This window comes from Marinobacter sp. ELB17 (assembly GCF_000169375.1).
GTDB lineage: Bacteria > Pseudomonadota > Gammaproteobacteria > Pseudomonadales > Oleiphilaceae > Marinobacter.
On sequence record NZ_AAXY01000002.1, the window covers coordinates 287189 to 344228 of the forward strand.

A 57040-nucleotide genomic window follows, 5' to 3' on the forward strand; every position below is an offset into this window, starting at 1 on the left:
CGTCTTTAAGCCAGCTATCCAGCCTGCCCGCCAGCACGCTGAAAATCGACCGGGCGTTTGTCAGCAAAATCACTGATTCAAGCAGCGAGTCCGTTATCGAAGCCATCATTGCCCTTGGCCACTCCCTTGGCATGAAAATCGTTGCTGAGGGTGTAGAAACAGAATTGCAACGGGATTTCCTTAAACATAAGGGTTGCGATATCGCTCAGGGATTCTGGTACTCGATACCGTTGAGCGCTAAAAAAATGAGGTCGACCCTACGGCCTGACTGATTTTTTGTTACATTCAAACATTGGCGCTGGACATAAAGCGGCCTTCTGCATGATCAGGCCAAGTGCGGTTGCAAGCAACAACGGCCAGATACAACAATCAACTCACGCAAAATGTTGCCCCTGGTATGAATACGATTGCTGACCACACCGATCCGAACGTCATTGCTTTTGCTCTTGAACAGTCTTACAACGCTGTTTTACTGACAGATGCAAACTCTGGCGCAGAAGGGCACCGTATTGTCTTCGCCAATCAGGCCTTTCTGCGGATGACGGGCTACAACGAAGAAGAGTTACTCGGACGAAACCCGCGCCTTCTTCAGGGGCCAGCAACCAATCCTGATGTAATTGACAGACTGCGCCATTGCCTTCATGACGGCACCCATTTTCAAGGTTCGACGATTAACTACCGCAAAGATGGCCGCCCGTACACGGTCGAGTGGAACATTTCTCCTGTACGTAATGAGGCCGGTGAGATTACGCATTTCATTTCGTTACAGCGGGACATCAGCAGCCTGATAGCCGCGCAGAAAACAACTCAGCTCTTTGCCCACGTAATCAACGCTACCGATGATGGCGTGCTTATCACCGATAGCCATGGAACCATCGAATTTGTTAACAAAGCCTTCGAGACAATCACCGGGTACGGACTCACGGAGGTACTGGGTCGAAATCCGAGCATGTTCAATTCCGGAGAACAGGATTTTGAATTCTATAAGGACATGTGGGACACCCTGAAGAAGGGGCGTTCTTACAAGGGCACTTTTGTTAACCGCGGCAAGAATAACGAGCTGATTTACTGTGACGAGACAATAACGCCGCTGACCGATGAAGCGAATAATGTCAGTCATTACGTGAGTATATTTCGCGACCTGACGACTCGAGTATTGGAAGAACAGACGTTCCGTGAAATGGTGCGCTTTGACGGGCTAACGGGAGCCCTGACCCGAACAGCCGGAGAGCTGGCGCTGGAAAAGGCCTATATGCAGCACCGCGGGTCCAAACTGCCTATGTCGATCGTGATGGCTGACATCGACCATTTCAAACAAGTTAACGACCGTTGGGGGCATGCCGCCGGCGATATAGTTCTCAGAGCTGTTACGAGCACGATGATTGCTACACTGAGGGCTAATGATACCGTGATACGCTGGGGCGGCGAAGAGTTCCTGCTTATTTTCGGTGGCTGCAATTTAGACCAGGGACTGCTGCTGGCCGAACGTTGCCAGCAGGCCGTGCAGAACAAACATCACGAAAACGTGGGCTACGTCACCGTGTCGATCGGTTTGGGCGAATTGCAGCCCGAGGAAGCATTAGCGGATTTGATTGAGCGCGTTGATAAAGCCCTTTATAGCGCTAAGACATCAGGCCGTAACCAGACACAGGTATCGGTCATCCAGAAAGGAGCTTTCAACCCATAATGGACAGCCTTCCTTTGCGCCTGCGTTACCAAACCATCGATGTTGGTAATACTGATATCCATCTGTGTACCCTGCGCGACAATCAACAATTTAACGACCCTGAGGGCGCGGCCGATGCCCTTGGCATTTCCTCTGCGGCCTGGCCGATTTTTGGCGTGTTGTGGCCGTCTAGCATAGTGCTGGCAAACCATATGCTGGACTATCCGATTGAGGGCAAGCGCATCTTGGAAATCGGCTGCGGCATGGCGCTATCCAGCCTGTTGCTCAACGGGCGCCAAGCCGACATCACGGCGACCGACTATCACCCCGAAGTTGAACACTTCCTGGTTCGCAACACTCTGCTGAATCAGGGCAAAAGCATTGCGTTTGAGCGGGCAGACTGGGCCGATGACCGCAGTGAACTGGGGCTTTTTGACCTGATTATTGGCAGTGATCTGTTGTACGAAGACGAGCACGTTCAGTTACTTGCCAAGTTTATTATCAATCACGCCAAACCCTTCTGCGACGTCATTCTGGTAGATCCGGGCCGTGGTCGAAAAACCAAAATCAGCGTGAAGCTGGCCGCGCACGGCTTCAGCAACAGCCATACAAAACCCGTTCACACCGACTACCTTGAGAAGCAGTTTAAAGGCCATATCCTCGAGTTTTCTCGAAATATCTAACGCCCAACCCTTGACACATTCGGCAGCGAAACTTACTATATGCGCCGCTTCCATCGTTGATGGCGCGCTGGCAAGGTAGCTCAGTTGGTTAGAGCACAGCACTCATAATGCTGGGGTCACTGGTTCGATTCCAGTCCTTGCTACCAGATATGAAAGACTTACAGCTAACGCTGTAGGTCTTTTTTTTGTCTGCGGGAGATTTGCAGACATAGCCGTATTTTCGCAAACATCACGAGGACGACCTCGCCCATTTGGGGACACAGCATTCGGGACGGCCCGCTGCAACGGAGTTTTGTTGATGCGCACCACACCAGACCGTATTCGCCAAGCGGTCAGTTTTGAAGTGATTGGTCTAATTGTTGTTATCAGCTTTGGCACACTGGTATTGAGCTACTCCATGGTGGACTTCGGCTTGCTAGGCGCTATTGGTGCCACCATCGCCACCGCTTGGAACTACATTTACAACCTGCTGTTTGATCACGCCCTGCTGAAGTACACCGGCACGCCCAAGAAATCCGTTAAGCTGAGAGTTGTTCACGCCTTTGGTTTTGAGCTAGGCCTGCTGATCGTTTTCCTGCCGATTGTGTCTCGCATATTGAATGTAAGCCTGATAGACGCTCTGGTCATAGACTTGGGCTTTATCGCGTTTTATCTGGCGTACGCCTTTGCCTTTACCTGGGCCTACGACACCCTCTTCCCCATCGGCCAGCCTTTCCACAAATCGGGGACAGATTTCGAGTAGAGGACAGATTTCGAGTAGAGGACAGATTTGAAATCTGTCCTCTGTCGCCATACCATCTCTTGTATAATGTTGCGCCTAGCAGCATAGGAATTGTGTGTGCTCATCTCGATTTATCTGATTGCCATCACCGCCGAAGCTATGTCTGGGGCGCTTGCCGCTGGCCGGCGCAACATGGATATGTTTGGCGTGGCGCTGATTGCCTTTGTTACGGCATTGGGTGGCGGTACGGTGCGAGACATGTTGCTGGGCAACTACCCGATTAACTGGACCCAGCACCCCGGCTACATCTATATCACCGTCAGCGCCGGTCTGTTTACCATGGTGATCGCCCGCTATATGCGGCGCCTGCATCAACTGTTTCTGGTTCTAGACTCCCTGGGCCTGATCGCCTTCACCATTATCGGCTGCGAGGTGGCTCTAAAGCTGGATTACGAGATCCCGGTTGTGACTGTGGCATACTGCAAAATTGCGCATGTCCACTTTCTGTAACCAAAAGGAATGAGTCGTTATGAAGCGGGAAACCATAGCGTTGCACGCCGGGTTCAAAAGCGACCCCACCACCAGAGCTGCAACCACGCCAATTTATCAAACCACCTCTTATACTTTTGATGACACTCAGCACGGCGCTGACCTGTTTGATCTGAAAGTGCAGGGCAATATTTATACCCGCATTATGAACCCCACCAACGCTGTGCTGGAAGAGCGCATGGCGCAGGTGGAAGGTGGCATTGGCGCGCTGGCAGTTGCTTCGGGTATGTCTGCCATCACTTATGCCCTGCAAACCATCTGTACCGTGGGCACACCTTTTCTATGCCGCCCTATCGAACACGGTGCAGACATCGTGATTCACTCGCTGACCAAATACCTGGGCGGCCATGGCACCACCGTTGCCGGCGTTGTGGTGGATTCTGGCAAATTTGACTGGAAAGCCAACGCCGACAAGTTCCCGATGCTGAACGAGCCAGATCCGTCGTATCACGGCGTGGTATACACCGAGGCCTTAGGGGCGGCAGCGTTTATTGGCCGCTGCCGCGTAATTCCACTGCGCAACACTGGCGCCGCACTGTCGCCGTTTAACGCGTTCCTGATCATGCAGGGCATTGAAACCGCCGCTCTGCGGATGGAACGCCACTGCGAGAACGCCCAGAAAGTCGCTCAGTTCCTGCAGGATCACCCGTCTGTAGAATGGGTTAACTACGCCGGCCTGGCCAACAGCCCGTTCCGCGCCACCTGCGAAAAAATCTGCGGCGGCAAAGCCTCCGGTATTCTCAGCTTCGGCATTAAAGGTGGCCGAGACGCCGGCGCGCGTTTCATTGACGCACTGGACATGGTGCTGCGCCTGGTCAACCCTGGTCAACATTGGCGACGCCAAATCCCTTGCCTGCCACCCGGCAACCACCACTCACCGCCAGCTAAACCCAGACGAGCTCAGATCTGCAGGTGTTAGCGAAGATCTGGTGCGCCTGTCGATTGGTATTGAGCACATTGACGACATAATTGCTGATGTCGCTCAGGCTCTGGACGCCGCCGTTCGCTGAGAAATCCAACCATCTGCGCTGCCGGCTTGTTTTGGTAGCGCAGATGTTGAGCGCCAGTACCGTGCCCGTGTTTATCCCTACTGTCCTTGTATCTGGCGCCCCCCGGCTTTACCCTTTAAAGTCTAACTAAAGTCTTTTGTATAGAACGAGAGCTCCGCATCCATGACCGCAAACACCAAGCCCCGTGTGGCCAGTGGCGCCAAGTTCCGCAGTGAACATGGCTTTTCTGCTATTAAGGACGGCGTTAAGCAAAGCCGCAATGTTTCCAACGAAGGCGTCAGCAACGACCCAAAACCCAAGTGGTTGCGTGCACGTATGCCCGGTGGTGAGCGCTACGAGGCTGTCAAACAGAATGTGAAAAGCCACAAGGTTGCCACCGTGTGCCAGGAATCTCACTGTCCCAATATTGGTGAGTGCTGGACCAACGGCACTGCAACGATCATGGTGATGGGTTCGGTGTGTACACGTGCCTGCAAATTCTGCGCGGTAGACACCGGCAACCCCAACGGCTGGCTAGATAAAGAAGAACCCGAGAATACTGCAAAATCGGTAGAACTGATGGGCTTGCGCTACATTGTGCTGACATCGGTTGACCGCGATGACCTGCGCGACGGCGGTGCCGGCCATTATGCGGCCTGTGTGTTGGCCATCAAGCACCGCACGCCGGAAGTCAGAGTGGAAGCACTCACGCCGGACTTTGATGCGGTAATGCAGCACGTAGAGCAGGTTTTAGACTCCGGGCTGGATGTATTCGCCCAGAACGTCGAAACCGTTCGCCGCCTGACTCACCCGGTACGCGACCCGCGAGCCGGCTATGAGAAGACTATAAGCGTACTAAAGCATGCCAAGCAATACCGCCCGGACGTACTGACAAAAACCAGTTTAATGCTGGGCCTGGGCGAAACCGACGAAGAAATTCAGCAAACCATGGACGACTTGCTGGCGGTGGGCGTGGATATTCTGACACTGGGCCAGTACCTGCGCCCTACTCCGAACCATTTGCCGGTGATGCGCTACGTCACCCCGGAAGAATTCAACCGTTACCGGGAAATTGGCTTGGCCAAGGGCTTTATGGAAGTGCCATCAGGCCCCTTGGTGCGGTCGAGCTACCGTGCAGATCGAGTGTTTGACAAGAACAACTTGGGATTGGCGGTGCCAGCAGTTCCTGCATCAATAGAAACGATGTCGGCAGAATCCGAGCCAGTCAACGCCCTGCAGATACTGGTCAAATCCGTAGGCTGACCGAGCACCTGCATTGGCGTCTTACCACTGTTGGCGGGGCTGCATTTACTGGCCGCCCTGCTGACGCTGTTGTTGCATCTGCTGCATTTTTTGCATTTGCATCTTTAGCTCATTGCGCTGCTCATCTGTAAAAATACTTTCTACCTTCGCCTGCATCAGGGTAGACAGTGCTGCCATCTCACCGGTTACATCACCCAGCTCTTCTGCGTGTTCGCGAATAGCATCTTCGCTGAAATCTGCTTTTACCTCGGCTTGCAACTGCTGCTGCAGCGTTTGCGCCTGCTGGCGCAGATCGACAATCTGACCCTGCAACTCGTCAAACACGCCGCGGATCTGTTCTTGTTGCTCGTCGTTCAAGCCAACCATTTGCGCCAGCTGATCTATACGGTCGGGCTGGCCATTCGCCTGTTGCGCCAATGCCGGCGCCGACAGACTTACCGCAATCAGTGCTGTCCCCAGTGCTTTTACTAATTTCATACTGCTCTCCGTTTTGAATAATTTCACACACCCTAAAGCATCATGTGGGTAAATCGCACCCCATAATGGCTGTTTATTTCGAATAATAGCCGCCAAAGCGGCTGCCAGCCCACTATTACGGCGATTTTCAGGCAAATATGAAAGTTTGGTCATCGACTTTCGGTATTGTGCTGAAATTGCTGCATACTGGCGGCTCTTTTTATTCACACACACTGGCCAGCGCGTTTTGAATTCAGCGCGCTTATGGGCAGCGGGAGTAGCACAATGGCGATTAACTGGTTTCCCGGGCACATGCACAAAGCCCGCAAGGAGATCAAAGAAGTCATGCCGCAGATGGACTTGATTATCGAGGTGGTGGACGCCCGCATTCCCTTTAGCAGCGAAAACCCTCTGGTGCCTGCCCTGCGCGGTGATACGCCGTTGATCAAAGTGCTTAACAAGCGCGACCTGGCCGACCCTGATGTGACGGGGCAGTGGCAAAGCTGGCTAGAACGGGAGCGAGGTGTAAAAACCATCACTCTGACCCACAACCAGCGCAGCGAAGCGCTGGACATTCTTAACCTGGCCGAACAGCTCACACCGAATCACGATCGCCAGAAAAGCGCGCTACGGGTAATGATTCTGGGCATTCCTAACGTCGGAAAATCTACCCTGATCAATACTCTGGCCGGACGACCTGCCGCAAAAACCGGTAACGAGCCGGCAGTCACCCGAGCTCAGCAAGCGATCAAATTGCCAAATAACATTTTGCTGTACGATACCCCCGGTTTCTTGTGGCCCAAGCTTTCACCGGCGGCCTGTGGTTACCGCCTGGCGGTCACCGGCGCTATTCGTAGCGCTGTGCTGGATTTTGAAGACGTTGCGCTGTTTGCCGCCGAGTATTTGCTGGCTCATTACCCGGAATTCCTGACCAGCCGTTACGGACTGGACCCGCTGCCGGTTGACGGCCTGGCCGCAATGGACGCCATTGCGGCCAGGCGCCGGTTTTTTGGGCGCGGCGGCATACCGGATTTACACAAAGTGTCGGAGGTGTTACTGAACGAATTCCGCGCCGGCACGCTGGGGCGCATTTCTCTGGAAACACCGCGCCTGATCCAGCACGAAACCGAAATTGCTCTGGCTGAAGCCGAAGTTCAAGCTGTACTGGATGCAGAAAAGGCTATCGCAGACGGCAAAAAGAAAGCGAAAACCCGACGTAACCGCAAACGTTAGTGTCGCATTTGCATCTACGCCTGAACCAAGGTCATATACCGTATACTGATGAAAAGCTTTACCATCACACTTATATAACGCAACACAAGCGCCTGTTCCTGGCGCTGGTAAGGAGAGATTTATGAGACGTGTCGTCGTCACCGGAATGGGAATTATTTCCTGCCTGGGCAATAGCCTGGACGAAGTTACCAACAGCCTGAAAACTGGAAAATCCGGCATCCGCTTCAGTGAAACCTACAAAGAACTGGGGTTCCGCAGCCAGATTTGCGGCGCACCGGATGTCGACACCTCTGTAATTGACCGAAAAGTACGTCGTTTTATGGCTGACTCGGCCATGTACAGCTACTTGTCGATGCAGCAGGCCATTGCCCAAGCCGGCTTGACCGACGACATGGTGTCAAACGATCGCACCGGGCTGATTGCCGGCTCTGGCGGCGCGTCTTGCTCAAGCCAGGCGGAAGCCGTTGATATTCTGCGCGCAAAAGGCGTGAAGCGCATTGGGCCTTATATGGTACCGCGCATTATGGCCAGCACTGTCTCTGCGTGCCTGGCGACCGCCTTCAAGATTCGCGGCGTAAACTATTCCATATCGTCGGCCTGCGCCACCAGCGCACACTGTATTGGCCAGGCTATGGAACAAATCCAGCTGGGCAAGCAAGACATTGTCTTTGCCGGCGGCGGTGAAGAAGAAGACTGGAGCCTGACCATGATGTTTGATGCCATGGGTGCCCTGTCTACCAAATACAACGATGCACCGGAAACTGCGTCGCGGCCGTTTGATAGCAAGCGTGACGGTTTTGTGATTGCTGGTGGCGGCGGTATGCTGGTACTGGAAGAACTGGAGCACGCCCGCAAGCGCGGCGCCAACATTATTGCCGAGCTGACCGGCTACGGTGCCACTTCAGACGGCTATGACATGGTTGCGCCATCCGGTGAGGGCGCCCAACGTTGCATGAAGCAGGCCATGGCGACCATGCATGGCAAAGTTGACTACATCAACGCCCACGGCACCAGCACCCCGGTTGGCGACGCTGCGGAGTTGGGTGCTGTTCGCAACACCTTCGTTGACAAAGTACCGCCGATTTCCTCTACCAAGTCACTGTCTGGGCATTCGCTGGGCGCCGCCGGTGTACAGGAAGCCATTTACTCGTTGCTGATGATGCAAAACGGCTTTATCGCCGGAACCGCAAATCTGAACGAGCTGGATGCGGCCATTGCTGACCTGCCCATTGTGGGGCCGGCGGGCCAAGACGCCACCCTTAACGCGGTGATGTCCAACAGCTTTGGCTTTGGCGGCACCAATGCATCGCTGATATTTGAGCGTCTGTAGCGAAGGCCGGCCCGAAACGCCATTGGCAAATGGGTTGATCCGTACTAGACTTGTATTAGATATAGATCAATTTTGACAGGCCATCTGCTATGAACCAAGCAATTCGACTCCATCAGGTTGCGTCACAGTTAAAGGCTACATGTAACAAGTGTAGTCTGAGCAATCTCTGCCTGCCCCTCGCAGTGGAAGAGAATGACTTGGAGCGCCTTGAAGACATTGTTCTGCAAGGCAAAATCTTCAATCGGGGCGAACATATTTTTGACCAAAGCACGCCTTTTAAGTCGTGCTTTGCAGTGCGTAGCGGTTCGGTAAAAACCTCGATTATTACCGAAGGCGGGGATGAACAGGTTACCGGTTTTTTCATGCCTGGCGAGCTGATTGGGCTCGACAGCATGGCAACCGACAACTACGCCTGCACCGCCAAGGTACTTGAGCGCACCAGCGTATGCGAATTTCCAGTAGACAAACTGGAGCAACTTACGCGTATGTTGCCTGAGCTTCAGCACCACATGTATCACCTGATGAGCCAGGAGATACAAAACAGTCACCAGCTAGCCATGCTGCTGAGCAAGAACACCGCGGAGGAGCGTATTGCAGCTCTGTTGTTGTCGCTGTCCAGCCGCTTTCAGCGCAGGCGCATGTCGCCCACTAATTTCAGCCTGCCGATGGCGCGCAATGATATCGCGAACTTTTTGGGCCTTGCGGTAGAAACGGTTAGCCGCGTATTCACCCGCTTCCAGAATCAGGGCATCATCAAAGCTCGCGGCCGTGAAGTCGAACTGCTAGACGTAGAAGCCCTGCAACTGGTCACCTGCGATTTTGCCCGCCAGGGTTGTCGCTAAAAAGCGCTTCTATGGGCTGGCTGACTTGACCGGATCTGGCCCTTTTAGCAGAGTCAGCTCATCTGTCAGCCCCACACGCCACGGGACTTGTTTGATACCAAAGGTGTTACGAATTTTTGTACACACCAAGCGTGTGTTCACCGGTTCCAGCTGACCCCATCCGCTCACTTCATCCACCAGATGCAAATCCTCGGGAATACCCGGCAAGCCGGCGATGGCCAAGCCCAGCTCATACAGGCTGATGCCCTCAGAACCGGCGTACTGATAGGTGCCCCACACTTCAGCCCCGCAATCGAGCTGCTGGATAATAGCGCGCATGACCCGCGCCAAATCAGTGACTGCCAAGGGTTGACCAACGCAGCGGCCGGGCAACGACAAGCGGGTGCCAGCGGCTGTGCTGGCCTGAACCTTCCGTATAAAGCGCCCCAAGCTCCATCCTGTTCGCAAAATAATGTGGCGGGTTAACAAACCGCGCAGGCCCTGCTCGCACTCCCACTGCCAAGCACCCAGCTGGTTCACCGGCTGCCCGGGGTTCGAGGCAATGTAAGCCGTCTGTTTGCGGCCATCAAAAATATAGCAGGTGGACAATTGCAGCATCGCGATATTGCGATCGCGGGCAAACTCGCCGAGCGCCAAAGGCAATGACAAAGCCGCGCGCTTGACGTCATCAGGGTATTCTTGGGCGGATTCCGGATCGGCCAGCCAAAGCGCATTGACAATCAAGTCCGTATCCGCCGGAATCCAGCTTTCCAGGGCCGCCAGATCCACGTTGGCCGTGTTACTCACCAGCAAAGGGCTGACCTGCAAAGAAGTGGCGCGCAGCTGCTCCAGCAATACTCTGCCCAAGGGGCCGTAATCGTGAACTACCAGAACATGCACGGGTCTTCTTTACCTCCAATCCTGTTAAGTAAGACTAGCACCAGCGCCGAGGTACCCGGGCTGTAACGCCCGTCAGCAACTCGTAACCAATTGTACCGGCGTGGCCGGCCACGTCATCCACTGGCACCGTTGCGCCCCACAGTTCTACCGGGTCGCCATTGCGGGCCGCGGGGGCAGCGCTCAGATCTACCGCCAGCATGTCCATCGACACCCGGCCGATAAGCTGTATGCGCTGGCCATGGATAGCGGCAGGAGTACCCGTGCCCGCATGGCGAGGGTAACCGTCGCCGTAGCCCAAGGCGACAATGCCCATGCGCGTGGGCTTGCACGCAACCCAGTCTGCGCCGTAACCCACGGTGTCGCCAGGCTGCAACAGGCGGGTGCTGATCAGCGGTGCCTGTAAAGTCATTACTGACTTCAAACCCAGCTCCGCAGCCGACGTACCGACAATGGGCGACGCGCCATACAGCATGATGCCGGGGCGGCTCCAGCCAAACAGCTTTTGGCCCGGCCTGAACAACGCCGCCGAATTGGCGACGCTGAGCTGCAACTCGGGCCAAGGCGCGGTCGCCTTCTCGAAACGCTCGGTCTGCTGCTGCGTCATGGTGCTGCGTTTGTCATCGGCACAGGCAAAGTGGGTCACAAAACCAATCACCTTTGGCGTCAGCTGGTGATGCGCAAGCGTCGCCATAACCTGGGCCAGCTCCTCGGCATGAAAGCCCAGGCGGTTCATCCCGGTATTTACTTTCAGCCAGATGCGCGGCGCAGCTGGCGCTTGCACAAGCCACTGCAACTGGTCGTCGCAGTGCAGCACCGGTTCGAAGTTGTGCTCTATACAAGTCGCCAGATCCTGCTCACTGTGAACCCCTTGCAGCAACGCCACAGGTTGCTGACCTACGCCAGCATTACGAATGGCGATGGCCTCTTCAATACACGCCACCGCAAATTTGGGCACCACCGCAGCCAGGGCACCCGCAACTCCCGCAATGCCGTGGCCGTAACCATCGGCTTTAATCACCGCCATGGCACTGGACTGCCCAGACCGCTGGCAGGCCACCTGGTAGTTATGCTGCAGCGCTTTTGAGTCTATCAGCGCAAAGGAACCCCTTGGCATCAGTAGTCGTCTCCATACTCGCCATAATTACCGTGGGCAAGATCTTCAAACTTGGTGTACTTGCCAATAAACGCCAAGCGTATCGTACCAATAGGGCCATTACGCTGCTTGCCGATGATAATTTCGGCCACACCTTTATCTGGAGTATCTTCGTTGTAAACCTCATCACGATAGACAAACATAATAACGTCTGCATCTTGCTCGATAGCCCCGGATTCACGCAAATCCGAGTTGATGGGCCGCTTGTTGGGGCGTTGTTCCAGACTGCGGTTGAGCTGCGACAGTGCAACAACCGGGCAGCTCAGCTCTTTGGCGATGCCCTTGAGTGAGCGGGAAATTTCGGAGATTTCCGCAGTGCGGCCTTCGGTGTTTCCGGGCACCCGCATCAGCTGCAGGTAATCCACCATGATCAACCCGATTTTGCCGCCATTCTCCCGCGCAATGCGCCGTGCCCGCGAGCGCAGCTCGGTTGGGCTAAGGCCGGGGGTGTCGTCGATATAGAGCGGTTTGTCTTTCAGCAGGCTCACCGCCGAGGTCAACCGGGGCCAGTCGTCTTCTTCAAGCTTGCCATTACGCACCTTGGTTTGATCTATACGCCCAAGCGATGACAGCATACGCATGGCCAAGGCGTCCGCTGGCATCTCCATGCTGAACACCAACACGGGCAGGCCACTTGAAATCAAGGCGTTTTCAACGATGTTCATGGCGAGCGTGGTTTTACCCATGGACGGCCGCCCGGCAACAATGATCAGGTCTGAGGGCTGCATACCCGAGGTGCGCTCATCCAAATCACGAAAACCCGTGGTCAAGCCGGTGGTCTGTTCGCCAGATTCGAACAGCTCTTCAATGCGGCTCAGGGTTTGCGTAAGGATCGGATTAATTCCCTTAGGGCCAGAACCTTCTTTAACCCGCGCTTCGGCAATCTGGAACACCGTGCGTTCGGCTTCATCCAAAATTTCACTGCTGTTGCGACCCAATGGGTTGAACGCCGAATCGGAAATTTTCCCCGATGCCTCAACCAACTGGCGCAAAATAGAACGTTCGCGAACAATATCAGCGTAAGCACGGATGTTCGCTGCACCGGGGGTCTTTTCGGCCAGCTCAGCCAGATACGACAGACCACCGGCGTGTTCGATATCCCCTGCCCGCTCCAGAAATTCGGCCAGAGTAACAACGTCTAGCGGCTCGTTTTCACTGGCCAGGCGTTCCACCGCGCCAAAAATCAGCCGATGGTCCTGACGATAAAAATCCACTGCCGAAATCATCTCGGAGATTTCATCAAAGCGGCGGTTGTCCAGCATCAGCCCACCCAGCACGGCCTGCTCCGCTTCCAAAGAATGCGGCGGCACTTTAATTCGGCTGGTTTCTGGATCGCTGTTTGCGGGCTTAAGATTCGGCTTTGCCATGAACACGTCTTCAGTTGACCACTGCTCTGGCGTACGGCTTATGAATGCTCAGTGGCAATGGGAGAGGAAACAGGACTTTGAAGCATACCAGAAAGCAGCAAGCCCGAAACCGTATTGCTACCGCTCCGGGCCTGCTGTGCGGCAATAAAGATCAGAACTGACCACTATCGCCTGATGCTGAACTGCTACCGATTACTCGGCAACAACCGCCAGCTTAACGGTTGCGTACACATCGCTGTGCAGCTTGAGCTCAACTTCGTACTCGCCAACAGCCCGCAGCGGGCCTTCTGGCAGCAAAACTTCGCTCTTTTCTACATCGGTACCGGAAGCGGTGATGGCATCAGCCACGTCGCGCACACCAATAGAACCGAACAGTTTACCTTCATCACCCGCTTTAGAGCTGATAGTGAAAGATGCGCCTTCGAGCTTTTCGGCGCGGGCTTGCGCAACAGCCAGTCTTTCGGCTGCGGCTTTTTCAAGCTCGGCACGACGCTCTTCAAACGCGTTCAAGTTGGCCTCAGTGGCCGGAACCGCTTTGCCATAAGGCAGCAAGAAATTACGGCCGTAACCGGATTTCACATTAACCTTGTCACCCAGGGTACCCAGGTTTGCAACTTTCTCGAGCAGAATAACTTCCATCTCGTTAACCTCTTCGTGCTTTATTCGACCGGTCCGGGAGGGTTGATTCGCCCCCGAATATTCAGCCAACTATCCACAAAAGCCAGAACTACTAACAGAATCATCAGGCTTGGGCCCAGCAATACCAACGCAACGTAAAACATCACCAACCATTGGCGGTTCAGTTTCTTGCGCGCTACAACACCATGAATCAGCGCCAGCCCGGCCAGGAACAGCGGAGTTCCCGCAGCCCAGGCCAGCAGCACAGTGTTCAACCCCAGCACGGGACCAATCACCATGGTGACGGCAAACACAACCGCAAATATCGGCGACAGGCGCAGCCCGTGAAACTCTGTGCGCAAACCGCCAGGGTTGTACAGTGCTGCCTGCCAACCACGAGCTAGCAGGGTCATACCTATGGCCAAAGCCAGATAGGTACCCGCCATACTGGCGCTCATGGTTTGCCGAATCACAGATTCCAGGTTGCTACCCAGCGCCTGCGCAACCTCAGCGTTGTATTGCTCGTAAAACTGAACTCCGGTTTGCACCAGAATGTCCATCAGGCCAGGGTACAGCTGCGGTAGAACCAATCCTGTCACAATCGCCAGAAAAGTACCGCCGCACAGAGCCTTGTCCCACGACGAAGTCACCCGCAACAGAGCTGTCATCAGCATCACTTCCAGCAACACGGCCAGAGCGGTAGGGTCTTGCCCAAACCAACTCCAGCCCAGTGCCGGCAGCAATGCCCAAAGGCCAACGTTCAGCCCTTGACGAATGCCAAGCCGTAATATAACCAGCCCGACAACCGCTGCGCCAACCCAGAAAAGCAGAGGTATAGCCGTAGTTAAAGCCGCTACCACGCTAGCCTGCAGGGGACCGCGCATTACAAATTGTGCCAGTGCACGCATGGTCCCAAGTCCTGTTTATCTGTTCTTAGTTATCGTGGCTATCCGAATACGGCAGCAGTGCCAGGAAGCGGGCGCGCTTGATAGCGGTGGCCAGCTGACGCTGATAACGTGCTTTGGTGCCGGTAATGCGGCTAGGCACGATTTTGCCTGTTTCAGTGACATAACCTTTCAGGGTGTCCAGATCCTTGTAATCGATCTCTTTAACACCTTCTGCCGTGAACCGGCAGAACTTGCGACGTCTGAAAAAACGAGCCATAACGTAACTCCTTAACTCCGGTTAATTACTCTTCTTCGTCTGTGTCGTCAACTTTCTGGCTTTCGTCAGATTCGGCTGAACGGCGCGGACGATCATCTCCACTTGGGCGGCGGTCTTCGCGAGACTCTGCAGATTTCATCGGAGACATATCGGTAACAGCTTCATCACGACGCAGGATCAGCTCACGGATGATGGCATCGTTGAAGCGGAAGTTATGTGTCAGCTCGTCCATCGCGGTCTGCGAACATTGAATGTTCATCAGCACGTAATGAGCTTTGTGAATCTTGTTGATCGGGTATGCCAGGTGACGACGGCCCCAATCTTCCAAGCGATCTACCTGGCCACCATCTTCAGTGATGAGGCTGGTATAACGCTCGATCATAGCGGGCACTTGCTCGCTTTGATCCGGGTGTACCATAAATACAACTTCGTAGTGACGCATGAATTCTCCCTACGGATTGAACAGCCTCTAGATTTGCGGCGGGCGTATACGCCATCAATGCCGCATAACATAAAAGCAAGGAGGTGACAGCAGAACTGCCGTTTTTTGCCAGGCCCGAAACTCTTTATCGGAAAGACGTTTGCCGGCGCTGGCAAGGTAATGCATTGCCTTTGTTGAGGCAATAAAAAACCACCCCTGAAAAGGGGTGAGGTATCATAGGCGGGTGCCGCTAGGTATGCAAGGATTGATAAGCTACTGCAGCTAGCCCTTAGCAGAACGCTGGCGCAAGGCCTCATAAAGACACACACCACTGGCAACAGACACGTTCAGACTTTCAACGTCGCCCACCATCGGAATGTTGATCAATTGGTCACAATGCTCACGGGTCAACCGCCGCATACCCTTACCTTCGGCGCCCATCACCAACGCCAGCGGGCCGGTCAGGTCAGCCTGGTGCAAGGTAATGCTGGCTTCACCCGCGGTGCCGACCAGCCAAACGCCCTGCTCTTGCAAGGTGCGCAGCAGGCGTGCCAGATTGGTAACACGCACAAAAGGTACGGTTTCCGCCGCGCCGCAGGCAACCTTGCGGGCAACCGGCGTTAACGTGGCGGATTTATCTTTTGGCACAATCACCGCCTGCACGCCGACTGCATCGGCGGTGCGCATACACGCGCCCAGGTTATGGGGGTCGGTAACACCGTCCAGAATCAACAGAAACGGCGGCTTTTCAGAGTTTGCCAGCATCGCCAGCAAGTCGTCTTCACTCCATTCCCGGCTTTCGCTGACCGACGCAACAATGCCTTGATGGACACCGGCAACGCGGCTATCCAGCAGTTTGCGATGCACAATCTCCCAAGACACACCCAGGGTATCCAGCAGTTCGGTGGTGCTTTTTACTCGCTTATCCTGGCGGCCGGTTTGAATCCACACTTGCAGCAGCCGCTCGGGTTCACGCTTTAAGACGGCTTCAACGGCATGCCAGCCAAATACAAATTGCTCTGCCACTGACGGTATTTCCTGAAAAAAAAGTTTGGTAATCCTGCCACCACCTTGCGCGCACATTAAAGCCGGCAAGGTGGTGGTCAGCGAAAGACTATCGGTCAGCTCGGTTCGCTAGCTCTTGGGTCTGCGCTTGCGCGGCTTGCGCAATTCGCCACCACTGGCATCGCCGTCGCTTGCCGAGGCTTTACCACCAGCAGCACGAGCCGCATCGGCAGCCAGTTGATCACGCGCGGAGCCGGCGGCTGGCTTGGCACGACCCGGTTTTGGGCCTGCGGATTTGGACCCGCGGCCTGCAGATGGCTTATCCGACTTGCTACCGCGCCTACTGCGCTCGCCTTTGGCTTTACCGTCTTTTTTGCCACCTTTGCCACTCTTAACTCCATCGCGACCGCCGCGGCTGTTCACTTCAAGCGCATCGCGGTCGGCCTGGCGACGCTTTGGCGTGCTTACCAGGTCTAGGTCAATTTTGCGATCTTCCATACCCACGCGCATCACTTTGACACGCACCTCATCACCCAAACGAAAACTGATGGCGGTGCGTTCGCCAATCAACCGGTGCTTGGCGTGATCGTGTTGGAAGTAGTCGCCATTCAACGTTGAAATGTGCACCAGGCCTTCGATATAGATGTCGGCAAGTTCTACAAAGAAGCCAAAACCGACAACAGCCGCAATGACCCCGTCGTATTCCTCACCTACGTGGTCACTCAGGAACTCGCACTTCAACCAAGCCATTACGTCGCGAGTGGCATCGTCAGCGCGGCGCTCGGCCATCGACGCATGTTCACCGAACTTTTCCATACGGGCGTAATCGTACGGATATTTCGCCAGTTCCGCATCTGCCTGGTCTGGCGCAATCACGTCTTTCGTTGGCTGATCTGCGTGAATACAGGCTTTGATTGCCCGATGCACGATCAGATCCGGATATCGCCGAATCGGCGAGGTAAAGTGTGCGTAGCTCGAATACCCCAGGCCAAAGTGGCCGGCTTCTTCAGGGCTGTAAACTGCTTGGCTCAGGGAGCGCAGCATGACAGTCTGAATCACTTGAGCATCAGGCCGCTCACCGATAGAACCCAGCAGTTGCTGGTAATCAGCCGACGTAGGCTTGTCGCCACCGCCAAGCTGCAACCCTAACTCGCCCAAAAACAACCGCAGAGAACCAAGACGTTCTCCCGATGGGCCATCATGCACTCGATACAGCGCCGGCATTTTGTGCTTTTTCAGGAAGCGCGCGGTAGCCACGTTGGCCGCCAGCATGCATTCTTCCACAATTTTGTGGGCGTCGTTGCGGTGCACTGGCACGATTTCTTCAATCTTGCGCTCGGCATCAAACACAATACGGGTTTCGGTGGTTTCAAAATCAATGGCACCACGCTCTGTACGCGCTTTGCGCAGCAGCTGATATAAGCCATATAGATTGTGCAACTCGGGCAATACGGCGGAATACTGGTTGCTCAGGTCGATACCACGAGGGGATTCGGGGTGCTGCAGAATATCGCTGACCTTGTTATAAGTCAGCCGCGCGTGGCTGTTCATTACCGCCTGATAGAAGGTGTAGCTACTGATATTGCCGGCGGCGCTGATCGTCATATCCGCCACCATGCACAGGCGATCCACTTCCGGGTTCAGCGAGCACAAACCGTTGGACAGTTTTTCCGGCAGCATGGGCACTACGTGATCTGGAAAATACACTGAGGTGCCGCGATTCAGCGCTTCGTCATCCAGCGGTGAGCCCGGGCGTACATAGTGCGACACATCGGCAATCGCTACCAGCAAGCGGTAACCACCACGCGGGCGCGGCTCGCAATAGATGGCATCGTCGAAATCCCGCGCGTCTGCACCGTCAATGGTCACCAGCGGCAGCTCGCGAATGCACACGCGATTGCGCTTGTCAGCATCGGTGACCTGTTCAGAAATGGCCGCGGTTTGCTCACCTACCGCATCCGGCCAGGAATGGGGAATGTCGTAAGCACGAATCGCCACGTCAATTTCCATGCCCGGAGCCATATGCTCACCCAGCACTTCGGTGACGCGCCCGGTGGGCTGACTGCGCAGGGTGGGCTGGCGAATGATGTCGACCACCACGTACTGGCCATGACGTGCCGCACCGGCCATCTCATCCGGTATCAATACTTCGTGGTTGATGCGGGCGTTTTCAGGCACCACAAACGTAATACCGCTTTCTTTAAAAAAGCGGCCGACGGTTTGCGTGGTGCGGTGCTCCAAAACCTCAACAATCACGCCCTCACGGCGGCCACGATCGTCTACTTTGTCAACGCGGGCAACCACACGGTCGCCGTGGAATACCTGGCGCATCTGGCGCGCGGTCAAAAACAGGTCAGTGCCGTCGCCATCGGGTGTTAAAAACCCGAAGCCATCTTTATGGCCAATCACCCGGCCGCTCACCAGGTCGGCTTCTTCGATCGGCAAAAAAGCGTTGCGGCGGTTGCAAATAAGCTGACCGTCGCGGCACATTGCAATCAGGCGGCGGCGCAGGGCTTCAATGCTTTCTTCGGACGACTGCCCCAGTTCTTCGCACAGGGTTTCGTGTGTGGCCGGCGCACCCCGGTCTTTCAGATGCGCAAGAATGAACTCGCGGCTCTGGATCGGGTTGTCGTAATTCTGGGCCTCACGTTTGGCGTGGGGGTCGTTGGAGGTCTTCTTACTGGAAACCATTCGGATCCTTGTTTGCTATCTGTGCCTCAGCGGCACAACTGTATTGAGTCAATGGGCGCTAGCATAACAGTATAACGCCGGTTCGCCGAAACTGCCTGATACGCAGGCTTTATAAAGCAGGTAGAAAGCGCATCAGTATTTACACTTGGGCACATTCGTAACCCTTTCCTTTACGGCGTCAGAGAAGGCAAATAAACATATCAGCCTTTTAAAAAAAGTGTTTGACAGCTTTTGGGCGAATCATTAAAGTACGCGCCATCGGTTGAGGGCAACTTTAACTGGCAGCAGAAGACTTTGATTTCCAAACATCAGACATCCTGCAAATCACCTGCCGAGGTGGTGAAATTGGTAGACACGCTAGCTTCAGGTGCTAGTGCTCGCAAGGGCGTGGAGGTTCAAGTCCTCTCCTCGGCACCATTCTACTAGAATGGCCTTCCAAATCAACGAATTACCCCATAATCGATAGTTTACACATCTCTCTGGTACATTAAACTGGTACACAGCGACTTTTTTATGGGTTTGAAAATGTGCTCACCATTCCGTTGAAGCAATAGCCCCAACTACCGGATACGCAAGCGCGTACCGGATGACCTCCGCCCCATCATCGGCCAGCGAGAGATCAAGCGTTCACTGAAAACGCCAGACCCCAAAGAAGCCACAAGTCGCGTCCTCATAGACTTAGCAGAAATTGAGCAGGAGCTAGCCGCCTATCAAGCTGCATACGCTCAGATATTCGGTGATGCCGATTGGTCGCCACCAAGTTACGCACCCGCCAACATTGACCAGTCCTTAAACCTCCCTGAACTATTCACCCGGTACGCTTAAGGCATGAACCTCGCCTCGAGAACAGTTGGCGGCTGGCGGACTTATATTTTGAGAGCGCACAACTTCTTCAAAGGCAAGCCTGCTTCAGTCGTCACCAGACAAGATATCCGGCCATTCGCTGAAGCACCCCAACAGGGAGACAAAAGGGCGAGCCCTAAGGGGCGCGCACTAGCTGCGAAATCCATCAATGACAACTGTCTAACCGCCCTGTCCAATGTCTACAGTTTGCCAATGAAAGAGGGGATACTGTCCAGCGATCTAACCAAGGGGGCAGGTAGTCGCAATACTCCAAAGTACTAGATTCCCTAAAAGACAAAGGGTTAAGCAAGCGACAGCCAATATCAGACGCTGGGCGCCATGGCTTTGCTCCTTCACTGGCGCCCGTATCAGCGAGGTTCTATGGCTACGGAAACGCGCAATCATCGAAAGGAACAGCAATGCGTCAGCTTCTCTACAGGTATGTAGACACCACAGCCTGGAACAGAAAAGGGCTATCCCCCTTCAACTTTGCGATATGCGTACTGATCATGGTCTCGGTCTTGCTGGCGGTCATTGAGACCGAGCGTCCGATTAGAGAGGCCTACCCATACCTCTTTGTGATATCAGAGCGCATTCTGTTTGCACTGTTTGTCATTGAGTATGGCCTCCGGGTATACGTTGCCTCCGAGAACCCAAAGTACGCCGGGGCATTTGGGCGGCTCCGCTACATGAAATCCGGATGGGCTATTTTCGATTTACTGGCACTGCTATCGTTCCTCGCGCCTTTCGTCTCTAACTCTCTGGCCTTCTACTTCAGGCTGACCCGCATATTCAGGATTCTCCGAGTATCTCGACTCGGTCGCTTCACACAGGCCTGGGATCTGCTCTGGGAAGCTACCGCCAGACGCAAGTTCGAGCTGCTCATGAGCGCGACCATCGCCTTTATCCTGCTGCTCGTCTCCAGCGCGTTTCTTTATCTGTTTGAGGCAGAGCTGCAACCTGAAGACTTTGGAAGTATCCCAAGGGCTCTCTGGTGGAGCGTGGCTACTTTAACAACCGTGGGATACGGAGACGTCACACCAATCACCGCTGCTGGCAAGTTCTTTGCCAGTCTCACGGCTATTTCAGGCATCGGTATTGTCGCAATGCCAACCGGGATACTCGCTGCTGCATTCAGTGATGCCTTCCAAACCCGACAGGAAGCAGATCAAAACAAGGAGTAACTAATGGCTTTTCGATTTCAGCGTCGCATCAAGTGAACAAGAGGCCGAAAGGGAACACGGCAAGTGGTAAAGGGTATCCACTCAGCTAGCGTTTGCCAGATGACACCAACGCCGACGATGGCAGTTAGCCCTGACAGCTTCAGGTCAGGCATCCAGAAACTTGCGCCATAGATGGCAATTTCCGGTGACGGAACAGATTCCTGATGACATGGAACGGGTGCCCCACCTTGGACCGGATCTGAGCTTTTGCTCGCTCCTCAGCAACAGAGCCTAAGGACAATCGCTGACACGTACAGGGCACGTGAGCTGTTAGGGTCATTACCCTGATTTTCCACATGAATTAAACTCCGTTGAGGAGCAGCTACAGACATGGCCAACACCAAAGCATACGCCGCACAATCTGCGGAATCAGGCGTCGCACCGTTTGGTTTCGACCGCCGGGAACCTCGGCCCGACGATGTATCCATCGAAATTGATTACTGCGGTGTCTGCCACACCGATATTCACTTTGCGCAGAATGACTGGGGAGTGACTGTTTACCCGGCGGTTCCGGGCCATGAGATTATTGGCCGGGTTACCTCTGTAGGCAGCGATGTCTCAGCCTACAAGGTTGGGGATATGGTTGGCGTGGGTTGCATGGTGGACTCCTGCCGCACCTGCTCCGCCTGCGAATCCGGCCTTGAGCAGTATTGCAAAGAGGGTATGACTGGCACCTACAACGGCGTAGATCGTTACGATCAATCTGTCACTTTTGGTGGCTATTCAGACAACGTGGTCGTCAGCGAGCGTTTCGTGGTCAGGATACCGGAGAAGCTGGACCCCGCCGCCGCTGCACCGCTGCTTTGTGCCGGCATTACCACCTATTCCCCACTGCGCCACTATGGTGTCAAAAAGGGTGACAAGGTGGGTGTCATCGGGATGGGCGGCCTCGGCCATATGGGCGTGAAGATCGCCAAGGCGCTGGGTGCTGAAGTGACCATCTTCACCCGTTCTGAAAGCAAGGTCGCAGAAGCCAAGAAACAGGGCGCCGACCATGTGGTGATTTCCACCGATGAGCAGCAGATGAAGGACGCCACTGAAACTTTTGATTTCATGCTGGATACAGTGCCGGTTCAGCACGACCTGAACCCCTACCTGAACTGCCTCAGCCATGATGGCACCCACATTCTGGTGGGTCTTCTGGAGCCGATTGACCCCGCTCTGGAAGCTGGAAATCTGGTCCTCAAACGTCGGGTATTGGGCGGCTCACTGATCGGTGGCATGCCGGAAACCCAGGAAATGCTGGATTTCTGCGCTGAACACGACATCAGCTGCGATATCGAAATGCTCGATATCAAGAATATCAACGAAGCTTACGAGCGCATAAAAAAAGGCGATGTGAAGTATCGCTTCGTGATTGATATGGCAACTTTAAAAGACGCCTGATTCAATAGGGAAGCTGGGACAAAGCTATTTTTAAGCGCCTAACCCGTCTCAAAGCAAAGCTGTTCCGGTTTTTTTACGCCTCACAATGTGCGGAATTAGGCGTCGCACTCTCCGATTAATGATTATTCAACGTTGCTGGATACAGGGCCGGACGCTGTCTGGTTGATTCCAGTAGCGACAGGCCTTAAAAAATCTACTGACGCAGAAAACTTCGCGTCTAACCCCCTTTAAGCTTTCGCGCTAGCCTCTCTTCCCCCCAGCGCGGCATCAGTTTCTGATCAACACCTAAATGATCCAGCAAACGTGCCACCACAAAGTCCACCAAGTCGTTGATGGTTTCCGGGTTGTGATAAAACCCCGGGCTTGCCGGCATGATGACGGCGCCCATGCGGGTCAGTTTCAGCATGTTTTCCAGATGCACTTCTGAATAGGGCGCCTCGCGCGGCACCAGTATCAGCTGGCGGCGTTCTTTCAGGGCTACGTCCCCTGCCCTTTCTATCAGGTTGTTGCTGGCGCCCGTGGCCAGGGCCGACAGTGTGCCGGTGCTGCAGGGGCAAATCACCAGTGGGGCTTTTTCGCCAGAGCCGGAGGCCGGCGGTGAAAACCAGTCTTCTCGGCCAAATACCAGTATCTGGCCTGGGGCTGCCTGGCTGTATTCACTCAGGCACTGTTGCATGGCCGGCGGTGTGCCGGGCAATTTCAGGTCGGTTTCGGTGGCAATCACAATCTGCGCGGCTTTGCTGACCATCACCTGAACCCGGCAGCCGGCGGCGACCAGGCACTGCAGCAGTCGCAGGCCGTAAGGCGCTCCGGAAGCACCGGTAAACGCCAGATTGATGACTCGCGGGGCAGTGTCTGTTGCTGCTATGTTGCTCACTGCGGGCACCTCATTCATGCACGGCTTGCTCCGATTCTAAGACGGCCTAACTTGGATTACCCGCTGATACGTTCGATTTCAGCAATCAGCCGTTGGTGAATGCCGCCAAAACCACCGTTGCTCATGATCACAATGTGGCACGGGCTGGGTAAGTCTGCCATTACACGCGCAATCAAGCCGTCTACTGATGCTTCTACCCGGTGCAAGTTACTGTCGGCGTTGGCCTGTTGCCAGCGTTCAACCATTTCCGGCAACCAGCTGGAATTGTTCAGATTGGCCCAGAGCACGCGATCGGCGGCCGCCGCGCTGGGCAACAGGGTGTCGCTGTGTACGCCCTGTTTCATGGTATTGGAACGGGGCTCGATCAACGCCAGCACTGGCTCATCGCCCACCTGTTTGCGCAAGCCGTCCAGAGTAGTGGCGATAGCTGTGGGGTGATGGGCGAAGTCGTCATACACCCTTACGCCATTTATGTCCGCCAACAGCTCCATGCGCCTTTTTACTCCGGAAAAACGGCACAACGCACTAATGGCGTAGTCTGGAGTAACACCCACATGGCGCGCTGCGGCAATGGCCGACAGGGCGTTACGCACGTTGTGCAGGCCAGTTTGCGCCCACTTTACAGCGGTCACCGGTTGCTCGTGATGCAACACCATGAAATGGCTGCCGTCGTCGCTCAATAGCTCGGCTCGCCAGTGGCTTGGGCTGTTTGCTTCGCCACCAATAGAAAGCGTTTGCTGCGGCGTCCAGCAGCCCAGGGCAATGGCGTTGTCCAGGTGGCTATCCAGCGTCGGGCGCAGAATCAAGCCCTGGGACGGCACGGTGCGAATCAGGTGGTGGAACTGGCGCTCGATGGCTTCCACGTTGTCAAAAATATCGGCGTGGTCGAATTCCAGATTGTTCAGAATCAAGGTGCGAGGGCGATAGTGGACAAACTTCGAACGCTTGTCGAAAAACGCGCTGTCGTATTCGTCGGCTTCAATCACAAAAAAGTCACTGCTGCCCAGGCGCGCAGACACCGGCAAATCCTTCGGCACGCCGCCCACCAGATAACCGGCGTCAAACCCGGCCTGCTCCAGTATCCACAGCAGCATGGCGGTGGTGGTGGTTTTGCCGTGGGTGCCGGCTACCGCCAGCACCCAACGCTGGTGTAACACTTCCCGCGCCAGCCATTCGGGGCCGGACATATAGGGAATATTGCGGTTAAGCACATACTCTACTTCAGTGTTGCCGCGGGACATGGCGTTACCGATCAGCACCAGATCGGGTCGCGGCTTGAGGTTGTCAGGGTGGTAGCCTTCAATCAGCTCGATGCCTTGAGCTTGCAGCTGGGTACTCATGGGCGGATAAACGCCTTGATCAGAGCCGGTCACCTTGTGCCCCAGCTCACGGGCTAGTACCGCCAAGCTACCCATAAAGGTGCCGCAAATACCCAATATATGAATATGCATGAAACCGATCGCCTCCTGATTAAAACGCTGCCAAGCGTCCCCCATACGCTGCGGCCCGTCAAGCATGCGCTGCTGACCGTTTCGGTTTTACCGGTCATGAAAATTGCCGGTAATTGGCGTATCATGCGCGCCATCGTCGAACCAGTGAGAGGCTTACCTGCCAGATGGCCATTAAAAACGCATTCTATGCACAATCCGGTGGTGTTACCGCCGTTATAAACGCCAGCGCCTGTGGCGTTATTCAAACCGCTCGCCGGCACCCGGATAAAATCGGCAAGGTGTACGCCGGTCGCAACGGTATTCTCGGTGCGCTGAAAGAGGAACTGATCGATACCAGCCTAGAATCCGACAGCGCCATTGCCGCACTGATGCATACCCCCGGCGGTGCGTTTGGATCCTGTCGCCACAAGCTGAAAAATATTTCCGAAAACCGCCGCGAATACGAGCGCTTGATTGAAGTGTTCCGCGCCCACGACATCGGGTATTTCTTCTATAACGGCGGCGGCGATTCCCAAGACACCGCGTACAAGGTATCCCAGATCAGCGAAAAAATGGGCTATCCCATTACCTGCATCGGCGTGCCCAAAACCGTTGATAACGATCTGCCCTTCACCGATTGCTGCCCGGGTTTTGGCTCGGTTGCCAAATACATTGCCATCTCTACGATGGAAGCCAGTTTGGACATCAAGTCGATGTGCGAGACCTCCACCAAAGTGTTCATTCTGGAGGTGATGGGCCGCCACGCCGGCTGGATTGCCGCCTCAGGCGGGCTTGCCGGTCAGGGCGAGGGTGAGCCACCCCACATTATCCTATTCCCGGAAATCCCGTTCGATCGCGAAGCCTTTCTGGCTCGGGTGGATTTTTGCGTGAAGGAATACGGTTATTGCGTCATTGTTGCCTCTGAAGGCGCCCAATACGAAGATGGCCGTTTTTTGGCTGAAGCCGGTGCCAGAGACGCTTTCGGCCACACCCAACTAGGAGGCGTTGCACCCGCGCTGGCAAATCTGATGAAGCAGGCTCTGGGCTACAAGTACCACTGGGCCGTAGCCGATTACCTGCAGCGCAGCGCGCGCCATATCGCCTCGGCTACTGACGTAGAACAGGCCTACACCGTTGGTAAGGCGGCGGTAGAAATGGCCATTGCTGGCAAGCAGGCGCTGATGCCCATCATCGTTCGCGAGCAGTCAACGCCTTATCGCTGGAGAGTAGGCGAGGCTCCGCTGAGCGAAGTGGCTAACCAGGAAAAGAAAATGCCGATTCACTACATCACCGATGATGGTTTCGGCATTACCCAGGACTGCCGCGACTACCTGAGCCCGCTGATTCAGGGCGAAAGTTTTCCACCTTTTGAAAACGGCTTACCAAAAGTCGCTAAATTGAAAAACCAGTTGGTGGAAAAACGACTCAGGACCGCATTCGAACTCTGAGACAACCCCACCATACTCGATACGGCAGCCCCAAGGCTGCCGTATCGCCAGCTTTGCAGCCAAATAAAATATCCGCTGTGTGAGCGGCCGCCGCTCTATTGTATGCTGCAATATCTCTTGGTTTTTACCGCCAGTGTTATTATCTGGGTACTATTGATTCATGCCAAACACGCAAAAACCCAACGCCAGCTCTTATTGCATTGCCCTGCAACCAATTTGCGATGCCGATATGGTCCATGTGGCCGACGAGCTGCTTTATAGGGCCACCGCAGGCGCGCGTTCCGCCGTTATAGAGGATGGTCTGACCGCCACTGCACGGGCCTGTAACGCCGTCTTTTACGAAGCCGGCATAGAGTCTATTTGCGGCCGCCGCAAGCTGTTTTTAAACGCCCCGCGCGAGTGGTTGCTGAATCCGGCGCTTCTGCCACCCAGCCCAGAGCAGGTAGTCATCGAAGTACTGGAAAGCGTAGAGGGTGACGAAGACGTTCTTGCGGCGCTAAGGCATATAAAATCCCAAGGCTACACCATCGCTCTGGATGACTTTGTACTGACCGACGCCACCCGACCGCTTCTGGACTTGGCCGACATTGTCAAACTGGATATGCAGGAACAGCCTCCCACTCGCAAGCAGGTAGAGCACTACCTGGCTCTCGGCATTAGCTTACTGGCCGAAAAAGTGGAAACCAAAGAGGAGTTCGACCAGACCCGAGCCATGGGGTTTACCTTGTTTCAGGGTTACTTTTATGCTCGTCCGGAAACCCGTCAAACCACCAAGCTTAACCGTCGCCGCAATCAGTCTGCGCAGCTTCGCCTTCTGGGCGAGCTTCAAAAACCTGAAGCAGATTATGACAAGCTAGAACGGTTGCTGGTGCAGGATCCCCAATTGGGGGTTCAAATGCTTCGCCTGGTGAATTCGGCACACCATAACGTCAAGCAAGAAATTGTCAGCTTACGCCAAGCCTTGGGGTTGCTCGGCCTAAATCGTCTGCTTAACCTGGTTACCATGTTGGTATTGGCCAACGACGATCCGTGCAATATGCTGCTATTACCACAGGCGCTGACCCGCGCTGCCATGTGCGCTCGGCTGGCGGCAAGAGACTGCAAGGAAAATAAAGAACCCGCATTCATGGTGGGCTTGCTGTCGATGGTTGACGTGCTGCTTGGACAAAAACTTGAGTTACTGTGTGACCAACTGCCCCTCACCCAAGAGGTCAGGCGTGCCCTGCTCGCTCACGAAGGCCCTCTCGGCAAAAGCCTCCATTTAGTCAAAGCTTTTGAGAAGGGCCGCCTGATAAATGCCAGTGACGAAGCGGTTGCCAAACTTAACCAATATTTTTTGGAAAGCCGCAGCTGGGCCAACCATGTTCTGGATGGAATGGACAACTAGCAGCGTTCAGTGGTCGGCTGTTTCCTGCTGACGTGCAAAAGCGGAAAATTCATCGTAGCCGCCAATGTGCTGCTCACCCACGAAGATCTGCGGCACGGTATGTACAGGCTTGCCGATTTTCTGTGCAATATCCGCTTTAGTAATGTCTTCCTCAATCATGTCTACCCATTTAAACTCGAAATCACGAGCTTCGCACAGACGAATGGCCCCTACACAGAAACCGCAACTAGTACGACCAAAAATTGTGACTTTTTCCATAACTTGCCCCCGTTATTAATGCTTGCCTGTTCGCTTGATAGCTATTGGCTTGATCGATGTTTTCTCCATTACCATAGGCATGATGGCATGGCTGCCGGGGAATGAAAATTGACTGTTTGAATAGCCGCGATAGTCTAGTATTCCGATTGGCCAACTATGCCGAAAGCCGAAGCTGATCCAATAAATCTTCATACGGAGAACCCGTGGTATACCTGACCCTGTTCGCCACCGCTTTTGCCGCTGCTACGCTGCTACCTGCGTATTCGGAGATCCTGCTGGGCACCCTTCTGGCCAAGGGCTATGGGCCTTTTTGGTTGTGGTTTGCGGCCACAACTGGAAATACGCTGGGGTCTGTGGTGAACGGAATCATCGGGCGCCAGGTGGATCGATTCAAGCACAAGCGCTGGTTTCCGATGACCGAAGTGCAGCTGCACAATGCGCGCAACCGCTTTAACCGCTTTGGCCAATGGTCGTTACTGATGGGCTGGCTACCGATTGGCGGCGACGCGCTTACGCTAGTCGGCGGCATTATGCGCGTGCCCTGGCTGAATTTTGTCATTCTGGTCGGCATCGGCAAGGGTCTGCGCTATGCCATTGTGATGTGGCTGGTACTCAGTGCCTACGGCCCCGAAATCGAGGCGCTGGTGTCGGGTTTGGTGTTTTCGGGGTAAAGATAACGCCGTAACATTGGCTCGCCATTGAACTCCGACTGCAAAACGGCAATAAACGTGTAAACCCCGATCAACTTGCGATTCAGAAACACGAATTCTTTTGGTGGCACGCGAAAGTAACGGCTAATGGCAGAACGAGCGGCCTGGCGCGCTACCCTTGAAGGCAGGTCGCTTTGTTTCCAGCGATACTGGCCCGCGCTATTCACGGCCTCGGCCGGCCATTCGCTGGGGTCGCCAATCAACGGCTCCAACACTGACATACACACCCGACCAAAGGTTTCCAGCACCTCAGTGGGCCAGTCACGGCTCATAAACCGGAGTTGCACGCCGCCATCGATTACCGCGTCCAGATCCTTTTCATAGGAGGCACGAATCATCTGGATAACCGGCTGTAGAAACTCATCGCTATAGCGCTGCACCGCGCCAAAATCCAGCAGCACAATACGATCGTGGTCTGCTTCTGCGCTCGGCTCCCCGGCCAAGCGAATGCGATAGTTGCCAAAGTTCGGGTCGGTCTGAATTTCACCCCAGTCAAACAACTCGCGAAAGAACAGCTCCAGCGCGGCCTTACCCAGCTCACTGCGGCGCTCCAACGAGATTCCGGCAACCGTAGGCGAGTTAACCGGGTGACCGCGCTCATACGTGGAGGCAATCACTTGGGCGCTGGAGAATTCCGGCAGCACCCGCGGCACAATGAAACGCGGATCGTCTAGCAGCATTTGACGAAAACGTTCAGTGGTGTCGGCTTCCAGGCGGTAATCCACCTCGCGGTGCATCATTACCCGCACTTCTTCCAGCCAGTCGTCGAATTCCGGGCCAAAATTAACTAAACGGGCCATTTTCAGCATCTTGGCAACGGAGTTCAGATCGCTGTCGACCGCATCCCCCACACCGGGATACTGCACTTTCAGCACCAGTTCCAGGCCATCACTCAGGCGCCGGGCGCGATGAACCTGGCCCAGTGAAGCGGCGCCAATAGGCTGAGGCTCAATGTCCAGCTGAGCCAGGCGCTCATTGCCCAATTCCGATTGTAGCACGCGCTCAATGGCCGGCCACGCCAAAGACGTGGTCTGATCTTCCAGCGTGTGCAGGGCTTCGGTGACTTCATCGGGCAGAAAATGCTCGCCGTACAAGGCCATCACCTGGCCAATCTTGACCACGCTGCCTTTTAGCTGGCCAAGCTCGTCGACCAGGAAGCGGGCCTGGGAAGACATCATGGCTTTGTGACGTTGTTCGCGGCGCTCTTTGCTACCCAGCCAATTGGTCGCCATGTGGGAAGCCATGCGGGTGCCAGCGTACAGGCCGGCACGGGTGAGGCTCAGCCTGCGTTCGAAGCTGCCGGTTTTTATGCGTGAGACAGAATTGTCTGATCCCTTTTTTGCCATAAATACTCTCCAACTCTAAATGCTCTCCAGCCCTAAATCTTTCCAGCTTAAATACTCTTTCACTTAGATATTCGCTCACTCAAGTGCTCTCTAACGTAAATATTTACTGATTCAAATGTTTTTAGCCTGTCACTGACTCATCTCGGCGCAGATTTACCACCCCTGCTGCCAGCTTACCGAGCCCTCGCCTGCCAAGCTATGGCCTAAGGCGGCGACCAGTTGTTCGGCAAGCTGCTGCTCTGTTTGTGCAAATGTGGCGTGCTGCGCAAAGTCCTGAACCTGGCACATGGCCATACCGGCATAGCCGCACGGGTTGATTCGCGCGAAGGGCTCCATATCCATGGCAACATTCAGCGCCAGGCCGTGGAATGAGCAACCGCGTCGTACACGCAAACCCAGCGACGCGATTTTCGCGCCATCCACATACACCCCCGGCGCACCGGCTCGCGGCGCGGCGCTGATACCCAAAGGTGCAAGAGTGTTTACGATGGACTGTTCAATATGGCTGACCAGCGCGCGAATACCCAGAGCACTGCGAGTTAAATCAATCAGCAGATAAATAACCAGTTGGCCGGGGCCGTGGTATGTCACTTGGCCACCGCGGTCTACCTGAACTACCGGTATATCACCAGGCGCCAGAATATGCTCGGCCTTACCGGCCTGGCCTTGGGTATAAACCGCCGGGTGCTGTAGACACCAGAGCTCGTCAGCGCTGTTTTTGTCGCGGCTGGCGGTAAATGCCTGCATAGCATGCCAGGTTTCCAGGTAGGGCTGTTGGCCCAAAGAGCGCACAATCAGATGGTTCACGGTTAAAGCACCATGTGCACGCGACCGCTGGCTTTGAGCTCGTTAAACAGCGCCTGCAGTTGTGGCTCTCCGGTTGCAACCATGGTCAGCCGCACCGAACAGAAACGGCCGTTACGGCTGTCGTTTACGGTCACGCTACTACCATCTAGCCTCGGTGCATGGCGTTCAACCACTGCCAGCACAAACTCCCTGAAATCCGGAGCTGCATTACCAATCACCTTGATCGCATAATCGCAGGGAAATTCGATTTTTGGTGCTTTTTCGTCACTCATCTTACTGTCCGGCTATGGGGTTATGACTTACTGGAGCAATTGCACAAAAAACAGCTTTACCGCGTCCCAGATACGCTTGAGAAACCCACCCTCAGGCACATCTACCAGCGCCAGCACGGGCTGGTCTACCAGCACCTCACCCTGATACGAAACCTTGATGCGGCCCAACTCATCGCCAGCGCTGACCGGCGCTTTAACTACGGAGTCAAGGTCTATAACAGATTCCAGCTGATTGCGGGCGCCGCGGGAAATGGTGACATAAACATCTTCAAACACCCCAACCGGCAATGTGTTGGCAGCACCACCCCAAACCGGTGACTTAATCAGCTCTTGGCCGGCGCTGAACAGGCGCTCGCTCTGATAGTAACGGAAGCCATAGTTCAGCATTTTCTGCACTTCTTGTGAGCGCGACTCCGCACTGCGAGCGCCCATTACCACCGCTATAAAACGGGTGTCATCGCGTTTTGCCGAAGCTACCAGACAATATCCGGCTTCTTCGGTATGGCCGGTTTTCAGCCCGTCTACGCTGTTGTCACGCCACAGCAAGCTGTTGCGATTTGGCTGGCGAATGTTGTTGAAGGTGAAGTGCTTTTCGGCGTAAATCGGATAGGTTTCGGGGTAATCGTTGATGGTGGCCTGGGCCAAAAGAGCCAAGTCTTGAGCGGTTGAATAGTGGTTGGGTGACGGCAATCCGGTGGCGTTCTCGAAATTGGTATTGGTCATGCCCAGAAGGTCAGCCTGCTGGTTCATGATGTCGACAAACGCGCCCTCGCTACCGGCAACAAATTCCGCCAAGGCCACCGAGGCGTCGTTACCGGACTGAATCACTACCCCACGTAACAAATCTTCTACCGTTACACTGGTGCCTTCACGCACAAAGGTGCGGGAACCTCCGGTTTGCCAGGCAGTAACGCTGATCGGCACCATGTCGCCCATGGCAATACGGCCCTCATCCAGCTCGCGCTCAACAATGTACGCGGTCATCATTTTAGTCAGGCTGGCGGGCGGCAGGCGCTCACTGCTGTTGTTTTCCATAATGACCTGCCCGCTTTTGGGCTCCATCAACACGTAGGAACTGCCGGCAATCTGCGGCGGCGCCGGTATCAGTACGGTCTGGGCCAGAGCGTTGCCGGCGACGACCAGCAGCAGTGTGTACACAAAAAAAGCAGAACGGAACAGAGATATAAAAGCCATGGTTTTTTTCATTTATCAGTCAGTGTATGGATCGGGTTTACCGGCGACTCTTCAGCGTGGCTCTTCTGCTTGGATCAGCCAGCGCGAATCGGTCAGCGAGAGTCCGTCAACGAGAGTCCGTCAGCAAAATGGTTTGATAGAAGCCGTAGGTCTGCAGCAACTGTTGGGCTTGCAGGGCGCTCTGTTCATTGTTGAAGGGGCCAGCCTGAACGCGGTGAAAACGCCCGCTACCGGTGTCGGCCACCTTAACCCGCATGGGTGTCTGCACCTGGTTTTGAACTTTCCGTACCAGATTTTCGGCCGCAACGTTGCTGGAAAATGACGCCAATTGCACAAATACGCCCTGCGCGGCAGGCGCAACCGCTGTTGCGCTATCCGGACGTTCTGCCGCGGACAGCTCCGCCGCCACCAAAGGCTCGCGCTTGGGTTCTGGCCTGGGTGCTGAATAGCCCGTCGGCTTTTGCGCAGCTAATACTTGAGCCCTGGCGGCTCCACCAAACGGTTTATTGACCACAAACATGGCGCCGTCCGGGCTCACCGTTATCGCCGCTACCTCTACCTGTGCAACACCCTGGCCCTGGTAGCCCAGTCGTTTGGCCGCAGCGTAGGATAAATCAATCATCCGGTCGCCATGAAAGGGCCCGCGGTCATTTACCCGCACAATCACCGAGCGGCCGTTGGCAAGGTTGGTCACCCGCGCGTAACTGGGAATGCGCAGTGATTTGTGGGCAGCGGTCATCTGGTACATATCGAACACTTCGCCGTTAGAGGTTTTGTGGCCGTGAAACTTTTCACCGTACCAGCTTGCCATACCCTCGGCCACGTAACCGTTGTTATCGTCCATCACGCTGTATTTTTTGCCCCACACGGTGTAAGGCGATTTGTTGCCCGCCCGCCGCGGCTCTTCAAAGCGCGGTTGCGCATCTTTTAGCCCGGAGGCGTCAAAGTTGCCGTCAGGCGCGCGATCCTGGCGGATCGTATAACGGCCGGAATGGTCTTTTTCCGGGGGCGCAGCAGCACAGCCGACCAGCATGGCCAGAGCCCCCGCCAACACAACCCACAGGGCAGACTTGATGATCACAGTGGGATATCCCCCATAATTGGAAACCGCAAAAGCGGGCAGAGCCCCATTCTAACGGCTGCGGCTGGTACTACACCATTACCGAGCAGCCATGGTTGCGCTCCGGAACTGTTCACGAACAGATCATACGGCGGTGGGTGTGAATCGACATCAACACCCCGAAGGCGGCCATAAGGGTAACCCCGGAGGTACCGCCGTAACTGACCAGGGGCAGCGGCACGCCCACCACAGGCAACATACCGCTGACCATACCAATATTGACAAAAATATAGATGAAAAACGTCATGGTCAATGCACCTGCCAGCAAGCGACTAAAAGAATCCTGGGCAGAAACTGCAATGTGAAGGCAGCGCAGAATAATCAGAAAATACACGGTTAGCAAAACCAGCATGCCGACAAAGCCAAACTCTTCAGCCAGCACCGCCACAATGAAGTCGGTGTGACTTTCGGGCAGAAATTCCAGATGCGACTGGGTGCCGTGCAGCCAGCCCTTGCCATCGTAGCCACCGGAACCTATAGCGGTTTTAGACTGGATGATATTCCAGCCTGCCCCCAGCGGGTCACTTTGCGGGTCCAGCATGGTCAGCACCCGCTGTTTTTGGTAATCGCGCATGCCATACATCCACATCACCGGCGCCGACACCGATACCAACGCAAAAAATGCCGCAATGAGCTTCCAGCTGATACCGGCAAAAAACACCACGAAAATACCCGCCATGCCGACCAGCAGGGAGGTGCCCAAATCAGGCTGTTTGACGATCATCGCCATAGGCACCAACACAATGGCCATACCCACCGCCAGATGACGCAAACCTGGCGGCAGATAGTGACGCGACAGATACCAGGCGGCCATCATCGGCACCACCAGCTTCATGTATTCCGAAGGCTGGAACCTGGGCAAGCCGGGAACCGCCAGCCAGCGCTGAGCGCCCTTGGCACCAACACCCACCAGCAGCACAGCCACAAGCGCCACCAGGCCGAGGGTGTAAAACAGCGGTGCCCAGCGGCGAAACACGGCGGGGTCAAGCTGGGCCAGCACGACCATTACGACGAAGGCAATTCCCAGACGAATACCCTGAGCCTTGACAACGTCTATATTACGGTCGGCACCGCTGTAAAGCACAAAAAGGCCGCCACCCATCAATATCAGCAGCAACACCAGAAGAATGGGGTCCAGATGCACCATAGCCCAGAAACCGCGGGGGTTCCCCAAGGAGCTGCTGTCGGTGCCGTGTAATATATCCCGATTGGCCATCAGCGAGGGCCCTCAACATTGGCGATGTCTGCGGCGGCGCTGCCATCTCTATCACCCCCGCCTTCGCCGAATTCCAACAGCCAGGCGTCAAACAGGGCGCGCGCCATCGGCGCAGCGGTACTGCTGCCGCCACCGCCGTTTTCCACAATCACCGACACAGCAATCTGAGGATTATCTACCGGCGCAAAACCAACAAACAGCGCGTGATCACGCAGCCGCTCTTTCACTTCCTCCGCATCGTACTCTTCATCTTCAGCTAAGGAAAAAACCTGAGCCGTGCCGGTTTTACCGGCCATTCGGTAGCTGGCGTTTGCGCCAGCGGCTCGGGCAGTTCCGCGCGCACCATGCATCACATCGGCCATGGCCTCCACTACAAACTCCCAGTTATCCGGATTCTTTAGCGTTAACGGTGCGTGATTTTGCTCCGGCAAAAAACTCGTGAGATCGTTGTTGCCGTCAATACTTTTTAGCAGCCGCGGCTCTACCCAATAACCACGGTCGGCAATCAACGCTGTTGCCGTTGCCAGCTGCAAGGGCGTGGCCAACATAAAACCTTGGCCAATACCCAGATTAACCGTGTCACCGGGGTACCAGGGCTCCTGGCGTGCGCCCTGCTTCCATTCCTTCGACGGCAGCAGGCCACTCAACGCCCCCGCCACGTCCAGGGCGGCGTCTTCACCGAATCCAAATCGAGAAAGATAGTGGTGAATGGTATCAACCCCCATGTCCACCGCGATTTCGTAAAAATACACATCGCAGGATTGGGTTATGGCCAGGTTAAGGTCAACCCACCCGTGCCCTGAGCGTTTCCAGTCTCGATAGCGCCGTCCAGACGAGTTAAACTGAAAATAACCCGGATCCCACACCCGGCGTGTGTGATTTGTTGCACCGCTATCCAGTGCCGCAATCGCCAGCATCGGTTTCAGAGTAGAGCCAGGGGGGTACTGCCCACGAAGGGCGCGGTTGAACAAAGGTTTATCGCGGCTTTCACTCAGTTCGCGATAGTCTTCTACGCTGATGCCGGTCACAAACTGGTTGGCGTCAAACCCCGGCACACTGGCCAACGCCAGAATGCCGCCTGTTGCCGGTTCAATCGCCACAATGGCTCCGCGCCGACCGTCAAGCAGCTTGTGGGCCAGCTTCTGTAAGCGCAAATCCAGATGCAGCTGAATATTTTCACCGGGCACCGGATTTTTGCGCTCCAACACCCTAAGGGTGCGGCCACGAGCGTTAGTTTCAACATGCTGGTAGCCAACCTTGCCGTGCAGCTGCTGCTCGTAAAAACGCTCAATTCCAGATTTTCCGATGTAATTAGTACCGGCGTAGTTAACCGGATCAATACGCTGCAACTCACTTTGATTAATGCGCCCCACGAAGCCCAAGGCATGGGCGGTAAACTCGCTGTAGGGGTAGTAGCGCACCAGCTCGGCCTGCACTTCTACGCCCGGTAACTCATGGCGCAGCACCGCTAGCCGGGCGATTTCTTCTTCATTAAGATCATAACGCAGAGGCAATTCCTGAAACGGACGGCGGCGCTCTTTCAAGCGGCGCTGAAAGCGCTCAAGGTCTTCATCGGAAATGGACAGAATGGTTTGCAAGCGCGCCAGGGTAGCGCTCATATCAGTAATGCGCTCGGGCACCAGAGTCACGCTGAACACCGGGCGATTTTCCGCCAGTAGCACGCGATTGCGATCGTATACCAAACCCCGAGGCGGTGGCACTGACTGCACCTGAACCCGATTTTTGTCTGACAGCGTGGTGTAGATCTCGTGTTCTACTACTTGCAACTGATACAGGCGCGCAATCAATGCTCCCATTAGCAACATCACAAAAATCAGCATGACCAGAGTGCGGCGCTGGAACAAACGACGTTCAGCGGCTATGTTCTTGAATTCACCCCAAGGCATGAAGCACTCCCATCGTGCACCTTACGCCCTGTGGTAAGGATGATTGCGGGTAATGGACCAGGCTCGATACAGCTGCTCCGCTAACACAATGCGTACCAGCGGGTGAGGCAGCGTCAGCGGCGACAAAGACCATTGCTGGTCGGCTCGCTGGCGACAGGCGTTAGCGAGCCCGTCCGGCCCGCCCACCAAAAAATTGACGTTGCGGCCATCCTGTTGCCAGTTTTCCAGTTGCGCAGCCAGTTTTTCTGTCGACCAAGGCCGTCCGCCCACTTCCAGCGCTACCACCCGGTCTTTCGGTTGGGTAGCGGCAAGAATGGCATCGCTTTCGCGCTGCATGAGTCTGGGGATGTCCGGGTTTTTACCCCGGTGTGCCATGGCGATTTCGACCAGTTCCAGAGATAACTCCGGCGGCATGCGGCGAGCGTAATCCAGATAACCGGCGCTGACCCAGTCGGGCATTTTTTGCCCCACGCAGATCAGACGTAAACGCATGGTTATTCGCCGCCCGCGAGACCAAAATCAGGTGCAGGGGCGTCACGCCAAAATCGTTCCAAGTCGTAAAATTCGCGGGCCGCCGGCATCATTACATGCACCACAACGTCACCCAAATCCACCAGTATCCAGTCGCTACCGCCTGCGCCTTCTATATGATCAACCCGAACACCCTGCTCTTTCGCGTCAACGACGACCGAATTGGCCAACGCTTTCAAGTGTCGGTTGGACGTGCCAGACGCCAAAACCATGAAGTCGGTGACACCGGTGCGCTCGCGCACATCAATGACACTTAAATCCTGGGCTTTTACATCTTCCAGCGCGTTTATTACCAGATCTTTCAGTTGTTCGGCCTGCATAATCACCCTGTTGCCCGGGCTCTGGCCAGAATGGCCGCCCGAAAAGTCGTTATTACGCGATTGTAGCACTAAAGTTCCACCGCAGGGCAGGCACCATAGAGCCCTTGCCGGTGAATTTCTGCCAGCGCCTGCCAAGGCAGCAGGTAGCGCGCGGAATGACCCTCCGCCAGACGCTGACGAATGGCGGTCGCGGAAATATCCAGCAAGGGCGGCGCAAACATTACAATTCGGCCACAAGGCGAGCTTTTAAGCTCATTGCCGTGTTCGACGTAATGCTTCGACAGCAAAAAGGCGGGCACGCCCTGTGGGTTTAGCGCCGGCCCGGGGCGGTTGACCACCACAATATGCGCCAATGCCAGAATTTCCTGCCACTGGCGCCAGCGATCAAAACCGGCAAACGCATCGGTACCCAAGGCCATCACCAGTGGGCAATCCGGGCCCAATTCGGCGCGCAGTTGGCGCAGGGTGTCCGCGGTAAAGGATTTGCCGCCGCGGTCCAACTCGCGCGAGTCAATCGCCAACGCCGGCTCGCCCGCAATCGCCAGTTGCAAAAGCCGGAGTCGCTGGTCGGCGGTTGCGCCTGTCGCGCCACGGTGCGGGGGAGTGTAGCTGGGCACCAGGTGCACCTGGGCCACTCCCAGATAATCCTTAACCTCGAGGCCTAGTCGCAGGTGGCCGTGGTGCACTGGGTCAAAGGTTCCACCATAAATTACATGCATGCGCTAAACCCGGATATGGCCGTCACCGAACACCACGTACTTCTGCGACGTCAGGCCCTCCAGCCCCACTGGCCCGCGGGCGTGAATTTTGTCAGTGGAAATTCCGATTTCCGCGCCCAGACCGTATTCAAAACCATCGGCAAAGCGGGTGGAGGCATTCACCATCACCGAGCTGGAATCCACTTCGGTAAGAAAGCGCCGGGCGCGGGTGTAATTTTCGGTAATAATGCTGTCAGTATGCCGGGAGCTGAACTGACTGATATGAGCAATAGCGCCGTCCAGACCGTCCACTATCTTTACCGCAAGAATAGGGGCCAGGTATTCTGCTTCCCAGTCGGCTTCTGTCGCCGGCGTCATCTCGCTGACAATCTCCCGACTGCGCTCGCAGCCGCGCAGTTCTACACCTTTTTCTACGAACGCAGCGTTCAGCAGCGGTAGTATATCGGCGGCGATTTCCTCATCCACCAGCAGAGTTTCCATGGTATTACAGGTGCCGTAACGTTGGGTTTTGGCGTTCACGGCCACCGCCAGCGCCTTTTCAGGATCGGCGTGACTGTCGATATAAACGTGACATACGCCATCAAGGTGCTTGATAACCGGAACCCGGGCGTCACGGCTAACGCGCTCAATCAGGCTTTTGCCACCGCGCGGTACGATAACGTCAACGTACTGCGGCATAGTGATCAGCTCGCCCACTGCGGCGCGATCGGCGGTGGCAATAATCTGAACGGCCGTTTCCGGCAGACCGGCTTGAGCCAAACCACTGGAAATACAGCGCGCAATCGCCTGATTGGAGTGAATGGATTCAGAACCGCCGCGCAATATCGCGGCGTTACCAGACTTCAGACAAAGGCTGGCCGCTTCAACAGTCACATTCGGGCGTGACTCATAGATAATCCCGATAACGCCCAGCGGCACACGCATTTTACCGACCTGAATGCCCGAAGGCCTATAGACCATGTCGGTTATTACGCCAATTGGGTCTGCCAGACCAGCCACCTGCAGTAGCCCTTCAATCATGGCGTCTACCCGCGCCGGCGTCAGTTCCAAACGGTCCAGCATAGCGCTATCGAGGCCACTGGCCTTGGCCGCAGAAAGATCCTGTTGATTGGCCTCTGCCAGTTCGTCGCGGGCGGCGTCCAGGGCCTGAGCCATAGCCAGCAGCGCCTGATTACGAACCGCTGTGGTTGATCGGGCAACGTGTTTCGCTGCTGCACGGGCCTGGGCACCCACCTCATTCATGTATGCTGCAATGTCCATCCGCTTGTTACCTTTGAATCCTGATGTCGCAAGAGCCATAACTTTACCTGTCTGCATTCAAGTACGCACCCCAAACAACTAGTATACTCGTGCCTTGAACTCCGAAAACCAGTTGCCACTATAAAGGAACACGAACATGGCCACGATGGCCGGCTCTGTGCTGTTAAAACCCCTTGCCCACAGCGCCTTCATTGGTGCTGCAGTTATGGCTGCGCTCAGTGTGCTGGCAAGTGAACCACTGTTAGCCGCCTGCGCTGCAACGATTGCCGGCATTGTGGTGTGCAGCCCGACGTTCCACAAACGCCATGGTGCCGCGCCTTGGCCTGCCCTGCGCGCCGGATTTTTTATTATTCTGGTGCTTTTGATGGCCACTGCCGCATTAACAGACCGGTGGTTTATGAGTTACTGGCTCTACGGCCTGCCACTGTTGGCCTATGTTGCAGTGCCGTGGCGCGGGGCGTGGATTGCCATTGTTGCGGTTGTCGCCATCGCCATGTTTATGGTGTATCAAGCCAGCGGCATTGCCCAACGCCATCAGATGATCGGCGCTTTTTTTCTGACCCTGCTCCTCAGCCTGATACTGGCATTTCTGCTGGAGTTCAAACGCCGCCAGCTAATGCCCCTGCGCCGCACCGACGAGCTCACCAACGCCGCCAGCCAGCAACATCTGACCTCCGATTTAAATAAAGAGATTCAACGCAGCGAGCGTGAAGGCACAACCCTGTCAGTCATCATGTTGGCATTAAAAACCAGCAACGATGCAGAGCCGGCGGGCGCCGATTTGCGTTCGATTCTGCCGCAAATCGGGCGCTATTTGCACAGCCACATCCGCGACTTTGATGCTTATTATCGCGTTGCAGATCTTCAGTTCCTGATCATTCTTCCCGGTATTACCAGCCCCCAGGCCTCGCGGCAGGCTGAGGCTCTGCAGCGCGGCGTGCAACAACTGTTACACAGTCACCAACTGACAATGACACTCAGCACCGGCGCCGCCGGGCTCAACATCGGCGATGACGCCAACAGCCTGCAACACAGCGTTACAGGCGCGTTGCGCAGAGCCCAGCAACACGCCAGTAATAACAGCCACACCTTCAACGGGCGTAACCAGGAGCCAAAGGCATGACCGAAACCCGGCTGCGCACCCGCACCCATGGCATAGCGTATCTGCTAACCGCCCTATTCTTGCTGATGCTGGGCCTGCTAAATCTGCGTTACGGCTTTTACGGGCTGTTTTTTGTCGCTCTAGCCATGGCTGTGTTGGCCGGATCAGGCCTGGCCTACACCATTATGAACAGGCGCCAGCAATTGACCGCAAAAGGTCATTTTATTGTGCTGTGCACCCTCAATGGCGCCGTGCTGGCGACCAGCGCTGCTAGTCAGAGCCAGGCTGCCAGCCACTGGGCAATGCCTTTGTTAGCGCTGAACTTGCTCATTCTGCCGGCGCGCGAAGGCCTGGGCCTGTCGCTGTTATTGCTGGTACTGATGACACTGCTGTTAATGCTGAAAGCCGGCACCACAGAAGCTCTGGCGGCTTTCGGTGGCATGGCCATGCTACTTGGAACCGGCGCGCTGGCAGTGCGGCGCTACAGTACCATGGCGCAATCTGCGAATGACCTGACCATTATCGATCCGTTGACGGGAGCTCACCACGGCCGGTTTCTTGACGAAAACCTGCAACAGGAAATCAGCCGAGCCAAGGCAACAGGACATCCATTGTCGGTGATTGCTCTGGATATAGATCACGCTGATGAGGTGGCGACCCTGCATGGCAACGACACTCTGACTGCCTTGCAGCGGCAAATTATTCAGCAGCTGTTCGAAATCATTCGCGCCGGCGATACTCTTTATACCCTTAGCCAATCGACTCTATTCCTGATATTGCCATTCACCCCAGAGGAAGGAGCGCGAGTAATCGCCGAGCGCATTCGTCGCACGATCGCCGAACGGCAATGGCTGCCGGTCGAAAGCAGCAGCGTCAGTGTAGGCTGCACCACATGCCTGTCCGCTGATAGCGAAAGCAACGCTTTGATAGACAGGGCCCATAACGGCGCTAGTCAAGCCCGTAAAACGGGCGGCAACAGTGTACGGTTTGCGCCCGGATCCGTAGCCTTATAATGCCGGGCTGGCTGGGTGAGCTTAGCGCTTTAGTGGCTGCAAATCCGGGCTGGTTGAGCGCCGCGCTGTTTGCCACTGCCCTGGTGGAGTCGCTGGCGGTTGCCGGTCTACTGGTGCCCGGCGTGGCCATTCTGTTTGCGTTGACTGCCTTGGCCGGACAGACCGGTATGGCGCTGGGCGAGGCCCTATTCTGGGTGTTTTTTGGCGCCATTGTCGGCGATACCCTGAGCTTTGCCCTGGGGCGCCTGCTGACCGGAAGGCTTAATAACGTTTGGCCCATGAGCCGCTACCCGGCCATCGTGGCCCGCGGAGAGGCCTTTTTTTACCGGCACGGCGCCTTTAGTATTGTGGCGGGGCGCTTTATTGGCCCGATCAGGCCCATCATTCCCCTGGTTGCTGGTGCGCTTTGGATGCCTTGGCACCGCTTTGTTGTCTTCAATATCAGCTCGGCTATTGCATGGGCACCCGTTTATGTATTGCCGGGATTTCTAGTAGGCAGCGCGCTTACGTCGGAGTTAAGGCCACCGCCCCACGTCTATGCCGTTAGCTTGGTCAGTGTGGGGGTTCTGTTGCTGGTGTATCTGGTGTTATTTCGCGCACACCTGGGCCTGACGGGCCGCGGCCGTGTGTACCAGTATCTGGAGCAAGTGATGCAAAACTACCGTGCCAGCCATCGATTCTGGCATCTGTACAGCAAGCAACGCCCTACTAACCAGGGCGAGTTTCCGCTGGCATCTCTTATGCTGGGTCTGGGCAGCGCCAGTCTGTTTGTGTTGTGGGGCCAGCTTGCGGTATTTACCGATGTTCTGCGGCCTTTTGATCAAGCAGTACTAGAATGGTTTACGGCCTGGCGCCAACCGCTGCTAGACATACCCGCTGTTGCGATTACCTCGTTAAGCGACCCGGCGATTTTACTGATAGCCACCGCGCTTGCTTGCCTGGCCTTGACCTTTCGCGGTTTTTACGCCGGCGCACTGCATTGCCTGGCCGCCGGCGTGCTGACCACTGTTCTGGTGTGGGCACTGAAAAACGGTTTTGCTGCAGCACGACCGGAAATAGTATTTGCACCGCCGCAATCCGGTTCGTTTCCCAGCGGCCATACCGCCGGCATTACGGTGCTGGTAACCCTTGCGGCTGGTTTTATTGCAGCCGAAGCCGACGCCCGCAAACGATGGCAGATATATACGCTGGCATCGCTGCCGCTGCTTCCGGTGGCGTTAAGTCGGCTTTATCTGGGTGTGCACTGGTTTAGCGATATTGTGGGTGGCTTGTTGCTGGGACTGGCGGTCACTGGTTTAGTACGCGCAAGCTACAGTCGTTATGACCGCATCGCGCTCTATCCAGACAGCACAACCGCTGCGGCTTTCACGGCCTGGTTAGTATTTTGCGGAGGCTATCTTTATTTGCGCTGGCCCCAAGCGCTGGCCGACTACGCGCCGGCCATCAGCTGAGTGAGCCTAACGAATGGCCAGCAGCTGTTTGACTTCATCCACACGACTGCGGGCGCGGGTTAACAGATCCAGGCTGCGCGACGCATTCAGCTCAAGCCCGCCCAGACGACTGTAAGCAGGCAACTGATCAAAACGTGGCAACCCCTCGCTCTGGCCAGAACCAATCATGGCGTGCATTTGCGCCACAATCACTATGTCTACCAGCTGCGGTTGCGGCTGATCGCTGGCATAGCCCCAGTCTTGGGCGTGGCGGGTCGCTTCTAAAAACGGTGCAGGAAACGCCCAGTTTTCCAGCACCCCGGTACCAGTATCTGCGCGCAGCTCTGCGATGACCGCCAATAAGCGATCTTCGTCGTTAAACAAATGGGGATAATGCTCTGTGTGCACCAATATTGGCACCACGCCAATGTCGTGCAGCAACCCGGCTAACATGGCCTCTTCCGGGTTGACTTTGGTCGCCTCATCAGCCAGCACCCAGCACAGCGCTGCCATTTCGCGAGAGTGCTGCCATAAACGCTCCATGTGTTTCTTCAGCAACGGCTGACGGCTCTTAAACACGTCACGCATGGCGAATACGGTCACCAGCTGGCGGGTTGTCTTCAGACCCAGACGCACCACTGTCTCGCGTACATTGCGGACATCGTTAAAACCGCGATAAAGAGGGCTATTGCAGGCTCGCACCAGCTTTGCAGACATCGCCGGATCTGCCGATATAGCCATAGCAACCTGATCTACCCCGGCATCCTCTCGGTCTACCAGACGCCGCACTTTCCAGGCTACATCCGGCACGCTGGGCAGCTGAACCTGATTCGAGCGCAGCTCGGAATGGAATTCCATCAACAGTTGCTGCTGTTCGCTGCTGACTTGGTCGCCATCACTGGCTTGCATTTCCACCTGGTTCATAGGTGCCCGCCCCAGCATCTGCGCCAAGACATCCTGGGCAATCACCAAAAATTCACAAGGCTTGACCGCTCTTACGTCATACATGCGCGGCTGCAGACGGGCGATGGGGTTCTGCGCGCGCTCGCTGCCGGCAGCAATGCGGCCTTGGCGGCCGTCTTCGGACGTCAGCTCTACTTCGCCGGCCAACAGAAAAAACTCTTGGCCGTCACAAGCACCGCGTTTCATGATGCCTTTACCCGCTTTAAACACACAGCGTTCAGCTCGGCTGGCCAGCAGCACAAGCTCATCATCGGTTAGCCTGTTCAAAGGCTGGAAAGCTTTCAGCTGGCGAAGTGACAGGCTTTCCTGACCTTCCATGAAGGTACTCCTCTGGCGCGTAATTTATAAATAAAGGCCGTGTTGACTCAAAGTGTAGTCAGCGGTGCGCAAAACAACCATGTACAAACGGTTGAACCCGGCATTCATTAGCCGCGAAAATCGATTATTTCAGCCCGCCCTGAAAGCTTAAGCAGTGCCCCAGCGGCTAGCGGAGCTTGGTGTTATCCGTTTCTAAGGGCGTATCAGCCTTGCCTGAATCTTTAGCCTCGCCGCCGCGTAACCACGCTTGGGTAATCGGCGATTCGTGGCTGAACTCGCGAATAAAAATACCCCAAAAAGCGTTAAACAGCGCCGCCACCAAAGGGCCCATAACAAAGCCGTTGATACCAAACATGGCAAGGCCGCCAAGGGTAGACAGCAACACAATGTAATCTGGCAGTTTGGTGTCGCGCCCAACCAGAATCGGGCGTAAAACGTTATCGGCAAGACCAATCACCACAACACCGAAGGCGGTCAATATCAGCGCCTGAACTACATCGCCTACCGCGGCCAAGTAAATAGCGGCAGGCACCCACACCAGTGCCGCACCCACCGCAGGTAACAACGACACAATGGCCATCACCACACCCCAAAGAAGCGCGCCCTCAATACCCAGAATCCAAAAAATCAGGCCGCCCATGGCACCCTGGATAATAGCAATCAGCAGATTTCCTTTTACCGTCGCCCGGGTAACTTCGGCAAACTTGGCAAACAGGAGGCGCTCACGTTCGTCTCCCAGCGGCAGGGCGCGGATCAGAAGCTCCACCAGACTTACGCCATCGCGCAGTAGAAAGAACGCCAGATACACCATCAATGCCAGACCAAGAAAAAACTGGAACGTATTCTGACCCAGACCTAACGCCTGCTTACCCAGAAACTGACTACCGCTAACCACCAGATTAACGGTGCGATCACGCAGCTCAGAGAAACTAATGTCAAACTGCGCCAGAAAAGACTGAATGGCCGGGAACGACTGATTCACCTGATCGATATATTCGCCGGGGCGCACGTCGCCGGTCTGAATTTTCTGATACAGGCCGATGCCCTCTGCTACTAGGGAAGCCACCAACAACAATACGGGAATGACCACAATCACCATGCACAGAAACAGGGTAATCAAGGCGTTGGTGTTGGGCCGGTCGCCAAAGCGCCGGGCCAGTTTCAGCTGAACCGGATGAAAAATCAGGGCAATGGCCACCGCCCAGAATATCGGCCCGAAAAAAGGTTTCATCAGCAATATAAAGGCGACTGAGACCCCGACCAGCATGGCCAAAAAGGCGCGTGTTTCAAGTTTTGCGTACATAGTGATCCTAACTCTCCTTGTTGCGGACCTAAGCCTACCACGGCACCATAGGCGCAGGGATAGCTAGCAGTTTGTCGTGATTTATTAAAAAATTATCATTATTGCGAGCCGAATCAGTGCAAGTAAACACATTTACCGAAGACACAGCGCTCGACGCCGCTGTTAAATTGCAGCGAGTGCTGGCAGCGCGCACTCACCGCCGCACATTACTGGGGCAAGAAGTGACAGTGCCCGGCCAGCTGGGTGCCGCGCTAAACCTGCCTCGCACCGTTAGCCGACTGCAAAGTAGGCAGGCCCGCCTGCGTGAGCAGGGCCTGGAAGATTTCCAGCAGCTTTGGGTTACCCTGTCGATACAAACACGCGATAAAGTATTACGGGCCATGGGCTGGTACAGACCACAGGAATTGAGCTGGGACGACAAACGTTCAAATCGTCACCCTGAGCCTGATAAGGGCGCCTAACGCCCCTTTTTGACATCCGCGGACAACTACCTACGGGCCAGCACTCATTTTTGCATATTAAAGCAGCAACAAAACCGGTATAATCCGATCCCATCACGCATTGCACGTCAATGCTTTACCTTTCGAATTCCGAGTACATCAATGTCTGAATTGTCTTTTGCCGAACTGGGGCTTAATCCTGCCGTTCTTGAAGCGGTGACCGCCGTTGGCTATGAAACCCCCACACCAATACAGGCGCAATCTATTCCTGCGCTATTGTCTGGCCGCCATTTGCTGGGTGTAGCCCAGACCGGCACCGGTAAAACCGCCGCCTTTGCTTTGCCACTGCTGAGCCGGGTGGACCCAAACGTCAACGCGCCGCAGATTCTGGTTCTGGCACCTACCCGCGAACTGGCCATTCAGGTGGCCGAGGCATTTTCCACCTATGCCAGCAAGCTCCCTAATTTTCATGTGCTGCCGATTTATGGCGGTCAAGACTTTTTCCCGCAGATTAAAGGCTTGCGCCGCGGAGCTCACGTTATTGTTGGCACTCCTGGCCGGATGCTGGACCACCTGCGCAAAGGCACTCTGAAGCTGGATAACCTGAAAGCCCTGGTGCTGGACGAAGCCGACGAAATGCTACGCATGGGCTTTATTGATGACGTTGAAGCGATTCTGTCGAAAACCCCGGACAACTGTCAGCGCGCCCTGTTCTCGGCCACCATGCCGCCGCAAATCAAGAAGGTTGCTCAGACCTATCTGAAAGATGCGGTTGAAGTACGTATCGAAAGCGCAAGCCGCACGGTTGACGCTATCTCCCAGTACGTACTGCCGGTGTACGCTGAGCGCAAGCTTGATGCCCTGACCCGCATTCTGGAAGTGGAACCGTTTGATGCGTCGATCATCTTTGTGCGCACCAAGGCCGAAACCATCGTGTTGGCGGAAAAGCTGGCTGCTCGCGGCCACGCTGCAGCGCCCTTGAACGGCGATCTGAACCAACGTCAGCGCGAGCAGACGGTTGAAGACCTGAAGCGTGGCAAGAAAGACATCGTTGTAGCCACAGACGTTGCTGCCCGCGGTCTGGACGTACCGCGCATCACACACGTAATCAACTACGACGTACCTTACGACACCGAAGCATATATTCACCGCATTGGTCGTACTGGCCGTGCCGGTCGTGATGGTAAAGCCATTCTGTTGGTAACGCCCCGGGAGCGTAGCTGGCTGCGCACTCTGGAGCGCGCTACAAATGCGACCATGGAAGCCTATGAGTTGCCCTCGCCCGCGGCGCTGCAGAAGATGCGCGTAGATCAGTTTGAAAGCCAACTGGTCGGTTTTGCGGAAGATCGCAAACTGAGCAAAGCAATGGCGATGCTGGACGATATTGCCGAGCGCAACGAGATGGACATTACGATGGTTGCAGGCGCTCTGGCGTGCATGCTGGAAGCCACTCAACCAGGCTCGTTGCCGCTGGAGCAGCCGGAAGCTCTGCCGGCAGTATCAACCACGCAGCCAAATCGTGACCGCAAAGCCGGTCGCCCTGGCGAGTTCCGCAAGGGCCCGAAGCCTGGTAGCTACAATAAGCGTCCGGGTAGCGGCGCGCCAGGCGGCAAAGGCAAGTTTGCCGGCAAGCCCTCTGGCAAGCGCCCGCCGCGTCAGTCTGACGCCAAGCGCTGATACACTACGAAGCTGTAGTTGTAAGGGTTGTTATCGGACGCGGAGAAATCCTCCCGTCCGATTTCTTCCCACTCTTCCCAGTTCACTTCCGGAAAGTAAGCATCGCCCTCCACGTTCGCATGCACTAGGGTAATGTAAATACGATCCACCAGCGGTAGCGCCTCGGCGTAGATTTGCCCGCCGCCAATCACCATGACTTCTTCAATACCATCCAGTTCGGCCTGTGCTTCGGCTTTTTTTAGTGCTGCCTGCAAAGTTGTGGCTGCAGTGATGCCTGCCGGTGCCTGCCATTCTTCATTGCGTGAGATAACCACGTTCATACGTCCTGGTAAGGGGCGACCAATGGAATCCCATGTTTTTCGGCCCATGATGATGGGTTTGCCCATGGTGGCTTGTTTGAAGTATTTCAGGTCACCAGGTAGGTACCATGGCAACTTGTTGTTGCGGCCGATGACGCGATTTTGAGCCATGGCGACAATGAGTGCTTTTTGCATGGTGGTTTCCTTTTTTAACACGGAAAGCTGAAGATTAAATTTGAGGGGCTGCAAGGCTGCGATGTATAGCGGCTAAAAAACGCCTCGCTAACTCAACTATTAAATTGCAATCGGTGCTTTTATTCCGGGATATGGCTCGTAGCCTTTGAACGCAAAATCGTCCAGATTGTATTCGAAGATGGAGTTAGGCTTCCGCTTGATCACCAACTTTGGCAGCGCCCTTGGTTCACGTTTGAGTTGTTCAAATACGATGTCGTCAGTCAGGTGATTGCTGTATAGGTGGCAATCGCCAAAGGTGTGTACGAACTCGCCAACGTCGAGATCGCACTGCTGGGCAATCATGTGGGTGAGCAAGGCATAGGAGGCGATGTTGAAGGGTACGCCCAGGAACAGATCGGCACTGCGTTGGTAAAGCTGGCAGGAGAGTTTACCGTCGTTGACGTAGAACTGGAACAGGCAGTGACATGGCGCCAGTGCCATACGGCCCTGGCGCACATTGTCTTGAGGGCCGATGGATTCGTCGGGCAGTTCGGCCGGATTCCAGGCGGAGACAATCAGGCGGCGGGAATTGGGTTTTTGGCGAATCTGGTCGATCAGGTCGCTGATCTGGTCAATCACGCGGCCGTCTTGACACTGCCAGCTGCGCCATTGTTTGCCGTATATGGGGCCCAAATCACCGTTATCCAGAGCCCATTCATTCCAGATGTTGACTTTGCGTTCGGTCAGCCAGTTGTTGTCGGTGGAGCCCTGCAGGAACCACAGCAGTTCCTGGATGATGCTGCGCAGGTGAATCTTTTTTGTGGTTACCAGGGGGAAACCTTGCTGCAGATTGAAGCGAACCTGGCGGCCAAATACCGAGCGGGTGCCTACACCGGTGCGGTCACCACGGTTGCTGCCGTTGTCGACTATGTCTTGCATCAGGTCCAGGTAGGCTCTCATACGGCGTTTCTCCGGTAGGCTATAGTCATCAGAATCAGGCCAGCTATCACCATGGGTAATGACAGCACTTGCCCCATGGTAAGCCAGTTAAAAGCCAGATAGCCCAGCTGGGCGTCGGGCTCGCGCACGAATTCCACCGCAAAGCGAAACACGCCGTAGCAGATCAGAAACAGGCCAGATACGGCCATACGCGGCCTGGGTTTGGCCGAGAACCACCACAGTATGATGAAGAACAGCACGCCTTCGAGGGCGAACTGATAAAGCTGGGAGGGGTGTCGCGCCAAGGCGTCTGGCGCTTGCGGAAATACCATGCCCCAGGGCACATCCGTGGGTTTACCCCAGAGTTCGCCGTTGATGAAGTTGCCGATGCGCCCTGCCCCCAGGCCCACAGGCACCAGTGGCGCAACAAAATCGGTCATGCGCCAGAAGCCTGCGCCTATTTTACGACCGTACCACCACATGCCCAGCATGACACCCAGCAGGCCGCCGTGGAACGACATGCCGCCTTCCCACACCCGCAGCAGCCACAAAGGGTCCGCCAGGAACACGTCAAAGTTGTAAAAGATGACATAGCCAAAGCGGCCACCCAGAATAACTCCCAGCGCCAGGTAGAACAGCAGGTCACCTACCTGCTCTTCATTGACCGGCGACCAGGGTTTGCGGCTGCGTAGGCGCCCCAGCCACCAGCCGGCCGCAAAGCCGACCAGATAAGTCAGGCCATACCAGTGTATTTTCAGTGGCCCGATGGCAATGGCGACCGGGTCGATCTGCGGGTGTTGCAACATTGTAATCCCTTAACTTAGTAGAAAGCGGAGGCCGATCAGCACCAGCATAATGGCGAAGATGCGCCTCAATAGGGGCGCGTTAAGGCGGTGCGCCAGATTGGCACCCACACGGGCGAATAGCACGCTGGTCAGTATGACCCCGACCAGCGCCGGCAAATAGATGAAACCAAGGCTGTATGCCGGTAATTGTGGGTCACCCCAGCCGGTCCACAAGTTGCCCAGAGCTCCGGCTAGCGCTATGGGCAGGCCGCAGGCTGCGGAAATACCAATAGCGTGCTGCATCTTAATGTTGCAGCGACTTAAGTAGGGCACGGTTAATGTACCGCCACCAATTCCAAAGATGGCCGACACCCAGCCAATCACGACGCCTGCTGCCCTCAACCCTGTATTGCCAGGCACCGATCGACTTGGTTTTGGATCAAAGCCAAGCAACATTTTTACCGCAACCACAATCACAAATACGCCAATGATCAGCTCCAGCGCTGGCCCGCTAAGCAGTGATGCGGTCCAGGCACCGATTAAGGCACCAAATACGATGCCTATGGTCATTGCCCGGAAAATGTCCCAGCGAATTGCGCCATGGACATGATGTGAGCGTATCGAACTTAGCGAGGTGAACACGATAGTGGCCAGCGAGGTCCCCACTGCCATGTGGGCGGCGATATCGGGGCTAAAGCCTTGGGCACCAAAGCTGAAGATCAATACCGGCACAATAACCAGTCCGCCACCAATGCCAAACAAGCCGGCTAGACTGCCCGCCAGCGCCCCCAAGGCGAGGTACAGCGAAAAAAGCATGAAGAAAGACATTGCAGCGCACACCGCCGTTACATTTATGGGAAGGTATGATACACCTTGTGAAAACAAGGCTCCATTGCACCAACCCTCTGTATACACATCGTTAAGGAAATAGCGCGAATATGTGTTTGATTGCGTTTACTCTGGGCCAGAATCGGCACTATCCGCTGGTGGTTGCTGCTAACCGGGATGAATTCTTCAACCGGCCTACGGCCGCTATGGAGTGGTGGACTGGTGCAAGCCATGCGCTGGCTTCAAAGCCGGTTCTGGCAGGCCGGGATTTACAGGCCGGCGGTACCTGGCTGGCTGTCAGCGCCAACGGTGTTGTCAGCGCGGTCACCAATGTGCGCGAAGGCAGCCCGGAGCCCGGCGTTATTAGCCGCGGTGATTTGCCTCTGCGCGCCTTACAACAATCGCGCCAAGCCTTGCACAGGCACTTAGCCGATAACGCCAGCCGCTATTCCGGTTTTAATCTGGTGACACTCGATGCCGGCCAGAAACGCGCGGCAGGCTCTGGCGGCTGGTATTTCAGCAACCGCGACGCTCACCCGGGGCGCAGCCTGCACCGCGGCAGCTACGGCGTTAGCAATCACCTGCTGCAAACGCCCTGGCCCAAACTGTTGCGTCTGCGCCAACATGTCACCAGCACCGTCGTCGCAGCCGGTGAAGACAGTGAGCCTTTGCACCAGACGCTAATCAATCACTTGATAGATGCCACTCCGGCCCCGGATCATTTGTTGCCCCGCACCGGGGTGAGCCTTGATACCGAGCGCATGTTGTCACCGGCGTTCATTATTGGCGAGCATTACGGCACCCGCGTAACCACGGTCGTGACCGTGGCCGCCAGTGGCGAAATACGGGTTACCGAGCAAACCTGGCAACCCGGCGGCAAATCCGGTGAATGTCGGCAAATGTGCTGGCAGCAGTAGCCCACAGGCTCTGTTATAATCCGCCGGATAATACATTCTAGTGCCCCGTCTGGCGGCATTATTCGATTCGATCACAGCGGAGGCTTTTATGGCTGGCAAAAAAGACACCGCGGCTGCCGCGACAAAAGCACCCTCGTTGGGTGGCTTTGAAAAATCCCTGGAGGAGCTGGAACAGCTGGTGCGTGACCTGGAGCACGGCGAGTTAACACTGGAGCAATCACTGGCTACCTTCGAACGTGGCGTCGGCCTTACCCGTGATTGCCAACAAGCCCTGAAAAGTGCAGAGCAGCGGGTAGAAATGCTGATACAAAACGGCGATGGCAGTCTGGAAACCCGACCGTTCCTTGAACAAAGTGGGCAGGGCGATCAGAGCAGCGATTCGTGAACACCATCACCCGCTTGCCAGCCAGTGATTTTTTGCAACACTGCCGCGCTGAGATTGACCAGCAGCTAGCCGATTATATGGATCAAGCCAGCGCATCCCAGCGCCTGCAGGACGCCATGCGCTATGGCTTGCTGGGTGGTGGCAAGCGCATTCGTCCAGCGCTTTGCCTAGCCGCTGCCGAAGCCGTTGGCGGTCAGCGCCAAATAGCTCTGGCACCAGCTTGTGCTCTGGAGATGATTCACGCGTACTCGCTGATGCACGACGACTTGCCGGCCATGGACAACGATGATCTGCGCCGCGGCCGCGCCACCGCCCACATCGCATTCGACGAATCTTCGGCCATACTTGCTGGCGACGCTCTGCAGGCAGAGGCGTTTCGGGTACTGGCCACGGCGCCGCGGTTAAGCGCTGAAGTCAAACTGGCTATGGTAAAAGCCTTGGCGAACGCCTGCGGGGCAAACGGTATGGTGGGCGGGCAGGCTATTGATCTGGAGTCTGTGGCAAGAACCCTGACTCTGGACCAGCTAGAGAATATGCACCGCCATAAGACCGGCGCTCTGATTGAAGCCAGTGTGCACCTTGGCGCACTGGCCGGTGGCGTAAAAGACCCCGCGTTGCTAGACGCCCTGGCTCGTTACGCCCGCGCGCTGGGACTGGCGTTTCAGGTGCAGGACGATTTGCTCGACATAGAAGGCGATACCGAGGTGATGGGCAAAACCCAAGGCTCTGATATCGCTCGCGGCAAACCCACCTATCCCGCACTATTGGGGCCGAAAGGCGCGCGCGAACTCTTGGCAAGGTTGCTAGCCGAGGCTCACGAAAGCCTGAAAGGGCTTGGCATTCAGGCCGACGCCCTGCACGCCATGGCAGATTACATAGTGGCTCGTAGCCACTAAGCAAACGCCCGCGTAACATTCCGGGCATTGAGTCGCTCCCGCTACGAGGCGCACACTGCGGGATAAACACTTGGTAAACGACAAGGCTCGGGGCTGATACAACCAGAAGATACAGCGTATACAGCTACAACCCTTGCCGATTACGCAAAAAAGAACCAAGCAGATGCAGGACACAATGATTTTCAGGGAAATCCCCTTACAGCGACCCAACACCCCCATGCTGGACCGTATTGGCTCGCCGGCAGACATGCGCCAGTTACCCGCCGATCAGTTAACTCAGCTAGCACGGGAGCTGCGGTCGTTTCTATTGTGGTCGGTGGGCACCACAGGCGGCCACTTTGGCGCTGGCCTGGGCGTACTGGAACTAACGGTTGCTCTGCACTATGTGTTCAACACGCCGGAAGACCGCCTGGTTTGGGACGTGGGCCATCAGGCCTACCCTCATAAAATCCTGACAGGACGCCGCGAACAGATGGGCAGCATTCGCCGCAAAAACGGCCTCGCAGGGTTCCCGAAACGCACTGAGAGCCCTTACGACACCTTTGGTGTGGGCCATTCCAGCACCTCTATCAGCGCCGCCCTGGGCATGGCCATTGCCTCCAATCAGCAAGGGCTGACGCGCAAAAGCATCGCGGTGATTGGTGATGGCGCCATGACCGCCGGTATGGCATTTGAAGCACTGAATCACGCCGGCCATTTGAAGGCCGATATGCTGGTGATTCTGAACGACAACGACATGTCGATTTCCCGCAACGTAGGTGGCCTGTCTAATTATTTTGCCAAGCTGTTATCCAGTCGCACTTATCATCAAATGCGCGACAGCAGCAAAAAAGTGCTTGAGATAGCCCCGGGCCTGCGCGAACTGGCAAAAAAAACCGAAGAACATTTCAAAGGCATGATTGCCCCAGGCACCCTGTTTGAAGAATTGGGTTTCAATTACATCGGCCCCATTGACGGCCACGACCTGCCATTACTGGTAGAAACCCTGGAGAACATCCGCGAGCTCAGCGGCCCCCAGTTTTTGCACATTGTCACCACCAAAGGCAAAGGTTTTGCTCCCGCAGAAGCCGACCCGATTGGCTACCACGCCATCAACAAAATAGAACCCATGGCAGCCACCACTGTTGCCAGCGGCAACCCGACGCCGGTTAAATCTGGCCCGGCCGCGCTCAAATACGCCAACGTCTTTGGCCAATGGCTGTGTGATGCCGCAGCCGCGGATGAGCGGGTAATGGGCATAACCCCCGCCATGTGCGAGGGCTCTGATCTTTTGGCCTTTGCCGAGCGTTTTCCCGCGCGTTATTTTGACGTTGCCATTGCCGAGCAGCACGCTGTTACTTTGGCCGCCGGCATGGCCTGTGATGGAGCTAAACCGGTGGTAGCCATCTACTCCACCTTCTTACAGCGTGGTTACGATCAGCTTATCCACGATGTAGCCATTCAGAATCTGGACGTACTGTTTGCCATTGACCGCGCTGGGCTGGTGGGCGAAGACGGCCCGACTCATGCCGGAGCCTTCGACATCAGTTATCTGCGTTGCATCCCTAATATGGTGTTGATGACACCGTCTGACGAAAACGAAACCCGACAGTTACTGCACACCGGGCTGGTGCATGAAGGCCCGGCGGCGGTGCGCTATCCCCGCGGTAGCGGCAGCGGAGTCGAGATTGACCCGCTGTTGCACACACTACCCCTGGGTAAAGGCCGGGTTGTGCGCGAACGCGAGCGCAAGAGCGCAAGCGGCCGTATCGCCATCCTGAATTTTGGTGCCCTTTTGCCGCGAGCCCTGAAAGCCGCACAGGCGCTGGACGCCACAGTGGCCGATATGCGCTTTGTAAAACCGCTGGATGAAGACCTGATACGCCAGTTGGCAGAGCAGCACGATTTGCTGGTGACTCTGGAAGAAAATGCCATCGCCGGGGGCGCCGGCAGTGCGGTTTGCGAATGGTTGAATCAGGAAGAAATTACCATGCCGGTGCTGCAGCTGGGACTGCCCGACAAGTTCGTTGACCACGGCAGCCGCAATCAGCTGTTAGAGGAATGTGGTCTGGATGCCGCGACTATCGAGCGCATCATAACTGGCCGCGTGCAACGATTGGTCAGCCAGTCGGGCATAGCCGCGCAGTCTTCCTGATAATTGCCTGACTCTGACAAGAGGTGGAGACTGAGCAGGCGAGGTATAAAAGCCGCCTGCTGCGCTCAGAGGCTCAGAGCTGGGGGTCATCGTCCTGATGAATCGCCAGAAAATGACCGAGTTTGCTCTGCTTGGTGTCCAGGTAGTGCTCGTTATGGGGATTTCTCCCTACGTGCAGCTCGACTCTTTCCACAACATCAATGCCGTATGACGACAACGCCTTTACTTTTCGCGGGTTGTTAGTCATCAACCGCAAGCGCTTTATACCCAAGTGCTCCAACATATCTTTGCACATGCTGTAGTCACGAAGATCCGCTGCAAAACCCAGACGTTCGTTGGCTTCGACTGTGTCGGCACCCTGATCCTGAAGGTTGTAGGCACGAATCTTGTTGAGCAAGCCGATGCCGCGGCCTTCCTGGCGCAGATACATCAGAATACCGCGACCTTCACGAGCGATGCTGCGCAAGGCTTCTTCCAATTGATAACCACAGTCACAGCGCATGCTGTAAAGAGCATCACCGGTCAGGCACTCCGAGTGGGTGCGGGCTAACATGGGTTCCTCGCCAGCCAGATCACCCAGCGTCAGCGCAACGTGCTCTTTGCCGGTGTCCGGCTCTTCAAAACCGTGCATTTCAAAAACCCCAAACGGGGTCGGCAGCCGGCAAGTTTCAATATAACGAACAGCCACTGTAATTCCTCGTGGTTCGATCTTATGATCTTAGATGGAGCAGCCTGCCTGCGGCAGGTACATTGTTTCTAATGGATCAGGTGCTGGCCTGCCAGTGGCCACTGCGGCCGCCTTTCTTTTCCACCAAGCGCAGGTTGCTTACAACCATGGCCTTGTCGACTGCTTTGCACATGTCGTAAACGGTCAACGCGGCGATACTGGCCGCCGTTAGCGCTTCCATTTCTACACCAGTCTGACCAGACAGCTTGCACAAGGTGCGAATGTGGACCGACATGCCGTCTGCACCGGGCTCTAGCTCTACCTTCACCGAGGTCAGGTTTAAGGCGTGGCACAGGGGGATCAGATCGTGCGTGCGCTTGGCCGCCATAATGCCGGCAATACGTGCCACCGCCAAAACGTCACCCTTCGGGTGTTGGCCATCCACGATCATCGCCAGAGTTTGGGCCGACATACTGACCGTGGCCTCGGCGCGGGCTTCGCGCTCGGTTACCACTTTGGCGGTAACGTCGACCATGCGTGCTTCGCCTTTGTCATTCAGGTGCGTCAGTTTACTCACAGCTTCTCCCATTGGCATAACCGCCGAATAAACACCTACGACGTTATTGGTTCAATACACATCTACGATGTAAAAAATATGTTACATCATAACAAATGTGGCGCTGCGCTGTTATACGTCGGCTTATGCCCACCAGAAGCCAATGCCAGCGATACCTTGTGCGCCGCATTGGCGGGCCTTTGGCAGATCGGCTGGCGATAAGCCGCCAATGCCATACACCGGTAGTCGTGCCGCTGACACCAGTTGACTGAACGCGTACCAGCCCAGAGGCGCCTCATTGGGGTGACTAGGCGTATCCAATACATGCCCCAAAATTGCATAGTCGGCACCCATGGACGCAGCGTGGGCCAATTGCTCTGCGTTATGGCAGGAAACCCCTAACTTGTAGCATTCAGCCACCGGCCGCTGCTGACATTGGCTGGCGTGGCGCCAGGGCAAATGCACGCCAGCAGCTTGGGGATGGCGGTCTATCAACTCGGGCACGCCGTGTAACATAAGCTCGCTGCCATTACTCTGACACAGCGCCAAAGCACTCTGCGCCAAGCGATTGTAAGCTATCGCCTGTTCGGCCAAATCCGGGGCCCGCAACACGATCAGCGGCGGCTGGCTAACCTGCAGCGCTGTTTGCAAACGTTTCAGGCCACTTTCACCATCTGCTACGTCGCAGCCCGTTAGCGCCAACTGCGAAGGCAGTTGAAGAGCGCGGATAATTGGGCGATTCGCTGCGGGGAAATCCGCATCGCGTAAATCCTGCGGCAATAGCCACTGAATCGGCTGACCTTCGCGACCGTGAGCCTCGCCCGCTGCTGCGTCGGTCGACCAAACATCTAGAAAAACACGCTTGTCGCCATAATCGTGTCGAACACCAATTACGGGCTGCAAAGCGGATTCGATCAACTTTAATCCGGT

At 55.7% G+C, this 57040-nt stretch carries 56 protein-coding genes, 2 tRNA genes and 2 pseudogenes (2 of these 60 cut by a window edge); 27 read left to right on the forward strand and 33 right to left on the reverse strand.

All coding sequences use genetic code 11. The annotated features are described in order from the left end of the window. From MELB17_RS04125 to lipA, 8 genes and pseudogenes are all read left to right on the forward strand, one after another. Positions 1-272, forward strand: partial view of a GGDEF domain-containing phosphodiesterase gene (locus MELB17_RS04125; RefSeq protein WP_007348882.1) — the 3' portion only. Its footprint begins 388 nt before the window's first position; 272 of the gene's 660 nt are visible here — the last part of the coding sequence; the start codon falls outside the window, past its left edge; its stop codon occupies positions 270-272. A 68-nt stretch (positions 273-340) separates the two neighbouring features. Then, complete coding sequence (locus MELB17_RS04130) at positions 341-1687, forward strand: sensor domain-containing diguanylate cyclase (RefSeq protein ID WP_227498782.1); 1347 nt, start codon at positions 341-343, stop codon at positions 1685-1687. Then, the gene (locus tag MELB17_RS04135; protein WP_007348884.1) at positions 1687-2349 is read left to right on the forward strand and encodes a class I SAM-dependent methyltransferase; all 663 of its coding nucleotides are present in this window, start codon (positions 1687-1689) and stop codon (positions 2347-2349) included. The genes MELB17_RS04130 and MELB17_RS04135 overlap by 1 nt, the downstream gene beginning before the upstream one ends. 69 nt (positions 2350-2418) lie before the next feature. Then, a tRNA-Met gene (locus MELB17_RS04140) sits at positions 2419-2495 on the forward strand. A gap of 152 nt (positions 2496-2647) precedes the next feature. Then, positions 2648-3091 carry a PACE efflux transporter gene (locus MELB17_RS04145; RefSeq protein WP_007348885.1) on the forward strand — a complete coding sequence of 148 codons (444 nt, stop codon included), beginning with the start codon at positions 2648-2650 and terminating at the stop codon, positions 3089-3091. A 96-nt stretch (positions 3092-3187) separates the two neighbouring features. Further along, a pseudogene (locus MELB17_RS04150) lies at positions 3188-3547 on the forward strand (trimeric intracellular cation channel family protein); the annotation flags it as partial. A 52-nt stretch (positions 3548-3599) separates the two neighbouring features. After that, a pseudogene (locus MELB17_RS04155) lies at positions 3600-4629 on the forward strand (O-acetylhomoserine aminocarboxypropyltransferase/cysteine synthase family protein). A 162-nt stretch (positions 4630-4791) separates the two neighbouring features. After that, complete coding sequence (gene lipA / locus MELB17_RS04160; protein ID WP_007348889.1) at positions 4792-5871, forward strand: lipoyl synthase; 1080 nt, start codon at positions 4792-4794, stop codon at positions 5869-5871. Between the two features lie 45 nt (positions 5872-5916). Here lipA and MELB17_RS04165 read toward each other — a convergent pair whose 3' ends face one another. Beyond that, positions 5917-6348, reverse strand: a complete 432-nt coding sequence (locus tag MELB17_RS04165; protein WP_026224207.1) for a Spy/CpxP family protein refolding chaperone — start codon at positions 6346-6348, stop codon at positions 5917-5919. A 264-nt stretch (positions 6349-6612) separates the two neighbouring features. Between MELB17_RS04165 and ylqF the strand changes: the two genes are divergently transcribed. From ylqF to fnr, 3 genes are all read left to right on the forward strand, one after another. Next, positions 6613-7560: a ribosome biogenesis GTPase YlqF gene (gene ylqF / locus MELB17_RS04170; protein WP_007348891.1), complete on the forward strand. Its 948-nt coding sequence runs from the start codon at positions 6613-6615 to the stop codon at positions 7558-7560. A 121-nt stretch (positions 7561-7681) separates the two neighbouring features. Continuing rightward, entirely contained in the window at positions 7682-8890 is a 1209-nt protein-coding gene (gene fabB / locus MELB17_RS04175; RefSeq protein WP_083796340.1) for a beta-ketoacyl-ACP synthase I, read from the forward strand. A gap of 89 nt (positions 8891-8979) precedes the next feature. Beyond that, entirely contained in the window at positions 8980-9732 is a 753-nt protein-coding gene (fnr, locus tag MELB17_RS04180; protein WP_036183454.1) for a fumarate/nitrate reduction transcriptional regulator Fnr, read from the forward strand. A 9-nt stretch (positions 9733-9741) separates the two neighbouring features. Here the strand turns inward: fnr and MELB17_RS04185 are convergent, their stop codons facing one another. The 9 genes from MELB17_RS04185 to rnr all read right to left on the reverse strand — a co-directional run bounded on the left by MELB17_RS04185 (position 9742) and on the right by rnr (position 19030). Beyond that, on the reverse strand, positions 9742-10611 hold the full coding sequence (locus tag MELB17_RS04185) for a sugar nucleotide-binding protein (RefSeq protein WP_007348894.1): 870 nt from the start codon (positions 10609-10611) through the stop codon (positions 9742-9744). 34 nt (positions 10612-10645) lie between these two features. Continuing rightward, entirely contained in the window at positions 10646-11725 is a 1080-nt protein-coding gene (gene alr / locus MELB17_RS04190; protein WP_007348895.1) for an alanine racemase, read from the reverse strand. Then, positions 11725-13131 (reverse strand): replicative DNA helicase, encoded by a 1407-nt coding sequence (gene dnaB / locus MELB17_RS04195; RefSeq protein ID WP_007348896.1) that lies wholly within the window; start codon positions 13129-13131, stop codon positions 11725-11727. Before dnaB ends, alr begins: the two co-directional genes overlap by 1 nt. Positions 13132-13323: 192 nt before the next feature. Next, entirely contained in the window at positions 13324-13770 is a 447-nt protein-coding gene (gene rplI, locus MELB17_RS04200; protein WP_007348897.1) for a 50S ribosomal protein L9, read from the reverse strand. A gap of 20 nt (positions 13771-13790) precedes the next feature. Next, positions 13791-14657: a hypothetical protein gene (locus MELB17_RS04205; RefSeq protein WP_007348898.1), complete on the reverse strand. Its 867-nt coding sequence runs from the start codon at positions 14655-14657 to the stop codon at positions 13791-13793. A 25-nt stretch (positions 14658-14682) separates the two neighbouring features. Continuing rightward, positions 14683-14913 carry a 30S ribosomal protein S18 gene (gene rpsR / locus MELB17_RS04210; RefSeq protein WP_007348899.1) on the reverse strand — a complete coding sequence of 77 codons (231 nt, stop codon included), beginning with the start codon at positions 14911-14913 and terminating at the stop codon, positions 14683-14685. Positions 14914-14938: 25 nt separating this feature from the next. Continuing rightward, positions 14939-15355, reverse strand: a complete 417-nt coding sequence (gene rpsF / locus MELB17_RS04215; protein WP_007348900.1) for a 30S ribosomal protein S6 — start codon at positions 15353-15355, stop codon at positions 14939-14941. A 261-nt stretch (positions 15356-15616) separates the two neighbouring features. Then, complete coding sequence (gene rlmB / locus MELB17_RS04220) at positions 15617-16360, reverse strand: 23S rRNA (guanosine(2251)-2'-O)-methyltransferase RlmB (protein WP_036183555.1); 744 nt, start codon at positions 16358-16360, stop codon at positions 15617-15619. Between the two features lie 108 nt (positions 16361-16468). Then, positions 16469-19030 carry a ribonuclease R gene (rnr, locus tag MELB17_RS04225; RefSeq protein WP_007348902.1) on the reverse strand — a complete coding sequence of 854 codons (2562 nt, stop codon included), beginning with the start codon at positions 19028-19030 and terminating at the stop codon, positions 16469-16471. 330 nt (positions 19031-19360) lie between these two features. On the opposite strand from rnr, the gene MELB17_RS04230 reads away from it, so the two are divergent. The 4 genes from MELB17_RS04230 to MELB17_RS04245 all read left to right on the forward strand — a co-directional run bounded on the left by MELB17_RS04230 (position 19361) and on the right by MELB17_RS04245 (position 22482). Further along, positions 19361-19447 (forward strand) — tRNA-Leu (locus MELB17_RS04230). A 150-nt stretch (positions 19448-19597) separates the two neighbouring features. Next, positions 19598-19855, forward strand: coding sequence for a DUF6538 domain-containing protein (locus tag MELB17_RS26290; protein ID WP_319795876.1), 258 nt, complete (start codon positions 19598-19600; stop codon positions 19853-19855). A gap of 437 nt (positions 19856-20292) precedes the next feature. Then, positions 20293-21057 (forward strand): ion transporter, encoded by a 765-nt coding sequence (locus MELB17_RS04240; protein ID WP_007348904.1) that lies wholly within the window; start codon positions 20293-20295, stop codon positions 21055-21057. A 369-nt stretch (positions 21058-21426) separates the two neighbouring features. Beyond that, positions 21427-22482, forward strand: a complete 1056-nt coding sequence (locus MELB17_RS04245) for an NAD(P)-dependent alcohol dehydrogenase (protein ID WP_007348905.1) — start codon at positions 21427-21429, stop codon at positions 22480-22482. A 217-nt stretch (positions 22483-22699) separates the two neighbouring features. On the opposite strand, the gene MELB17_RS04250 is transcribed toward MELB17_RS04245, so the two are convergent. Continuing rightward, positions 22700-23377, reverse strand: a complete 678-nt coding sequence (locus MELB17_RS04250; protein ID WP_007348906.1) for a flavin prenyltransferase UbiX — start codon at positions 23375-23377, stop codon at positions 22700-22702. A gap of 38 nt (positions 23378-23415) precedes the next feature. Then, positions 23416-24810 (reverse strand): UDP-N-acetylmuramate:L-alanyl-gamma-D-glutamyl-meso-diaminopimelate ligase, encoded by a 1395-nt coding sequence (gene mpl, locus MELB17_RS04255; protein WP_036183556.1) that lies wholly within the window; start codon positions 24808-24810, stop codon positions 23416-23418. A 164-nt stretch (positions 24811-24974) separates the two neighbouring features. Here mpl and MELB17_RS04260 point away from each other — a divergent pair, with 164 nt between their 5' ends. After that, positions 24975-26237, forward strand: a complete 1263-nt coding sequence (locus MELB17_RS04260; RefSeq protein ID WP_007348908.1) for a 6-phosphofructokinase — start codon at positions 24975-24977, stop codon at positions 26235-26237. Positions 26238-26397: 160 nt separating this feature from the next. Then, complete coding sequence (locus tag MELB17_RS04265; RefSeq protein WP_007348909.1) at positions 26398-27624, forward strand: EAL and HDOD domain-containing protein; 1227 nt, start codon at positions 26398-26400, stop codon at positions 27622-27624. Positions 27625-27630: 6 nt separating this feature from the next. Here the strand turns inward: MELB17_RS04265 and MELB17_RS04270 are convergent, their stop codons facing one another. After that, entirely contained in the window at positions 27631-27882 is a 252-nt protein-coding gene (locus tag MELB17_RS04270) for a GrxA family glutaredoxin (RefSeq protein WP_007348910.1), read from the reverse strand. 203 nt (positions 27883-28085) lie between these two features. Here MELB17_RS04270 and MELB17_RS04275 point away from each other — a divergent pair, with 203 nt between their 5' ends. Continuing rightward, positions 28086-28553, forward strand: coding sequence for a YqaA family protein (locus MELB17_RS04275; protein WP_007348911.1), 468 nt, complete (start codon positions 28086-28088; stop codon positions 28551-28553). Here the strand turns inward: MELB17_RS04275 and MELB17_RS04280 are convergent. From MELB17_RS04280 to MELB17_RS04330, 11 genes are all read right to left on the reverse strand, one after another. Beyond that, complete coding sequence (locus MELB17_RS04280) at positions 28502-29938, reverse strand: ABC1 kinase family protein (protein ID WP_007348912.1); 1437 nt, start codon at positions 29936-29938, stop codon at positions 28502-28504. The genes MELB17_RS04275 and MELB17_RS04280 overlap by 52 nt on opposite strands. Positions 29939-30091: 153 nt before the next feature. After that, positions 30092-30745 (reverse strand): lipoyl(octanoyl) transferase LipB, encoded by a 654-nt coding sequence (lipB, locus tag MELB17_RS04285; protein WP_007348913.1) that lies wholly within the window; start codon positions 30743-30745, stop codon positions 30092-30094. 2 nt (positions 30746-30747) lie between these two features. Then, positions 30748-31017, reverse strand: a complete 270-nt coding sequence (locus MELB17_RS04290) for a YbeD family protein (RefSeq protein ID WP_007348914.1) — start codon at positions 31015-31017, stop codon at positions 30748-30750. A 27-nt stretch (positions 31018-31044) separates the two neighbouring features. Beyond that, entirely contained in the window at positions 31045-32211 is a 1167-nt protein-coding gene (locus MELB17_RS04295) for a D-alanyl-D-alanine carboxypeptidase family protein (protein WP_036183559.1), read from the reverse strand. A gap of 106 nt (positions 32212-32317) precedes the next feature. Continuing rightward, on the reverse strand, positions 32318-33292 hold the full coding sequence (locus MELB17_RS04300; protein WP_007348916.1) for a septal ring lytic transglycosylase RlpA family protein: 975 nt from the start codon (positions 33290-33292) through the stop codon (positions 32318-32320). A 112-nt stretch (positions 33293-33404) separates the two neighbouring features. Continuing rightward, positions 33405-34547 (reverse strand): rod shape-determining protein RodA, encoded by a 1143-nt coding sequence (gene rodA, locus MELB17_RS04305; RefSeq protein WP_007348917.1) that lies wholly within the window; start codon positions 34545-34547, stop codon positions 33405-33407. Continuing rightward, positions 34547-36454 (reverse strand): penicillin-binding protein 2, encoded by a 1908-nt coding sequence (gene mrdA, locus MELB17_RS04310; protein WP_007348918.1) that lies wholly within the window; start codon positions 36452-36454, stop codon positions 34547-34549. The genes rodA and mrdA overlap by 1 nt, the downstream gene beginning before the upstream one ends. A gap of 21 nt (positions 36455-36475) precedes the next feature. After that, positions 36476-36946: a 23S rRNA (pseudouridine(1915)-N(3))-methyltransferase RlmH gene (rlmH, locus tag MELB17_RS04315; RefSeq protein ID WP_007348919.1), complete on the reverse strand. Its 471-nt coding sequence runs from the start codon at positions 36944-36946 to the stop codon at positions 36476-36478. Between the two features lie 2 nt (positions 36947-36948). Next, positions 36949-37305, reverse strand: a complete 357-nt coding sequence (gene rsfS, locus MELB17_RS04320; protein ID WP_018404847.1) for a ribosome silencing factor — start codon at positions 37303-37305, stop codon at positions 36949-36951. Between the two features lie 68 nt (positions 37306-37373). Next, a complete protein-coding gene (gene nadD, locus MELB17_RS04325; RefSeq protein ID WP_007348921.1) occupies positions 37374-38024 on the reverse strand; it encodes a nicotinate-nucleotide adenylyltransferase in 651 nt (216 codons plus the stop codon). A 3-nt stretch (positions 38025-38027) separates the two neighbouring features. Continuing rightward, positions 38028-39284 (reverse strand): glutamate-5-semialdehyde dehydrogenase, encoded by a 1257-nt coding sequence (locus MELB17_RS04330; RefSeq protein WP_007348922.1) that lies wholly within the window; start codon positions 39282-39284, stop codon positions 38028-38030. Between the two features lie 136 nt (positions 39285-39420). Here MELB17_RS04330 and MELB17_RS04335 point away from each other — a divergent pair, with 136 nt between their 5' ends. The 3 genes from MELB17_RS04335 to MELB17_RS04345 are packed head-to-tail and all read left to right on the forward strand — an operon-like array spanning position 39421 to position 42850. Continuing rightward, positions 39421-40407 (forward strand): diguanylate cyclase domain-containing protein, encoded by a 987-nt coding sequence (locus MELB17_RS04335; protein WP_007348923.1) that lies wholly within the window; start codon positions 39421-39423, stop codon positions 40405-40407. Next, positions 40404-41399, forward strand: coding sequence for a GGDEF domain-containing protein (locus tag MELB17_RS04340; protein WP_007348924.1), 996 nt, complete (start codon positions 40404-40406; stop codon positions 41397-41399). The genes MELB17_RS04335 and MELB17_RS04340 overlap by 4 nt, the downstream gene beginning before the upstream one ends. Continuing rightward, positions 41399-42850 (forward strand): bifunctional DedA family/phosphatase PAP2 family protein, encoded by a 1452-nt coding sequence (locus MELB17_RS04345; protein WP_007348925.1) that lies wholly within the window; start codon positions 41399-41401, stop codon positions 42848-42850. The genes MELB17_RS04340 and MELB17_RS04345 overlap by 1 nt, the downstream gene beginning before the upstream one ends. A 6-nt stretch (positions 42851-42856) precedes the next feature. On the opposite strand, the gene MELB17_RS04350 is transcribed toward MELB17_RS04345, so the two are convergent. Both MELB17_RS04350 and MELB17_RS04355 read right to left on the reverse strand, forming a co-directional pair. Continuing rightward, complete coding sequence (locus MELB17_RS04350) at positions 42857-44110, reverse strand: HDOD domain-containing protein (RefSeq protein ID WP_007348926.1); 1254 nt, start codon at positions 44108-44110, stop codon at positions 42857-42859. A 166-nt stretch (positions 44111-44276) separates the two neighbouring features. Next, positions 44277-45413: an AI-2E family transporter gene (locus tag MELB17_RS04355; RefSeq protein WP_007348927.1), complete on the reverse strand. Its 1137-nt coding sequence runs from the start codon at positions 45411-45413 to the stop codon at positions 44277-44279. A gap of 116 nt (positions 45414-45529) precedes the next feature. On the opposite strand from MELB17_RS04355, the gene MELB17_RS04360 reads away from it, so the two are divergent. Together MELB17_RS04360 and MELB17_RS04365 are read left to right on the forward strand one after the other, a co-directional pair. Beyond that, positions 45530-45874, forward strand: coding sequence for a hypothetical protein (locus MELB17_RS04360; protein ID WP_036183460.1), 345 nt, complete (start codon positions 45530-45532; stop codon positions 45872-45874). Between the two features lie 141 nt (positions 45875-46015). Then, on the forward strand, positions 46016-47530 hold the full coding sequence (locus MELB17_RS04365) for a DEAD/DEAH box helicase (RefSeq protein ID WP_007348929.1): 1515 nt from the start codon (positions 46016-46018) through the stop codon (positions 47528-47530). On the opposite strand, the gene MELB17_RS04370 is transcribed toward MELB17_RS04365, so the two are convergent. The 4 genes from MELB17_RS04370 to MELB17_RS04385 form a co-directional block, all read right to left on the reverse strand. Next, the gene (locus MELB17_RS04370; RefSeq protein WP_007348930.1) at positions 47509-48024 is read right to left on the reverse strand and encodes a dihydrofolate reductase; all 516 of its coding nucleotides are present in this window, start codon (positions 48022-48024) and stop codon (positions 47509-47511) included. The two genes, MELB17_RS04365 and MELB17_RS04370, sit on opposite strands and share 22 nt — an antisense overlap. A gap of 99 nt (positions 48025-48123) precedes the next feature. Next, positions 48124-48963, reverse strand: a complete 840-nt coding sequence (locus MELB17_RS04375) for a thymidylate synthase (RefSeq protein ID WP_007348931.1) — start codon at positions 48961-48963, stop codon at positions 48124-48126. Next, positions 48960-49748: a prolipoprotein diacylglyceryl transferase gene (gene lgt / locus MELB17_RS04380; protein ID WP_007348932.1), complete on the reverse strand. Its 789-nt coding sequence runs from the start codon at positions 49746-49748 to the stop codon at positions 48960-48962. The genes MELB17_RS04375 and lgt overlap by 4 nt, the downstream gene beginning before the upstream one ends. Before the next feature lie 9 nt (positions 49749-49757). After that, on the reverse strand, positions 49758-50543 hold the full coding sequence (locus MELB17_RS04385; RefSeq protein WP_227498795.1) for a sulfite exporter TauE/SafE family protein: 786 nt from the start codon (positions 50541-50543) through the stop codon (positions 49758-49760). A 122-nt stretch (positions 50544-50665) separates the two neighbouring features. On the opposite strand from MELB17_RS04385, the gene MELB17_RS04390 reads away from it, so the two are divergent. From MELB17_RS04390 to dxs, 4 genes are all read left to right on the forward strand, one after another. Further along, complete coding sequence (locus MELB17_RS04390; protein ID WP_007348934.1) at positions 50666-51472, forward strand: NRDE family protein; 807 nt, start codon at positions 50666-50668, stop codon at positions 51470-51472. An 88-nt stretch (positions 51473-51560) separates the two neighbouring features. Beyond that, the gene (locus tag MELB17_RS04395; protein WP_007348935.1) at positions 51561-51857 is read left to right on the forward strand and encodes an exodeoxyribonuclease VII small subunit; all 297 of its coding nucleotides are present in this window, start codon (positions 51561-51563) and stop codon (positions 51855-51857) included. Further along, positions 51854-52753, forward strand: coding sequence for a polyprenyl synthetase family protein (locus tag MELB17_RS04400; protein WP_007348936.1), 900 nt, complete (start codon positions 51854-51856; stop codon positions 52751-52753). The genes MELB17_RS04395 and MELB17_RS04400 overlap by 4 nt, the downstream gene beginning before the upstream one ends. 163 nt (positions 52754-52916) lie before the next feature. Then, entirely contained in the window at positions 52917-54887 is a 1971-nt protein-coding gene (gene dxs, locus MELB17_RS04405; RefSeq protein ID WP_007348937.1) for a 1-deoxy-D-xylulose-5-phosphate synthase, read from the forward strand. A gap of 73 nt (positions 54888-54960) precedes the next feature. Here dxs and ribA read toward each other — a convergent pair whose 3' ends face one another. The 3 genes from ribA to MELB17_RS04420 all read right to left on the reverse strand — a co-directional run. Continuing rightward, positions 54961-55575 carry a GTP cyclohydrolase II gene (gene ribA, locus MELB17_RS04410; protein ID WP_007348938.1) on the reverse strand — a complete coding sequence of 205 codons (615 nt, stop codon included), beginning with the start codon at positions 55573-55575 and terminating at the stop codon, positions 54961-54963. 76 nt (positions 55576-55651) lie between these two features. Further along, positions 55652-56143 carry a cyclic pyranopterin monophosphate synthase MoaC gene (gene moaC / locus MELB17_RS04415; RefSeq protein WP_319795875.1) on the reverse strand — a complete coding sequence of 164 codons (492 nt, stop codon included), beginning with the start codon at positions 56141-56143 and terminating at the stop codon, positions 55652-55654. A gap of 111 nt (positions 56144-56254) precedes the next feature. Then, positions 56255-57040, reverse strand: partial view of a Nudix family hydrolase gene (locus MELB17_RS04420; protein ID WP_007348940.1) — the 3' portion only. The gene runs 159 nt beyond the window's last position; 786 of the gene's 945 nt are visible here — the last part of the coding sequence; the start codon falls outside the window, past its right edge; it ends in the stop codon at positions 56255-56257.

Coding starts and splice junctions, on each gene's coding strand:
- MELB17_RS04135 (WP_007348884.1), top strand. CDS start 1,687: ATGGACAGCCTTCCTTTGCGCCTGCGTTACCAAACCATCGATGTTGGT.
- MELB17_RS04145 (WP_007348885.1), top strand. CDS start 2,648: ATGCGCACCACACCAGACCGTATTCGCCAAGCGGTCAGTTTTGAAGTG.
- lipA (WP_007348889.1), top strand. CDS start 4,792: ATGACCGCAAACACCAAGCCCCGTGTGGCCAGTGGCGCCAAGTTCCGC.
- MELB17_RS04165 (WP_026224207.1), bottom strand. CDS start 6,348: ATGAAATTAGTAAAAGCACTGGGGACAGCACTGATTGCGGTAAGTCTG.
- ylqF (WP_007348891.1), top strand. CDS start 6,613: ATGGCGATTAACTGGTTTCCCGGGCACATGCACAAAGCCCGCAAGGAG.
- fabB (WP_083796340.1), top strand. CDS start 7,682: ATGAGACGTGTCGTCGTCACCGGAATGGGAATTATTTCCTGCCTGGGC.
- fnr (WP_036183454.1), top strand. CDS start 8,980: ATGAACCAAGCAATTCGACTCCATCAGGTTGCGTCACAGTTAAAGGCT.
- alr (WP_007348895.1), bottom strand. CDS start 11,725: ATGCCAAGGGGTTCCTTTGCGCTGATAGACTCAAAAGCGCTGCAGCAT.
- dnaB (WP_007348896.1), bottom strand. CDS start 13,131: ATGGCAAAGCCGAATCTTAAGCCCGCAAACAGCGATCCAGAAACCAGC.
- rplI (WP_007348897.1), bottom strand. CDS start 13,770: ATGGAAGTTATTCTGCTCGAGAAAGTTGCAAACCTGGGTACCCTGGGT.
- MELB17_RS04205 (WP_007348898.1), bottom strand. CDS start 14,657: ATGCGTGCACTGGCACAATTTGTAATGCGCGGTCCCCTGCAGGCTAGC.
- rpsR (WP_007348899.1), bottom strand. CDS start 14,913: ATGGCTCGTTTTTTCAGACGTCGCAAGTTCTGCCGGTTCACGGCAGAA.
- rpsF (WP_007348900.1), bottom strand. CDS start 15,355: ATGCGTCACTACGAAGTTGTATTTATGGTACACCCGGATCAAAGCGAG.
- rnr (WP_007348902.1), bottom strand. CDS start 19,030: ATGGTTTCCAGTAAGAAGACCTCCAACGACCCCCACGCCAAACGTGAG.
- MELB17_RS04240 (WP_007348904.1), top strand. CDS start 20,293: ATGCGTCAGCTTCTCTACAGGTATGTAGACACCACAGCCTGGAACAGA.
- MELB17_RS04245 (WP_007348905.1), top strand. CDS start 21,427: ATGGCCAACACCAAAGCATACGCCGCACAATCTGCGGAATCAGGCGTC.
- MELB17_RS04250 (WP_007348906.1), bottom strand. CDS start 23,377: ATGAATGAGGTGCCCGCAGTGAGCAACATAGCAGCAACAGACACTGCC.
- mpl (WP_036183556.1), bottom strand. CDS start 24,810: ATGCATATTCATATATTGGGTATTTGCGGCACCTTTATGGGTAGCTTG.
- MELB17_RS04260 (WP_007348908.1), top strand. CDS start 24,975: ATGGCCATTAAAAACGCATTCTATGCACAATCCGGTGGTGTTACCGCC.
- MELB17_RS04265 (WP_007348909.1), top strand. CDS start 26,398: ATGCCAAACACGCAAAAACCCAACGCCAGCTCTTATTGCATTGCCCTG.
- MELB17_RS04270 (WP_007348910.1), bottom strand. CDS start 27,882: ATGGAAAAAGTCACAATTTTTGGTCGTACTAGTTGCGGTTTCTGTGTA.
- MELB17_RS04280 (WP_007348912.1), bottom strand. CDS start 29,938: ATGGCAAAAAAGGGATCAGACAATTCTGTCTCACGCATAAAAACCGGC.
- MELB17_RS04290 (WP_007348914.1), bottom strand. CDS start 31,017: ATGAGTGACGAAAAAGCACCAAAAATCGAATTTCCCTGCGATTATGCG.
- MELB17_RS04295 (WP_036183559.1), bottom strand. CDS start 32,211: ATGGCTTTTATATCTCTGTTCCGTTCTGCTTTTTTTGTGTACACACTG.
- rodA (WP_007348917.1), bottom strand. CDS start 34,547: ATGGCCAATCGGGATATATTACACGGCACCGACAGCAGCTCCTTGGGG.
- mrdA (WP_007348918.1), bottom strand. CDS start 36,454: ATGCCTTGGGGTGAATTCAAGAACATAGCCGCTGAACGTCGTTTGTTC.
- rlmH (WP_007348919.1), bottom strand. CDS start 36,946: ATGCGTTTACGTCTGATCTGCGTGGGGCAAAAAATGCCCGACTGGGTC.
- rsfS (WP_018404847.1), bottom strand. CDS start 37,305: ATGCAGGCCGAACAACTGAAAGATCTGGTAATAAACGCGCTGGAAGAT.
- nadD (WP_007348921.1), bottom strand. CDS start 38,024: ATGCATGTAATTTATGGTGGAACCTTTGACCCAGTGCACCACGGCCAC.
- MELB17_RS04330 (WP_007348922.1), bottom strand. CDS start 39,284: ATGGACATTGCAGCATACATGAATGAGGTGGGTGCCCAGGCCCGTGCA.
- MELB17_RS04335 (WP_007348923.1), top strand. CDS start 39,421: ATGGCCACGATGGCCGGCTCTGTGCTGTTAAAACCCCTTGCCCACAGC.
- MELB17_RS04340 (WP_007348924.1), top strand. CDS start 40,404: ATGACCGAAACCCGGCTGCGCACCCGCACCCATGGCATAGCGTATCTG.
- MELB17_RS04345 (WP_007348925.1), top strand. CDS start 41,399: ATGCCGGGCTGGCTGGGTGAGCTTAGCGCTTTAGTGGCTGCAAATCCG.
- MELB17_RS04350 (WP_007348926.1), bottom strand. CDS start 44,110: ATGGAAGGTCAGGAAAGCCTGTCACTTCGCCAGCTGAAAGCTTTCCAG.
- MELB17_RS04355 (WP_007348927.1), bottom strand. CDS start 45,413: ATGTACGCAAAACTTGAAACACGCGCCTTTTTGGCCATGCTGGTCGGG.
- MELB17_RS04365 (WP_007348929.1), top strand. CDS start 46,016: ATGTCTGAATTGTCTTTTGCCGAACTGGGGCTTAATCCTGCCGTTCTT.
- MELB17_RS04370 (WP_007348930.1), bottom strand. CDS start 48,024: ATGCAAAAAGCACTCATTGTCGCCATGGCTCAAAATCGCGTCATCGGC.
- MELB17_RS04375 (WP_007348931.1), bottom strand. CDS start 48,963: ATGAGAGCCTACCTGGACCTGATGCAAGACATAGTCGACAACGGCAGC.
- lgt (WP_007348932.1), bottom strand. CDS start 49,748: ATGTTGCAACACCCGCAGATCGACCCGGTCGCCATTGCCATCGGGCCA.
- MELB17_RS04385 (WP_227498795.1), bottom strand. CDS start 50,543: ATGCTTTTTTCGCTGTACCTCGCCTTGGGGGCGCTGGCGGGCAGTCTA.
- MELB17_RS04390 (WP_007348934.1), top strand. CDS start 50,666: ATGTGTTTGATTGCGTTTACTCTGGGCCAGAATCGGCACTATCCGCTG.
- MELB17_RS04395 (WP_007348935.1), top strand. CDS start 51,561: ATGGCTGGCAAAAAAGACACCGCGGCTGCCGCGACAAAAGCACCCTCG.
- dxs (WP_007348937.1), top strand. CDS start 52,917: ATGCAGGACACAATGATTTTCAGGGAAATCCCCTTACAGCGACCCAAC.
- moaC (WP_319795875.1), bottom strand. CDS start 56,143: ATGGGAGAAGCTGTGAGTAAACTGACGCACCTGAATGACAAAGGCGAA.